Origin of the sequence: Levilactobacillus sp. HBUAS70063 (assembly GCF_038374745.1) — a bacterium.
In the GTDB taxonomy this organism is placed as follows: domain Bacteria; phylum Bacillota; class Bacilli; order Lactobacillales; family Lactobacillaceae; genus Levilactobacillus.
On sequence record NZ_JBANSM010000002.1, the window covers coordinates 230,095 to 287,765 of the forward strand.

Below are 57,671 nucleotides of genomic sequence, written 5' to 3' on the forward strand. Positions count from 1 at the left end.
TTTCTGATTAGCGGGAAGACTGGGAGCGGAAAAACCACCATTTTCGATGGGATGTGCTACGCCTTATTCGACCAGTCATCGGGAGTCGACCGGGAACCGCAGGCGATGCGGTCGGACTTTGCCACCACGAGTGATCACACGCGGGTCACCTTTACCTTCAGCCATCGACACCGGGAATACCGGATTATCAGAGAACCCGCCCAGACCTTAAAGAAGAAACGCGGGAAAGGGGTGACGCGGTCGGCCGCCAGTGTTGAACTGACCGTTTTCGACCACGACACCGAGGTTCAGCAACTAACGAAATCCCGGCAGGTCGATGATTACTTGCAAAAATTACTCCAGATGGACGGCAAGCAGTTTGCCCAGATCGTCTTGTTGCCGCAAGGTGAATTTCGCCGATTCCTAGTGGCGCCCAGTGAGGATAAGGCCGCTGTTTTGGAACAATTGTTTAACACCGAGATTTTTGCTCGATGGACGGATCGACTGCGGGATAAGTTACGTCAGGATCGAACGCAAAATGAAGGGGTAGCCCAGCAGTTGCGGCAACTCCAAACCAGTCTGGTCTGGTCACCGGAAAATCAAGCGCACGCCCAAGACTTGTTAGCAAGCCATCACACCTCGGCATTACTAACGTTGATGGCCGCGCAGCAAGAGGCCGCGCAGACGACGATTGCGACCCTGACTAAGCAAGTCAGAACGGCTCAAGCTCACGTCACCCAGCTCACCCAACAGGATACGCGTGAGGAGCAGTTGCTCAAGGACCGGCGGCAGTTGGCTGACCAGAAGAGTCGTCAGGAACAGCTGACCACGCAATTACCTCAAATGACCGCCTTGAAGCAAACAATTGACGAGTTGGAGTGGGTTCAGGGGATTCAGACGCCGTGGCAAGAGCGACTGGCTGCCCGGAAGAATCTGCAGCAACGCCAGCTGGCAACCAAACAGGCGCAAGAGAAATTGCGCCAAACACAAGACACCCGTGATGCGGCAATTGCCGCCCAAAAGAAATTGGAGCCCATTTCGCAGCGGATGGCGACCACCAAGGATGCATTGGCGCAGCAAGCGAAGATTAAGCCGGTTTATCAGCAAATTGCGGAGTTGAGTGCGCAATTGACCGATGCCCAAACAGCTTTGCAGGCGGCGCAACAGGCCGTCGCAAACAGTCAGCAAGCGTTGGAACAGAATCAAGCGGCCCAACAAACCCAACAAAAGATTGTGGATGAACAGGCCGACCTTTATCGGACACGGCAGTCGCTGACGGAGCGGGAGGGACAGCTCAAGGAATGGCAACGCCAGCTCACCACCTTGCAGGCGGCAGCCGCTAAGGAACAGATCGTCACGCAACAGTTGACGGATCTTCAGACCCAGCTGGCGGCGCAGAAACAGGCGACTAGCCAAGCGCAGCAGCATGCCGAGGACTTGAATCAGGAACTATTAAACCATGAAATTGTTCGCTTGGTCGGGCAATTGAAGCCGGGCAGCCCCTGTCCAATTTGTGGGGCGACCGATCATCCCGCCCCGGCGGCCGTTGCGGATACGACCGTCACTGAAGACGAGGTCAAACGGACCCAGATGCAGGCCCAACGGCAACAGGAGCGCTTGACCAAGCTCACCACCCAGCGAGATAATCTGCAGACTGACTTGACCCAGCAACAGACGGCACAGCAGACGAATTTAACGGCCTTTCAACAACAGCTGGGGGCCACGCCAGAGACGTCTCTGACCGACTTGGCCCTGCAGTTAACGCAATCTCAGGCGGACTACCAGACCGCGGTACAAGCTAATCACCAACGATTGGCAGCCGTTGATCAGGCGCAGGCTCGGCTAAAGACGCTAGCGGCGCAGGCCGATCAGCAGAATCAGCGCTTGCATACGGCGCAGGCCACTCAGCAGGAGAAGATCAGTGCGGTTGACCGGTTGACGGCGCAGTTGACCACCCAACGGCAACAGCTCCCAGAACACGCGGCCACGCTAACTGAATTTCAGGCTCAGGAGCAACGCTTGCAGCAGCAACTTGCGGCCGATCAGCAGACTTGGGAGGCGGCCACTCAACGTGTGACGCAAGCCACGGATCGGTTAACGGTTGCCACAACGGAAGCCAAGTCGGCGGCTACCGAACAGCAGGCGAGCCAGCAACGATGTGTGCAAACCGAAGAGCATCTGCATGAGCGACTGACGGCGCACTTTGAAACGGTCGATTCAGCCACAGAGTCCCAAGTTGCCGAACAACTCCAGCAAGTCGGCACACTCGCCGAGAAGCGCCAACGCTTGCAGGATTTCCAGACGCAACGGGATCGCGTTGCCACGACCATTTCGGAATTGGAGAAACGCATTGCCGATCGACCGGAGCCGGACCGAGCGCAGACTCAGACCGCTTTGCGGACGGCTAACCAGCAGGTCACGGTGCTTCAGGACCAGCGCCATGCGCAACAGGATCAGTGGCGGCGAAACGAAGAGACCGTGACGGCGCTACAACAACAAATTACCCAGCAGGAAGCCGCCTTGAAGCGGACCCAAGAATTAACGGAGCTCGTGGGTGCCGTCAACGGGGATGGCCCCAATAGCAAGTTAGGTCTGGAACGGTACGTTTTACAAACGTATTTACGCCAAATCTTAAGGGTGGGGAACCAGCGTTTACAGCAGTTGACGAACGGTCGATACCAGTTCTTAGTGGATGACCAACCGGCAACTTACAAGAAAAATTCTGGCTTGGAAATCAACGTTTATGATGACCACGTCGGCGAACAACGCAGCGTCCACACGTTGTCCGGGGGTGAAAGCTTCGTCGCCGCATTGGCACTAGCGTTGGCATTGGGCGAGGTTATTCAGCAAACGACTGGGAGTGTTGATGTGGATGCACTGTTCATCGACGAAGGTTTTGGGTCGTTAGATGAGGATGCGTTGATGACGGCCTTGGAATCGCTAGAAACGGTTGAGGGCAAGCACCGTATGATTGGAATTATCAGTCACGTGAGTGAGTTACGCGAGCAAGTGCCTAATCAGTTACAGGTGGTCAGCAATGGCAACGGCGAAAGTAAGATGACCTACCAAATTGATGAGGACTAGCCCGGTGAGAGGTGTGGGCTAAGCACTGCAATCGGTTGCGGACCTTGAGGCGGTAGACGACGTGTTGTAAAAAGGTTAGGCTCTAGTTCGTTGTCTGGCGGCTGATGTTTTGACAGGACGCAAGTCGGTACCGCCGGGCAAGGCTTAAGGGAACTAACGCCAATTTTGGCAGACCCAGATTCTGAGCTCATGCCGGCAAAACGTGATATCAAAAAGCTTCCCAATTACTGGCGGTTAACGTTAGCCGAAATCACCAATTTTATGAGGCGTATACCGTTCCGGGGATGAACCGTAAAACGGCGGTAGGATAGCGTTTGACCGAGATTATAAAAATAAGTTATATATTCAACGATTATCCGTGCAAGACATCTAATTTAGGGTTAAAATGATTGATAATTAAATTAGAAACGGGATGATTTTGATGTGTACGAGTTTGACCTACGAAAATAGCCAAGGCGACCATTTCTTGGCGCGCACTATGGACTATGGTTTTGAATTGGGCGGCCAGCCGGTCTTCATGCCCCGCAATCAGAAAATTCAGGGGGACGCGGGCGACTTCACCACGAAGTATGGTTTTGTCGGTGCCGGCCGAAACCTGAGTCATTACATGTTTGTTGATGGCGTTAATGAATTTGGTCTGGGCGCGGCGGCTCTCTACTTCTCCGACTATGCGCAATACGCCAAATCAGCACCCGCCGATAAACAGGCGATTGCGCCGCACGATTTAACCGCTTGGGTGTTGGGTAATGCCAAGAGCGTTGCCGACCTGCGGGAGTTGATTACGGCGGTTCAGATTGTCGATAAACCGGTTGGGCTCCTAGGCTTTACCGTGCCGCTACACTTTATTTTTAGCGATCCAACGGGGGACACGGCCGTGCTGGAAGCCACCGATCAGGAGCTACACTTGATTGAAGACCCCGTGGGCGTTATGACGAACTCTCCGCAATTGAGTTGGCACCTGCAAAACCTGAGTACGTACGGAACTTTAGTGGCCGATACGCGACCACTTCACGACTATCAGGGCTTCAACCTAAAGACGGTTGGACCGGGGACCGGCGCCTTTGGGATGCCCGGAGATTACACGTCACCCTCACGGTTCGTGCGAACGGTCTTCAACAAGCACTACAGTCGGCCGACCGCCGATACGCCGTCGACCATGAACTTGTTGCAACACCTCTTGGACGGCGTGACGATTCCTAAGGGCGTCAAGCTTAAGACGGATGGTAGCAGTGATTACACGCAGTATCGCGGGTATATGGGGCTTAACGAACGTGCCTACTACATGGAACCTTACGATAATTTCGAATTACAGCGTGTAGAAATCACCGATAAAATGTTAACGGATTGGGATACGCCGGTGGAATATCCGCTGGCACACCAGAATCACATTAAGAATTTGAACTAAGCAGGTGGCGGTATGGCGGAATTTCAACAAAAAAGTTTTGATCAACTGACGGCAACGGAACTATTCGAAATCTATCGGATTCGTGTGGCGGTCTTCGTCGTCGAACAGGACTGTGCCTATCAGGAAGTTGATGACTTGGATAGCCACGCGCAGCACCTGTTTACGCGCGATGCGGCCGGACATATCACGGCCTATGCCAGATTGATTGACGAAGGCCAACAGGTGCGAATCGGCCGCGTGCTCGTGGCACCGGCTAACCGAGGCAATGGCGCTGGTCGGCGCCTGGTGCAAGCGGCGTTAACGGCGGCCGAACGCACGTATCCGGCAGCCAAGGCGACCGTTATCCAGGCACAAGCCTACTTGCAGGATTTCTATGCGTCGTTTGGCTTCCAACCCACCAGTGCGATTTATCTGGATACGGGGATTTCGCATCTGGATATGGTGTTGCCACGACAATGAGGCCAAATTAAAACGAGCTCGAGACGGAAAGGTCTCGGGCTCGTTTGTCTTATCGTTAAGGTTTACCGGGCATTGGCCGCTTGGATAAAGGCGGCAATAGATTCCGCGGGTACGCCTTGCGCAATCAAAGCACGCAACGGCATGTTCAGGAACATTTGATCTTGCAGAACGGTTGGATCGCCATTTTCATCCGTCGCACTCAAGAGGCTGTTGTCGTCACGGTCGGCCGGGGCAATGACGTATTGCTTGAAGAGTTGCAAGAGTCGTTGGTTACCAGCCACGATGGCCAGGTAGGTCTCATCGGTCAGCGGTGCCGGCGAGTTTTGGAAGTCCATGGTCAACTTGGTCTGCAGGCGAATGTCGCGTGAAGACTGGCCAATCATGATTTCGTAATCGCCGGAATCGGCTTGCCAACGGTGCTTGCCTTGACGCCACCAGCTGAAGTCTTGGCGGTTGAGCGTTAACGTCACGGACTTGGTTTCGCCGGGGTCGAGGGCTACCTTGGTAAAGCCTCGCAGTTCCTTGGTTGGCATTGGTGCATGCGAGGTGTGGTTGGCCACGTAGAGTTGAGGCACGGCCTGACCCGCACGGTCACCGGTGTTCGTAACGTCAAACGTTACTGTGGCACCGAAGTCATGCTGCTTGACCGCCAGATTCGTTAATTCAAATTCGGTGTAACTCAAGCCGTGACCGAACGCGTAGAGCACGTGCATTTCATGCGTATCGTAATACCGGTAACCCATGAAGATGCCTTCGGAGTACAGTTCATGCCGGGGGTCCTGTGCAAAGGTCGGGGCCATTGGTGTATCCGTCAAGCGGACCGGGAACGTTTCCGTCAGGTGACCGGATGGGTTGACGGCACCGGTTAGGATATCCCAGGTAGCTTCCCCAACGGCTTCACCGGCCAAGTAGGTTTCCATAACGGCGGCAACCGTATGAATCCACGGCATTTCTACGGCCGACCCGTTTTGCAGAACCACCGTGGTGTGAGCGTTTAATTTGGCCAGGCTCCCGATTAAATCAGTCTGATTTTCGGGCAAGGTGATGGCCGTCTTGTCGAACCCTTCAGATTCGGCCGAGGCGGGATAACCGGCGAAGATGATGACGTGGTCGGCATCCTTAGCGGCGGCCAGGGCGGCATCGGCCAACTGGTCATCGGTTTCGCTCTCGTCTAGTTGATAACCGGGGTAGTAGTCCGCTTGAAGGCCGGTATCTTTGAGGGCTTCCAGTGGCGTGACGAGCTTCGTTGGGTTAACGTGAGAACTCCCAGCCCCTTGGTACCGTGGATGTTCGGCTAGTTCACCGATAACGACCACCTTACCGGATTTTCCGGGTTCCAGTGGCAATTCGTCTTGATGATTCTTGAGTAAGACGATACTGTCATCGGCCAATTTCCGGGCGAAATCGTGGTGGGCTTGATGGTCGTAGGTCGTTGGTTGCGGTGCCGGCTTCCACTTGTCGACGACGTGGAGTAAATGCCGGACCGCTTTGTTCAAGGTCCCAATGTCCAGTTCGCCAGTCTCGACGGCCCGAATGACTTCGTCCACGGAGGCCTGACCCTTACCTGGCATTTCGAGGTCGAGGCTTGCCGTCAGTGCGGCGGCGTGGTCGGCCACCGCGCCCCAGTCGGACATGATCGCACCGTGGAAGCCCCATTCGTCCCGTAAAATATCGCGCAGAAGATGTCGGTTTTGGGAGTTCAGGACACCATTGGTCCGGTTATATGAGGTCATGATCGTGGCGGGGTAGGCCGCTTTGACGATGATTTCAAAGGTCCGCAGGTAGAGTTCCCGTAAGGTCCGCGCCGACATATCACTGGAAGCCGTGAACCGTTGATTTTCCCGGTTGTTGGCGACAAAGTGCTTGACCGAGACCCCAACGTGCTGGGACTGAACACCCTCAACGTAGGCACTAGCCAGCTTTCCGGCCACTAACGGATCTTCCGAAAGATACTCGAAGTTCCGGCCACCTAATGGCGAACGCTTCAAGTTAACGCCGGGTCCGAGCAACAGGCTAACCTGTTCTGCTCGGGCTTCCTCACCGAGGTGTTCCCCCAGTTGTTTCATCAGGTCTTGGTTCCAGGAACTGGCACTGAGGGCCGCCGCCGGATATGTAATGGCTTTTACAGAATCGGTAATATCGCCAGCCGAAGCGTCTGGATCCTGCTTCCGCAACCCCGAGGGGCCGTCCGTCATCATCAGGGCCGGGATACCTAGGCGCTCCACAGCCGCCGTGTACCAAAAGTTCTTGCCGGAGACCATGGCAGCCTTCTCCGGTAACGTCAATTCAGTAAGCGTTCGTTCGATGTCCATACGTTCAAATCCTTTCTACTAATTCGATTATCTCCAGTATACAGTTTTCTAGTTTGAGATGTTAGTAACCGATTATTTCTTTTGACAAACAACCTAAAAGAGTTTATCTTTAATCTTGTGCAATCCAATTCGATTACAAAAAGTAAGGAGGGAAAATCACGATGATGCTCAACGCCAGCCAAAACCAAATGATGTTAGCCGCATGTTGCGAATGTAACGTGCTTGTTTGCGTTGCGTTCAATCGTGATTTTCCGGCTAACCAGTAGTTCTACATAACGACGACAACGGTCCGTGTTGTCTCTGTAGGCGGGTTTCCCATCACGATGACGTGAAGGGAGACCCGCTTTTTCTGTATCTCATGACGGATTTAGGGATTGCACACCACTAAATTTGAGGATAAGGGAGCTATGAATTTTATGAAAAGATGGACAAGTATCGGCTTAGTTACGGCAGTCATTGCATTAGGATTGGGTTTAGCTGCCTGCGGTCAATCCGCCTCAACGACTAAGCCAGCCCAGGTTTTACGGTTACCAGCAACTGCCCAACTCGACACGATTGACCTAGCCAAGGCGACTGGCTACGGACAAACGGGGAACGTGTTTGAAAGTTTCTACCGCCTCGGCAAGAACGGGAAGGTCGCTCCTGGTTTGGCCGATTCCGCCAAAGTATCTAAGGACAAGAAGACCTGGACGTTCCACATTCGGGATAACGCCAAGTGGAGCAACGGCGATAAGATTACCGCTCAGGACTTCGTTTATTCTTGGCGGCGGACGTTGACGCCGGCCACCAAGGCGTCGTACACGACCATGTTCTCCGGCATTAAGAACGGCGATAAGATCATTGCCGGCAAAGCCGACCCCGATACCATTGGGATTCACGCGAAGAATCGGCAGACCGTTGTGATTCAGCTGGATAAGCCGATTGCCTACTTTAAGATTTTAATGGCCTATCCGCTGTTTGCCCCGCAAAACGAAAAAGTGGTGAACAAGTACGGCAAGAAGTATGCGACTAAGTCACAGTACATGGTCTACAGCGGGCCGTTTAAGATTACTAACTGGAGTGGGACCGGTAATACGTGGTCCTTTGTGAAGAACAACCAATACTGGGACAAGAAGGTGGTTAAACTCCACAAGATTAACTACCAAGTGGTCACGAACCCGCAGACCGGCCTGAGCCTCTATCAAAACAACAAGCTCGACTTCGCCCAACTCTCCACGGAGCAGGTGAAGAACTATAAGAACAACAGTGCCTTCAAGGAATACCCGTATTCGATTGTGATTCATCTGAAATATAACTTTAAAGATACCAACCCTGAGAAGCGGCGGATTATGAGCAACCAAAACATTCGCCAAGCCATTGCCTTGTCCATCAACCGAAGTCAGTTGACGAAGAAGGTCTTGGGGGACGGTTCCGTGACGCCAACCGGCTTTGTGGCGAGTGGCCTGGCTAGCGATCCGAAGACCGGTGAAGATTTCGCCAAGCAACAGGTCGTCAAGAACACCACCACATACAATCCGACTTTAGCCAAGAAGAAGTGGGCCGCTGGATTGAAGCAACTCGGCATTAAGAAGGTCAACCTGAACATTATGGCCGGTAACGATGACGTGGCGGCCAGCACCGTGACTCAATACCTCAAGGGCACGTTGGAAAAGAACCTGAGTGGCTTTAACCTAAAGATCGATAACGTGCCGGCCTCCGTGGCCCAGTCGCGTTCGACCAGCGGGGACTTTGACCTCTACCTCTCACACTGGGGGGCTGACTTCAACGACCCAATTTCCTTCCTGCAAATTCCAGTGAGCTCCAATGCGCTGAACTATGGGAAATGGTCCAACAAGCAATACGATGCGCTGATCGCTAAGGCTCAGGGCACCGATGCCGGCAACGATGAAGCCCGCTGGCAAGATATGGTCCAGGCGGCCAAGCTGATCAACAAGCAACAGAGCTTTACGCCACTGTACCAGGCCAACTACGCTTACTTACAGCGCAAGGATGTCAAGGGTGTTATTCACAACACGGCCGGTACTCAGTGGAGCTATAAGTACGCCTACATGAAGTAACGCTTTCGCCAGATCTCGGCGACTCTCCGCAACATGGTCGGGACTGTTCCGCCTTGCCGTTCGCGGAATCTAGGCTGGATCGCTGGGGGAGGCCGGCCCGAGCCAAAGAACGGTCTCGGACCTTGCTTTGAGCCGAAAAGTTATCGTCTCAAAGTCACCGATTTAGTGGCAAACCTCGCCCCTAAATCCCCCGGCTGAGCCTAGATTCCGCTTCACTCCCGGCTACGGTGGAAGCCGTCCGTAATGATTGCTAAGTGCCCGGCACTGCACGTTAGCTTCCACCGGAATTGGCTGATTATCATTCATTGTTGTACGCAGCCGTGAGTGAAGCCCAAGATGAGCTCAGCCGTGGGATTCCCTTAGCGGCGGGCTTTGCCGGTTAGGGAATGGCGTCTTGGAAACGTGGGTTTTCGGTTCCAAGCGAGTTTTGAGACCGCACTTTGGCTCAAAACGTCCGCCCACCGCGTTCCAGCTCATCTGGGGCGAACGGCAAGACGGCCAGCTTAGGTTGCTGAGCATATCTCGTTTTAAATGACAAAGTGTGGGAAAATCCCAGGCGGCTAGACCAAACGCTAGTCACCTGGGGTTTTGTGTTAGTGGTGGGGCTAGGTAAAACCCGCTGAATTTGCTATCATGGGAATCAAGGGGGATGAGACGATGACGATTAAACCAGACGATGGCCACGACTGGCAGACGGATGGGGTCCAGGAATACCACGATTATTTTGGCACGCCCACGCACGACGACCACGTCCTCTTCGAATTGCTGACGGTGGGGGTCTTTCAGGTCGGTCTGAGTTGGCAAGCCGCCGCCAGCAAATTGCCGGTCTACCGGCGCGTCTTTGCCGGCATGGCCATCGATCGAGTCGCCGCTTTGATTGACGAGGTCGCCATCCCCGAGATTGCGGCCGCGGAGGGGATGATTGGCAACCAGCGAAAGATTCGCGCGGTCCTGCTGAATGCTCGGGCAATCCTAAAGGTCCAACGGGAGTTTGGGAGCTTTAGCGCCTATCTGTGGGCTTTTGTCGATGGAACGCCATTTCTCTTGCCGACGGTCACCCGAGATGAGCTGACCCATCAGTCGCCCCTCGCCAGTGCGATCGCCAAGGACTTGAAGCGCCGCGGCTTTAGCTTCGTTGGGCCGGTGGTGACTCACATGTTTTTACTGGCTGCGGGGATTTTACGCGAACAGATCCGAGACGATTAAGTGAAATTTACGTGAGAATTTTAGTCGCGTGAAACCGATTTTAAAGCAGTCATGGCGGTAAAAGGCCGGTGTGGCGGGCTCGTTATAAAAATATTTATTAACGATTTTTCTTGACACCGGATTAAAGTTGCATTAGACTTGCAATTAAATTAAGCGATTGAAAACAATGTGATCAGGAGAGTAACCACCGTCAATGGCTCCAAGAGAGCCCGCGTTTTGCTGAAAGCGGGTAACCCACGGCGGGGTGAAGATGGCCTGAAATGAATTGGCACCGCTAAGTCCTCGTGATGAAGTGGTGATGCTTGGCACTCATTATCGTGCACGCACTTTAAGGCGTAAGCTGGCGAGTGTTAATGAGGGGTCAGGCAACAGCTGACTTGAATTAGAATGGTACCACGACAGAGTTCGTTTCTATTAATTTAGAAGCGGACTCTTTTCTTTTGGTCACCGTTTTCTCTCGCAGTAATTCAGCAATTATATTTTAGATTGGGATAAAGGGGATTTTGAATATGAAGAAATCATTTAAACGTTTTAGTTGGCTATTAGTTCTGTTAATTCCACTGTTGATCGTTGCCGGCTGTGGCAAGTCTAGCAGTAGCTCCAGCAACAAGACCGTTAAAGTGGGGATCATGGGTTCCGACGAAAAGATTTGGAAACCAATCCAAAAGAAGTTAAAGAAGGAAGGCATCAACATTAAGCTGGTTACCTTCACGGATTACAACCAGCCTAACGCGGCCTTAACGAACCACGAAATTGACATCAACTCCTTCCAACACACGTACTTCATGGACCAATGGAACAAGGCGCACAAGAGCCATATCGTTTCCATCGGGAAGACCGTCCGCGCACCACTACGGTTGTACTCCAAGAAGGTTAAGAACGTTTCAGACATCAAGAAGGGCGACCAAATCACCATTCCAAACGACTCCACGAACGAAGGCCGGGCCTTACACCTTCTACAATCCGCTGGGTTAATCAAGGTGGATTCCAAAGTGGCACTGCCAACGCCTAAGAACATTACGCAAAACAAGTTGAACCTGAAGATTACGGCCGTTGATGCCGCTCAAACGCCACGTTCCTTGAGCGATGCCACCGGAGCCGTCATCAACAACGAATTCGCTGCCGAAGCCAAGTTGCCAAACAGCGAAACCATCTACAAGGAAAAGCTGAACAAAGCCTCCATTCCTTACGTCAACATCATCGCGGCTAACAAGTCCGATAAGAACAACAAGACTTACAAGAAGATTGTCAAAGCTTACCAAACCGAAGCCACTAAGAAGTTAATCAAGAAGTACTTCCACGGTTTATCCGTTCCAGCTTGGTAAAGCGATCGTATAAAGTAGAAGAATTACCCTTAGTTTGAGAGCAAGGTCAGGGGTTACTTAACCCACTTGGCTAAGCCTCAGCCGAACAGGCACTGCGCTGTGCCGCGATGTTTACCCGCACAGCACGGTGCCTGTCCGCTGTTGGTCGTATTTCGACTTGTATCGTGGCCCACGAGGATTAAGATAGGTAGAGAGAAAAATTGCCAGCATAAGGCGAGTAAGGAGAATGAAATTTGACGAATGAAGCGATTATTCAGTTAAAAGATATCGATGTCACTTTCCACAATAAGGGGCAGACTGTCGAAGCCGTCAAGCACGTTTCGCTATCAGTGGAACGGGGCGACATCTACGGGGTTGTCGGTTATTCTGGTGCCGGCAAGAGTACGCTGGTGCGGGTGATCAATCGGCTTCAGCGACCAACTGCTGGCTCAGTTGAAGTCAACGGTCAAGACATCCTGGAGCTCTCGTCTCGCGAGCTCCGAACGGCGCGGACGAAGATTGGCATGATTTTTCAACACTTTAACTTAATGGCCTCGCGGACCATTGCGGACAACGTGGGCTACCCACTCAAGGGGCGGATGTCCCACGCGGACCGTAAGCAAAAGGTGGCCCACCTCTTGGAACTGGTCGGCCTCAGCGAAAAGGCTACGGACTATCCGGCTCAGCTATCCGGTGGGCAAAAACAACGGGTGGCCATCGCCAGAGCTTTGGCCAATGACCCCGAGATTCTGATCAGTGACGAAGCCACCAGTGCCTTGGACCCCAAGACGACCTCTTCCATTTTGGCGTTGTTAAAGCGTCTGAATAAGGAGCTCGGATTGACCGTAGTGCTGATTACGCATGAAATGGAAGCCGTGAAGGAAATCTGTAACAAGGTGGCCGTCATGGAAGACGGTGAAATCATCGAACGGGGGGACTTGGTCTCCATCTTCAGTCGCCCACAAAAGCCATTGACGCAGGACTTCATTAACACGGCCACGCAGATTAATCAGGCCTTGGAAAAGATTTTCCGGCAGGCGGACTCCCTGAACCTCAGCGAGAGTCAGCAGTTGGTTCAGCTCCAATACGTGGGGGCCAGCACCGACGCGCCACTCATTACGGAACTGTACAAGCGCTACGGGGTGGTCTCAAACATCCTGTACGGAAACGTGGAAATTTTACAGGATACGCCATTGGGCAACCTCATCGTAGTCATGTCTGGTGATCCCGATAAGTTGGCGGCCGCTTGGCAATACTGCTTGGACGCCGGCATTCACATCACGCATTTAAATCCCAACGATTCGGAGGTGGCCTAAATGAATTTACTAGCTAAATACTTTCCTAATGCCGTGACCATGAAGAGTGATTTCGTTCAGGCCACCGGTGAGACGTTGTACATGACGGCGATTACCGCCATCGTTGCCGGGATTATTGGGATGGCAATTGGGATTGGTTTAATCGTGACCCAACCGGGGGGTATCCTGGAAAACCGGGTTATCTATAACATTCTCGATAAAATCGTGAACTTGTGCCGGTCCATTCCGTTCGTTATTCTGCTGGCCGTGATTGCGCCATTGACGCGGATCATCGTGGGAACGGCGATTGGAACGACCGCAGCCATCGTGCCGCTGGTTATTGGTTCCGCGCCATTCTACGCGCGGCAGATTCAAAACGCCCTGGCGGAAGTGGATCGCGGCGTGATTGAAGCCGCCGAATCGGTCGGTTCCGGTCCCATTGCCATTATCTTCCGGGTTTATTTAAAGGAAGGGTTAGCGGATATTATCCGTTCTTCCGTCCTAACGCTGATTAGTCTGATCGACCTGACCGCGATGGCTGGTGCCATCGGGGGTGGTGGCTTGGGTAACCTGGCTATCAACGTGGGTTACAGTCGCTTCGAAACGGACGTCACGGTCATGGCCATGCTGATTATCTTGGTCATCGTCTTTGCCATCCAGTTAATCGGTGACCTGTTGGCCCGCCACGTGGACCACACGGCTTAAGGGTCGTTGCCAATATAAAATGATAAATGATGAGCTTGGGCGCTGGGTCCAAGCTCATTTTCGGTTAAAGGGTGCCTGCGAACTTGGTCGCCTTACCGTTTGTCAATTTCTATTGCTACCGGTCAGCCTCCCCCTTGGCAGGCACAGACGCCTGACTTCACAAATTTTAGGGGAGAACTTGTCATGAAGAGAATCAATGCGACAATTTTACCAATTTTCTGTTAATCAGCTAGGACCATCAAAAAAGTTGACCGCAACCGAAAATTTTTGCCGTTTCATCATCAAATTCTAATGACTATCGGGTAAAATTGGAGAATTATAATGCACGCCGTGAGTGTGGGAGAGAAAGGATTCACAGGTTTGAAAAATTCAGAGGTATCAACGGGAAACGTAATCAAGGGGATTTTCTGGGCGACGATTGCTTCAGGAATGTTTGGTGTTTCCGGAACCGTGTTACAATTTATTTCGCAGGGACAGTCGATTCCCGTTGGCTGGTTTTTGTCGGCCCGAACGATGGGCGCCGGCGTGATTTTGCTGGCCATTAGTCTGGTGCTGTATGGTAAGCAGACGTTTACCGTTTTTCGAAGTTGGCGTGAGGTTGCGTGGCTGATAGCCTACGCGCTGATTGGGCTGGGGGCCAACCTGTTGACCTTTTACATTGCCGTGCAAACCGGGAATGCCGCAGGGGCCACGATTCTACAGTATTTGAGCCCCTTATTCATTGTCTTGGGGAGTCTGCTCTTCAAGCATGAACGACCGCTGCGTAGCGATGTGATTGCGTTTGTCGTGGCGATGGTCGGCGTTTTCCTGGCGATCACGCGCGGCGATTTCTCCCAATTGGCGATTCCATTAAATTCTATCCTATGGGGCATTGGTTCCGGGATTACGGCGGCCTGCTACGTGGTGTTACCGCGGAACTTGGTCCGAGACGGCGGACACGCGCCCATCACGGTCTTAGGGTGGGGAACCTTCATTGCCGGCGTGGTCTTTAACATTCACCAGCCGGTCTGGGTCAATACGCCACCGTTGACTGGAACGTTATTGGCTTCGATGGCCACCGTCATTATTTTTGGGACCATCCTGCCGTTCTCATTGTTGCTGTACAGTGCCCATTTTGCGCCTTCCGACGTCATTAGTATTGTCGATGCCGTCCAACCTGTGGTAACCTTTGTGTTGTCCATTATTTTCCTCAGTTTAGCGATTTCGACTGCCGAAGTCATTGGTTCCGTGCTGGTGATCGTGGCGATTTACTTGCTACAACGAGGACGGCGTAATGTTGAAAAAGGGTTTCAAGGGGAAAGAGGAAGTGATTGAAGCATGACAACCTTCGATTGGGTTCGTCACGGGCAAACGCAGGCTAACGTGGATCAAATCATGCAGGGGCAATTGGACACCACCGCCACGCATTTGACGGTCCGGGGCCTGCAGCAGGCCGAGCACTTGGCCCAGTGGTTGCACGGTCAACGCTACGACCAGTTGATTAGTAGCCCGCTTCATCGGACCCGGCAGACCACGGCGGCGCTCACCACGATGTTGAGCCTGACGCCATCCTTTGACGATCGGCTGATGGAAGCCGATTACGGTGATTGGACGGGGAAGAGTCTGCCCGTGACCAGTGAGGAGCGGCCGCAGGATTTCGATGCGGTCACTGGCGAAGCCCTGCCCGACGTGCTAGCCACGGTGGGCGGTGAATCTTACCTCGACATTCAACGGCGAGTCGGTCAATGGTTGGCCGAACAGGTCGTTGACCACCCCGACGACCACATTCTCGTGGTGAGTCACGGCCTGACCATCAAGACCACCGCGTTGTTGATGCTGGGATCGCCGGCGACAACGGCCTTGCCGGAGCCGACCAATACCAGTGTCACCCGGATGGTCATTGACCCGGCAACGGGCCACCGGTACCTGCAGTTCTATAGTGTGAGTCCGGAACTCTAATTCAGAAATTAAAATAGTCGCGTTATTCCGCCTATCGGAATAACGCGACTTTTCTTACTGGGCCTTTAATGATTGAAGGATAGAAATCGACTAAAATCATGGTCATCGTACAACTCATGGCGTTACTTTTAGTCGTTTATAGTTTCGTAGTGGAAATTGGCCGCCTTACCGTTCGCCCAATATGGGTTGGAACGCGGTGGGCGGACGGGCCGAGCCACAGTACGGTCTCGACACCTCGCTTTGAGCCGAGAAATCACGTCTCAAAGACGCCAATTCCTTAAGCGGCATGAAAAAATAACCCCGCCGATTGGCAAGGTTATTTTTAGGTTGAGACAGCCGGTTACTTCTTGAGGTTATCTTCCACGTAAGAACGAACTTCATCGTCGGACTTAGCGTCGATTTCCTTCATCGAAGCTTCAGTTTCATCGGTGTTGTGACCATTGGATTCCATGAAGTGGTCCCACAGAGCATCCCGTACTGGGAGCTTTTGATCGGACCAGTCAAATACTTCGCTCATTTTTTCATCCAATAAAGCAGTCTTTTCTACAACAGCCATAACCATTACCTCCAAAAGAATATTGGGGTCAGTGGATCTGTGATTGGCATGGGTACCACCGGCTTCATTTCTTATGGTAGTCCTTTGCGGCGAAAATGGTAAATATTTTGTCTAGCTAAGTTAAAAGCTGAGATGATGGGGCGATGGTAGGGAAGTCCTGCCGCGCTTGAGCCCTGATCGTCGGAAAGTAGGGAAAATTAATGAATTATCGACCGGCCGGGAAAATTGCATTCAAAAGCCGCCCACCAACCCGGTTATTCGGTGTGGACGGCTTGGGGACAGGGGCTATCGCCTCACAGGTTCGGCCCGGTCTTGACGGACGGTCATACAGTGGATGAAGAATCAATCAAAATCAATGCGGATGTCTAACACCCAGTTTTCCAGCTGACGATTGGAGTTGATGGCCTCGGGATTGTCGACGAGAAAATGGTTAACGTCTACGACCGTGCCGGCGAAGGGGGTCTTGAAGTTCTGGACGGCCTTGTCGCTCTCCACTTCGATGATGTCTTCGTCTTGGTCGAGCTCGTCGTCGGGGGCCACGATGAGGTCGGCAAAACTGACCTTTCCCAACTGTTGAATGGCATCGCTGGTCAACCCGAGACGGTAGATGCTGTGACGCTGTTCCCACCACACACCGTTGAGGGTCGTTACTTTAGGTTCAACGGGTTTGCGGCGAAAGAAACTCTTAAATATTTGCCAAATTGATGGCTTGGCTGTTTCGGACATAGTAAAATTCCTCCCTTATGATGACTACAGGTTCAGTATACCCTTATGATGTAACCGCTGACAATAACTTCGCGGCAAGTTGTTGCCGACCGAGGGGTATGCTACACTAAATTTAAAATGACGGGGGCGCCAGTGACCATGCGCTGGGAGCCCGAGGAGGCTTACCATGTTTCTTATTGATACGAACCGGCAGGGCCAAGTGGTGACCGATGCCGTGGTGAATCAGTCGATTGATAATTATTTAGTTAATGACTTAAAGCTCCCGGGGCATGGCCTGATGATGTACGTGAATCGGCCGGCCGTGATCGTGGGCATCAATCAAAATGTGACGGCCGAGGTGGACTTCCACTACCTGGCCAAGCACGATGTTCAGTTGGTCCGGCGAACCTCCGGTGGGGGCGCCGTCTATCACGACGAACGCAACTTGATCTTTGAACACATCATCAACGGCGATCCGCAGGACGGGTCCGAATTCGGTAACTACACGGTGTTCGCCAATCCCGTGCTGAAGGCGTTGGCGGCCATGGGCGTGACCGACTTGACCATCAGTCAGAAGAGTAATCTAATGGTGGCCGGCAAGAAGTTTTCGGGCATGACCATGTTTAAGAACGGCGACGGTTACGCCGCGGGTGGGACCATCATGTACGATTTGAATGTGGATGCGGCCCATCAGGCGTTGATTCCCGTCAGCGACCGGCCGCACCGGGGCGTGGCCTCCAACCGCGTGCCCATCACCAATCTGCGGCAGTACCTGGCCCCCGAGTATCAGAACCTGGATATTCAGGCGTTTAAGACGGCTCTGCTCTGCCACATTTTCGAGGTCGATAGCCTCGATCAAGTTGAGACCTACCATCTGTCCGCACATGACTGGGAAGTTATCGATCAGCGGCTGGCGGAAAAGTACGCCACGGACGCTTGGAACTACGGCGCCAATCCGGGGTTGCGCAGCTATCAGCGACTGACTTTACCGACGGGGCAGTTGCACGTCAATTTCACCCAGCGTCACGATCAATTGCGGGCGGTCGCGCTGTTTGGCACGGTGGGCACACCGGATGACTTGCACGCCATTGCCGATCAATTGACGGGACAACCGGCAACGGCGGCGGCTGTGCAAGCGATTCTTGAGCAGCCCGCGGTCATCGCTATTCTCGGCGAGGCCGCCGTAGCCCCCTTAACCGAAATCTTAACGAAGAAGGCGTAGTATGAAGGCAAAATATGAGGTCAACCAATACGTTGGCGTCCCGGTGGCGGCCAACGCCTCGGGTAAGTATGAGATTAAGCGTGAGCCCGATGGGGACTTTAAGCTCCATTCGTGGCGTACCGGCCGGCACAGCAAGGGCAAGTACCGGGGCGTGGGGCAGATCTTCCTGACCGAGAATAACTTGAAGGTCGCGGTGGTCGCGGCCTATCCGGTGCCCTACAAGGAACGCCACGCCTACACACCCATGGCACGGTTGACGAGTGAATTTGTCGATGAGGACGTGCTCCAGACGGCACAGACCCGACTTTAATCAAAAAATAGTGACCCCGGTCAATTGGCGTGAATCCAATTGGCCGGGGTCACTTGTAGTTTAGCTTGGTTTATTTGACGAAATAGGCACTCTTGAAGTTCGACTGGGTCCCCACGGTATTGTAGAGGACGCCGTTGAGTTTCGGCTTAATTAGGTAGGTACTAGCCGGTTGAATCAGTGGCGTGACCCCCTGATCCTTCATCAACATGCCCTCGGCCGCCAGCAGGGTGCGCCAGCGTTTGGCGTTGAAGGTCGGCGCATTGCTGGCGGTGTCGATCAGGTCATCGTAGTGGCGGTTGGACCAGTGGCCGATGTTGGCCGAGTTATTGCTGGTAAATAGAGAAAGCATGGCCAAAGGATCGGCGTACTGGGCCCGTTGCGTCGTTAGCGTAAGGTCTGAGTTCACCGGTGCCACTCGGGTATTGATGGTTTGCTTGCGTTGCTTCAAGACGATCGTTAAGCCCGGCAAAGTCGTTTCGAGTTGGTGGCGTAAAATCTTCGCGGCGCTACCACTGTTGGTGCCCCGAAGATAACTCAGCGTTAAGGTAACGCACTTGGTGTGGGCGCGGTCGAGGGCCGTTTGCCATTCCCGTTGAGCCGTTTGGGGATGGTAGGCCAGGGTGGTCTGTTCGGGTTGCGCGGCCGCAAAGTCCGCGGTCCCCTTGAGGCCACGACTGAGGCCGGCCGGTACGACGCCTTGGGCGGTTAGCGAGGTGATACCATAGGCCTGTTTCGCTAGGGCCTGCCGGTTGATGGCGTGAGAAATGGCTATCCGCGTCAGCTTTTGTTGGAGCAAGTGGTTAATCGTGGTGTTCTGGCCGTTTTGGCGGTAATTGAGGAGCACCATTTTGGAATAAGGTCGGGCCGTGTAGTCGGCCTTTTTTTCGTAGTATTTCATGTTGGATTTACCAATGAGTCGCATCTCGTCTAGCTTGCCACTGTCGTAGGCGGCCCAGGCGGCGTCGATTGACCGGTAAGTCTTCACGTTGATTCGGCTGAGGTACACGTGCTTCCGGTCCCAATAGTGCGGGTTGGGAACCATGTGCCAGCGATAGGCGGAACAGCCTTGCTTTGCGACCATGAAAGGGCCGGCGTAGACCTGATAGCGTGGCTTGGTGGCGTAACGCTTGCCGTATTTCTCAGCGATGCGTTGGTTTTGGGGACCGAATAGAGGATAGGCCAGCTTCTGAGGTAGTTCGGCCATGGGGTGATCGAGGTGGACCACGAGTTTAAAACGGCTGGGGGCGCTGACGCCGAGCCGACTCGCCGGAAGCTGGCCCTCGAGAATCTGGCGGGCATTCTTGATGCCGTCGAACAGGTCCGCCTCGGGTGCCTTGGTCTTGGGCGAGAGGGCCCGCCGCCAGGAAAAGACGAAGTCGGGGGCCGTAATCACGTCGCCGTTACTCCAATAGGAATCCTTCCAGAGTGTAAAGGTGTAGGTGGTCCGGGCGGCATTGACCTTGACGCTCTTGGCCAGAGCGAGCTTGGGATTGTTATCGCCGTTGGCCTGATAAAGCCCCTCGATGGTATTGTTGAGTCGGCCAAATTGGGTCAATTTATCCGTGTCCAAGGTGGTTAGCGGGTGATTTGACGCTAATGTCAGGACTTGATTCTTCGTCATGACGCCCTTGCTGTCACTCGGTGTATCCGTTTCATGACTGATGGTACAGCCACTAAGCGTGCTACAAACGATTAAAATAAGCAGAATTCCCCAACGTTTCAAAATGCTTCCTCCGATACTGAATGGTGTGATGTGATTTAGGTTAAAAAGTAGGTCGTGTCTTCAACGAGAGCTGCCTCGAAAGGTCTCGTCAGAATTGACCCACGGTTTTCGCGTGAGCTAGTTGCTGTGATCAAACGCTACCGTAGACGAAAGTGAAGCCCCAGATGAGCTCAGCCGTGGGATTATCTTAGCGGCGATAGCCGGTTAGATAATGGCGTCTTGGAAACGCCGGTTTGGGGCGGTTCCAAGCGAGTTTCGAGACCGCTCTTTGGCTCGGAACGTCCGCCCACCGCGTTCCAGCTTATCTGGGGCGAGGTAGCTAACCCCATCTTAAGTTGTTGAAAAAAGCCAAAACGATGAGTCTTCCCTGATAATAGGGGAGCGGCGCCGGCACGTCAAGACCTTGTTGCCCACGGGACTTGTCGCCAACTGACGGATTCGCTAAAATGGTAAAAACAAGGACGGTGGCACACTATGGAAAAATGGTCAGCGGCAACAATCCGCGACTTTCGACAAACGTTACTAGATTGGTACGATCGCGAGGGACGGGACCTTCCTTGGCGGCACGGCCGTAATCCTTATCACACCTGGGTCAGCGAGGTCATGCTTCAACAAACGCAGGTCAATACCGTCATTCCTTACTACGAAAACTTCCTGGCGACCTTTCCCACGGTGGCCGACCTGGCTGCAGCCGATGAGGCGACTCTACTGAAGGCCTGGCAGGGGTTGGGCTACTATTCGCGAGCCCGGAATTTACAGCGAGCCGCCCAGCAGTTGATGACGGATTATCATGGAAAATGGCCCGAAACGGCCGCTGAACTGGAGGATCTGGTGGGCATCGGCCCTTACACGGCGAGCGCCATTGCCAGCATTGCCTTTGATCAGGTGATTCCGGCCGTGGATGGCAATGCCTTTCGGGTCTTTGCGAGGTTGCTATTGATTGATGCGGATATCGCCAAGCCCAAGACCCGCCAACTCTTCACCCAGATTATTCAACCAATCGTGGATCCTCAGCGGCCCGGGGCCTTTAACCAAGCCATTATGGACTTGGGGTCCAGCTACATGACGGCCAAGAATCCCGACCCGGAGCATTCGCCGGTTCGGGCGTTCGATGCCTCATACCGGACGGGCCGCGTGCTGGACTTTCCGGTAAAGACCAAGGCCCCCCGGCCGAAACCGATGGCCTACTACGGCTTGATTGTACATTCGCCGGCCGGCTATTTGCTGGCCCAGCGCGGTGCCAATGAAATGTTGACGGGATATTGGAGTTTTCCGCTGGTCCAGCAAGCAAGTTTACGCCAGGACGAAGCAACCCAACCGGCCACGCTCCAGACCGATATCGCCGAACTGGAACGTCGATGGCAACGGGACTATCAGATTCCGGTGACCCTGACGACGGTTGGCGGCCAACCGGTGAGTCAGACGTATACGCACCAACGTTGGCATGTTAAGCTACTGCAGGCGGATTTGCCGCGTGCCGTGGCCCTGGACTTTTTCCCCGGAAAGTGGGTGCCGGGCTCCGAGATTGCGGCGCTACCTTTGCCCAAGGTCCAGGAAAAGATGATGGCCCGTTATGCGAAACAGCAGGATTCTACGGCTTTTGGGAAGAATTAGTTTCAGTCAGACGTTATTTGCTGTATTATCTAGTTAAGTTGAAAACGGATTCGCGAGGGAGTGACTGATCGTGCAAACGATTTTTGATATGTTAAAAACGGTTTCGGTAAATCATCAGGAAGTCGAAAGCCATCAGGTGGTGGTGACCGATGAAACGGGGAAGCCCAACGGCCTGCTAACGGACTTATTACGCGACCTTATTGACAATGCCTTATTATTCGTCTCGTTGGCGGAAGTGCAGTCGGCCCCGGGATTGATTGACCAGCTGAAGACGCACACGCCGCTTCCTGACGATGTTTTGTCCGAGTACGGTAAAATCCTAGGGGAAGGCTGCTACGGGCTTAATTTTGCCCCGCAGAAGGGCCAGATTGAGCTGATTGTACGGCGTTAGGAGGAACAAGTTGGCTGATGACACGTTAATTGAAACGGCCCCGGGCGCCAATACGGAACCGCCCGTGTTACTGCTTCAGGGGACCGGTGGCACCAATACGGAGATGCTGAACTTTGGCCGGCGTTTAGCCCCCCAGAGCCCGTTGATCACGATCGCCGGTCGTAGCGGGGAAGGCGCTCAGCGTCAATATTTCCGACAGACCGCGGCGGGACCGGTGGATGCTAACCAAGTGGCCGAAGAAGCACAGTGGTTGGGCGCGTCCGTCAAAAAAGTTTGTGAGCACCATCATTGGGCTAGCGATCGCCTCATTACGGTGGGTTATTCGAACGGTGCGGCGATAGCGGCTTACGGAATTCAAACCGGAATTTTACCCGGTCAACGGGCCTTATTGTTTCATCCGCTATGGTTGCCGGTCGCCCAAAACGTTCAACGACCAAACTACCGCGCTTGGCTCTCTGCCGGTCAGCGTGACCCTTTGGTGGCGGTGGCAACCGTGGAAAAAGTGGCGGCGTCCTGTGCGAACAGTGGGGTCGCAACCACACTGTTTCAGACGGGTGGTAGTCACATGCTCACGCCGCAGGAAGTTTTGGCTGCTAAGGAATGGTTATCGGAAAATAATTAGGGCCTTATTGCAAAATAGTTTAAAATTATCGAGGTTTGCATTTGCTATTCTGCGAAATACCTGTTATCCTATGGTTAATGTATTTATGGTTCGGAAGTTTTAAAGGCTCGACGTTCTTATAAGAATGGCTCCTTTTTACCCCAGCTTTCAAATGCAAATATTATTGCGCTATGCGCATGGAGGTTTCATTCTTATGGAACAAGGTACTGTTAAATGGTTCAACGCTGATAAAGGTTACGGCTTCATCACTTTGGAAAACGGCTCAGACGTTTTCGTTCACTTCTCTGCTATCAACAGTGAAGGCTTCAAGACGCTTGAAGAAGGCCAACACGTATCCCTTGATGTAGAACAAGGCGACCGTGGCCCACAAGCTGCTAACGTTACGGTAGTTGACTAATTTACATTAGCCTAAATCGTGTCGTAAAAAACCATCAACTTCGGTTGGTGGTTTTTTTCTACCCTTTATTTATCGCTTGAAAGATGAATTACTTGAGTTGTTAGTTCGGTCAGTTTATGATGGAGCTAAATTTATAAGGCGGTGGTAGTTGTGAGTGACAAGATCTTTTCCAAGGATGAATTAGCGAAGTTTGATGGTCAGCAGGGTCAACCAGCCTACGTCGCCATTGATGGCGTCGTCTACGATGTCTCTGGCGTTGAAGCCTGGGCCGGTGGCAAGCACCACGGTAACTTAGCCGGACAGGAGCTGACCAGTGTGATTGACGGTCAATCCCCACACGGCCGTAAGGTGTTAGCAAAATTACCAGTCGTGGGTCAGTATCAAGATTAAGGTTAAATGCGGCGAGATCGGTCATTTCCGACCTCGTTTTTTTGTATAAAAAAATCGGTAAAGCCAATGACTTTACCGACTAACCGAAAACCTGATGTCGCAAGAGAGATTCGAACCCTCGACCTACGGTTTAGAAGACCGTTGCTCTATCCAGCTGAGCTATTGCGACCTATTAAAAATATAAATTGACAACGTCTTTAATTATAGAGAAGCCGCTGCGCCGTGTCAATTGCGGATTAACCGGGGGTTTCAAGTTGACAGTAGCCGGGAAACTCCAGTAGAGTGAGGGTAAAACGAGATTGGGGGTGTTCACCGTGCTGGTGCTACACATTATTGCCGAGATTGCGGTATTCTTTTCAGCGATTTGTATTATCTATTATTTCTTTCAAATCACCCAGGCCCTGGGCAACAAGCGGCAAAATTACGTCTATTGTTTGTCGGCGGTGATTGTTCTGCTGTTGGCGGCGCCGGTTGCTAATCTCTCGCGGCAAAAGACCGTTAGCCCCACGGATCAGGTCTCTAATCAGGTGCGGAAGCTGCAAAAGAAACAGCATTCGTCAGGCGAATCGCAATCCAAAACACATTCGCAAAGGTCATCAACCCAGTCGACAAGTAAGTGAACAATCAAAGGTGCCCCGAAAATTTAAAAAATTTCTTATTTCCATAACATATTACTTGCAATACTTCTGTAACATTTAGATAATATAACTGTAATCTAAAATGTTGACGGGGGGAATTGCTATGCAAGCCTTATTGGTTATTTTGTTCATTATCATGGTGGCCGGTGTTGGACAGCTGTATCTGAACAACCGGGAAGCTTTCCGGAAGAACAGCAAGCACTTGGCAACCCGGGAAAATAAATTCCATGATGATTCTGATCGGCGTTTAAGCTAATTCAATGTCAACTGGTCGTTAGCATGCCATGCTAAGGGCCTTTTCTTTTGGCTTTTTTTCGGGGAAAATGGCTGAGACCAGAAGGCTGAGCAAAGCGGACTGGATTCGGATACCAGGTGTGCTAAAGTTAAATTAAAGAAAAAATGTTAAGGAGTTGATCACACAATGAAAACGCTGGTATTGGTCTCGCACCCGCAACTGGCAGATTCGACCAGTCAGCAATTCTTGAAGGCCAGTTTGCCTAGCGAAGGCGTGACCTGGGAACATCTCGAAGACCAAGACGAATTCGATGTTGCCCAAGAGCAGCAACAATTACGGCAGGCCGATCGGATTGTTTTGCAATTTCCTCTGTATTGGTATGCGGCCCCGGCCGGTCTTAAACAGTGGGAGGATACGGTGCTAACGCGGACCTTCGTTTACGGTGATCACCGCTATCCGTTGGCCGACAAGGAGCTGGGCATCGTGGTCACCACCGGAATGCCCGAACAGGCCTTTCAGCGGGGCGGTGCCGAGGGGCTGACGTTGGACGCGGCCTTAGCGCCAATCGCCGCGCTGGCACACCGGGCCAAGATGGTCTGGCTACCGACCTTCCCGATTTATCAATTCGGTTATCTCGAAGAGCCGGAGAAATTGCAGTTGGTTACGGACTATCAGCGGTATCTAACCCAGAAGCAGCCGGATAGTCTGGCCAATCGGCAGGACTGGTTTGCCCAGCGGCTAACGGGCATGGTGGACCGACTACCGGCCGAACAGCAGGTGACCGGAAAATTAATTGCGAGTGTGTTTGACCAAAATCGGGAGCATCTCGACCAGCTGACGGACACCCTCGCCATGATTAAGGAGCAGGAAGATGACTGAACAATCAACGTGGCTAAGCCAACAAATCGATCAGTTGGCGACCCAACAGGAAAAATTCACGGACCGGGCCTTCTGGTTGGCCTTGAAAAAAGTGGTTGCCGAACAGGACCGTCGCAGCGATCAGTTGGGTGGCGAGGTGGACGGCCGAACGTGGCGGCCGGATCGGTGGTAACACGATGAATAAAGCATAAAAAAAGCTTGGGAGAAACGCCCAAGCTTTTGTGGTCCAATTCTAGATGGTTGAAACGTGGGTCCCCAGATAACGGGTTTTGCTTAAGCCTGAGAAGCCTAACCATTTCAAACTGAGATTTTGCGGTTATCGGATTTACTGCTCGCCGGCTAATCGCCTTCGAGCGCACGCTTGCTTAGCTATTTAAAATCACGGTCCATGGCCGCCCAGTGATTAACCGGGCCAAACTTGTGGCCAACCGCAATGGGGGAACCAATTGCCGCGTTGACGAATTGCTTGGCAATCTCGATGGCGCGTTTCATTGGGGTTCCCTTGGCCAACTCGGCAGTGATGCAGGCCGATAGTGAATCACCGGTCCCGTTGACGCGGTCGGTCTCGTGATAGGGCTCACTCAGCCAGAAACTATCGCCGGATGCCAGCAAGACAAAGTCCTTGACGACCGTTTGGTGCGGGTCGTTGTGGCTTCCCTTAGCGATGATGTTTTTAGCGCCCATGGCCTGAAGCTTGTGCGCCGCGGCTTCCATCTCGGCATCGCTAGTAATGGTCATCTCGGCAATCTTTTCGACCTCAAAGAAGTTCGGCGTGAGCACGGTGGCCAGCGGAATCAGCTGCGTCCGTAACGTGTTGAAGGCACTTTCCTCCAATAATTGGTTGCCGTGCTTGGTCATGATGACCGGGTCCACAACCAGCGGGCCAAAGTCCGCCGCCAGATAGTTTTTCACGACCGTATTAATCAGCTCGGAATCGGCGAGCATGCCGGTCTTAGCGGCGCGAATGTGATAGTCATCGGCGAGGTCTTTAAATTCCTGGTCGATGAAGTCCGTGGGCATGGGTACGCTGGCATGAATGCCGTAAGAGTTGCCGGCCACACACGCCGTCATGACGGATGCGCCATAGACGTGACGGGCAAAGAAGGTGTGCAGATCGGCCTGCATACCGGCGCTACCATCGCTATCCGAACCGGCGATGGTGAGGGCTTGTGGGTAAGAATTTACCATGATTAATCGACCTCCGAAGTCAAGATTATAGGTTCCAGCATAGCATAAAATCGCTGGCAATGATGACCCAAACGTTTCATAAATTTAATTGTGAAACCGGCCGGTGACGGCTCCCCATGTTCTAACGCTGGCCGGCGAGGTTCGGTGAGGTTCTAAACGGCAGCGAATTGCTCGTAAAACCGAACGTCACCGTGTAGGTTAGAGATGAAAAGACGGAGGGGGCAACGCAGATGAGCCGACAGTCGTGGCACGTCATAGCTTGGAGTCTAGTGGGTATCGCCGTGAGTTGGTATGCGTTGATTGGCGCGGTCCAGACGGTTTATCGCTGGATTCCGCACGAACCCGTTACTTTATTGTTCGGATGCGGGTTAACTGTGATAAGCTTAATAGGGTTGGTTCGGTCCGGCAAAAGGGGACCCTGGTGGTGTTTAATCCCGGCCACGGTGAGTGTGATTGCCGTGGGGCTGGGGTTAGTTGCCGACAGTACGCTGCTCTTGTTGGGCCTGACCATTCCCGGTTTTTATTAATCTCACGGAAAAGTGTAGGAGGTAGGGTAACGCGCATGTTAATTCAACAAGGTCTTATTGAAAATGCACAGCAACCACAGGATATTCGAATTGAAGACGGTAAGTTTACGGCAATTGCCGATCATTTAACGGCGAAGGATCATGAGCAGGTGATTGATGCGCAGGGAAAATTAATTCTGCCACCTTTTGTTGACCCCCATGTTCATTTGGACAGCACGATGACGGCGGGCGACCCCGAATGGAATCAGTCTGGGACCCTCTTCGACGGGATTCGGATCTGGTCCGAACGCAAGAAGACGTTAAGCATCGAGGACGTCAAGACCCGTTCCCGGCAAGCGCTGGAACGGCAGGCTAGTCACGGTGTTCAGTTTGTCCGGTCCCACGTGGACGTGACCGACCCGAATCTGACGGCCCTCAAGGCGTTGATTCAGGTCCGCGACGAAGTGAAGGACTTTATCGAGTTACAGCTGGTTGCCTTCCCCCAAGAGGGAATTCTGTCGTTCCCTCACGGTAAGGAATTGATGGAACAGGCCGCTAAGCTCGGAGTCGATGTGATTGGGGCCATCCCGCACTTTGAATTTACCCGTGAATATAGCGTGGAATCCCTCCACTTTGCCGTAGATTTAGCGCAGAAGTACGGCAAGCTCGTGGATGCCCACTGTGATGAAATCGATGACCCGGCTTCCCGAGGTCTGGAAACACTCGCCACGTTGGCCTTGGAGACCGGCTTGGGCGATCAGGTCACGGCCAGCCACACCACGGCGATGGGCTCTTACAACAACGCCTACGCTTACAAGCTGATGCGTTTACTCCAGATGTCCCACATTAACATGATTTCTAACCCGTTAATCAATACCCACTTGGGCGGTCGCTTCGATACGTATCCCAAGCGGCGTGGTTTAACCCGAGTAAAGGAATTGAATGCGGCCGGTGTCAACGTGGCCTTTGGTGAAGACGACATCAAAGATCCGTGGTACCCAATGGGGGATGGCAACATGCTCGACGCCCTCCACATGGGGATTCATGTCACCCAGATGATGGGTTACGACGACATCATGGGCTCCTACAAATTTGTGACGACCAACGGTGCCAAAGCCATGCACGTCAGCGACCATTACGGCATCGCCGAGGGCAAGCCAGCCAACCTGGTCATCATGAACAATGATAACTTCTACAACGCCCTGAACCAGCGCTCGGAAGTCCTGTATTCCATTCACCACGGTAAGGTGATTGTCAAGACGGACCCGAAGCAGGTTCACTTGGACCTTTAATCGAAAACTAAAGGTTGAAAAGAAATCGACTAAAACTATGGTCATCGTGCAATTCATGACGTTAAGTTTAGTCGTTTACAGTTTCGCAGTGGAAAGTGGTCGCCTTACCGTTCGCCAAATAGGGGTTGGATCGCGGTGGACGGGCCGAGCCACAGTGCGATCTCGACACCTCGCTTTGAGACGTGATTTCTCGGCTCAAAGACGCCAGTTCCCTAAGCGGCATGATGCCACTAAGGGAACTCCCACGGCTGAACCCCTATTTGGCTCACACACGGCTGCGAGAGTGCTGGCCAGCAACCAGCGGCTTAACCCCACGTCACAACCATTTTGGCGATAAACGCCGGTGTTACTGATAAAAATCATGCCCGCCGGAGATTGCCAGGGGTGGAGCCAGCTGTGTCGACGGTGTTAGCTGAGGTTTTTTCTCAGCTTACAGCGTGGGGCGACTTGGGAGACTTGCGGGTTTGGCAAGGCTTCCAAGCGAACCGGAAGCCCGCCTCTCAGGCTGGAGGTGTCCCCCATAGCAGGCGGAACCCCTGGCAGGCGTAGGCCTCTGGTTTCACCAATTTTGTGAACAGAACACTGCCATCACGGGAATCAGAGCGTTTATTCTACTTTCAATCTTTAGTCAAAAATCAAAAAAATCGGCAACTGACGGCGGGACCGTTAGTTGCCGATTTTAATGTTTAAAAAACCTCTCACGGTCGATAGCTCGTGAGAGGTGACGTGCTTATTTCTTTTTTGCTTTAGCGCGCTTAGCTTTTTTAACGGTCGTGACGGTCACCGGTTTCGGGGCGGGCACGACCTTTTTCTTTTCTTGATGTTGGGCGCGCAACTGATCCTTGAGCGCTTCAATCTCGGTCACGTGGTCTTCCTTCCAACTCTGGTAGGAGCCGGCAGAGTCCGTGTCGTTGGGCTTGAGGCCGGTGTTCAGCCAGAAACAAGCCTCGGAGAGACTAGAGAAGTTGTGAATCCACAAGGTCTGACCGTTGTCGGAATCAAAGGCCACGTAGGAACGGAAATGTTTCTTTAAAAAAGTATGCCGCCGAATCTTAAAGGCCTCACGCTTACGGGTTAGCCGATAGTCTGGTAAGATAAATTGGCCGGAGGAGGCCAGCTGTGGGAAACGTTCATCGCGTTGATCACGCTGGTCTTTAAGCATTGCGCGGGCTTGCTCGACGGTAATTATGGACGCATGGATTGGATTTTTCATCAAAAACCCCCTTAGAAATTTGGAAAATTAAGTAAAAAATGACAGTCTCCGGCCATTAACTCACACTTACTAGGTTAGCATAATCTAAAAGTTATGGAAACAATTTACACTTTAAAATTATTGATTTTTAAAGATTGCGAAGGTGGAGCGCAAAATTTCTTTTTCCGGCCGGTCGGGGGATGGCATCGGCTTCATAAGGATTATCATATCGAATTTATTTAGAATGATGAAATCTATGGTAAACTAGCTAAGATTAGGTTGAAAGCGAGGAATGAATGTGGCACAGAAATACTACGCGGTTCGCCGCGGACGAAAGCCGGGAATTTATCGGACCTGGGCGGAAACGCAGGCGCAGGTCAGTGGGTTCTCCGGTGCCCAATACAAGAGTTTTACCACGGCTAGTGCGGCCACAGCCTTTATGCAGGAGACTGCTAAACCCAGCGGCGCCAAACCCACCACGGCCAAACGCCCAGCGACGCCGGCATCCCAGCAGACGGCGGCCATTACCGTCTACACGGACGGCGGGTCGCGAAACACTGGAAACGTCGCTGGTGGTCACGTGCGCAACGGCGACAAGGCAGCCTGGGCCTACCGGATCGAGTTACCCGAGCGCGTGGTGACCGGTTCGGCCGGTGAATTCGGCGCCAGCAATAATCGCATGGAAATCATGGCCTTTCGCAACGCACTTCAGCGGCTGGTAGAGCTACACCAAACGCAGACGAGTATTGCCTTTGTGTTAGATTCCCGTTACGTCTTGAACGCCGTTACCCAAGGGTGGTTAGCCGGTTGGAAACGCCGCGGCTGGAAGCGTAGTGCCGGTCCGTTGGCCAACGCCGAACTGTGGCAGGACGTCGATCGCCTGTTGCCGCAATTCACCCAACTGCAGTATCAGTGGACCAAGGGCCACGCGACCAACCAGGGTAACGTGTTCGTCGATCATTTGCTCAATGAGACCATGGACCAAATGGGATCGACGCGCCATCAATCGGTTAAAAAATCCGGGACGGTAACGCCTAAAAAGACGCCCGCTGCGACACCAGTAGATAAGCCGCAATCTGCGGCATCACAAGCACCATTGACCCACACCACACCAGAACAATCGGTGGCGGATATTGCCAAGGGCCTTCGTGACCTACCGTTTCGTGGTCATTAAGGGTATAATAACAACTAGAGATCACATGCGGTTAATCTCATTAGGGGGACTAGTACCGGTCCACCGGTGACAGGCAAAACGTTTTAAAAATTAAGTAGTGAATGGGGTACCGACGATGCAAGCAAAGTTAATTCCATATTTGGAATTCGAAAACGCCAAAGAGGCCATTGCGTACTATCAAAGCGTCTTTGGGGCAACCAATGCCTACCGGGTCAGCCCAACGGCAGAGGAAGTCGAACAATTCGGGTTAGCGCCCACCGTTAATTTAGAGGAAATGACGATGCGCGGCGGCTTTAAGATTCTGGGATTGGACATCCAGTGTGCCGACGCTTTGATGGGGCAACCCACGTCCTCCACGTTAATCTCATTGATGATTGACGTGGACGCCGATGATTCTGCCAGCGTTAAGGAATTAGCTGGGCTCTATCAGCGGCTCCTTAAGTCTGATGTCAAGGTCATCAGTCCATTTGGCGAACAAAGCTTTGGTGGCAAGATGGGCCAGGTCGTGGACGCCTACGGGATTACCTGGATTCTGCGTGAACAGACGGTATCCGGTGAATCAGCAGCGGAAAACGCGTAGGCTTAGCGGCGGTTAACGGTAATTGATGATGATTATTAAGTTCGGAGGTGTTTTGGCAGATAGCTGAAACGCCTTTTTGATACCTGGAATCAGTCAAAACCAATGACTGTAAACGAGTTTGAGACCGCTCTATGGATCGGACCGGCCTTCCCCAGCGATCCAGCCTAGATTCCACAAATGGTAAGGCGAATAAAGCGGACTACCTTATTGGGATTGGCGAATGGACGTCGAAGAGAAGTGGTATCATGGATGGTAAGAGGAGTGATTGATGCAATGGCAACGGAACGGGAAAAAATGACGGCGGGCCAACCTTACGAACAATTCGATTCAGAACTGATTGCACGGCGGGTCGCGGTTAGAAAGCAACTAAGCGCCGTCAATCAATTAGACGACAATGATCAACGGAACGCGGGGTATCGCCAGCTGATGGCGGATAGCGGGGATGATTTCTTCGTTGAGGCCGGCTTGGAATACGATTACGGCTGGAATATCCATATCGGTGACCATTTCTACGGCAACTACAATATGACGTTGTTGGACACTTGCCCAATTACGATTGGCGAGCACTGCTACTTCGGGCCCAACGTGGGACTGTACACGCCGGTTCATCCGCTGAACGCCATGGCGCGGGTTCACGACGTCGAGATGGGGGCGCCCATCACCATCGGCGATAACGCCTGGTTTGGCGGTAACGTCACGGTCCTTCCCGGTGTGACGCTGGGAAATAACGTTGTGGTCGGCGCCGGCGCCGTGGTGACCAAGTCCTTCGGCGATAACGTCGTCTTAGTGGGGAACCCTGCGCACGTCATCAAGGAAATTGATAACGGTCCCACTGGCAATGCCGCCGCACGGGCTAAGTGGCCAGAAAAGTTTGACTAAGACAAAGGGTTAAGCTATCACCTAAATTCTAATCAAATTCTTAGAATCCAATGATGATTGGTGATGTAAACGCTTTAATTTCTGCAGAGAAATCTTATCCTTATTCAAGATTTTACTAATCCTAGTGTCCGCGTATAATAGACTTTGGATATTGATTCAAAGAGATTTGCGTAGGCAATTTGTATTTAACCGTGATTGGCGCTGTACAGGTGGCTCGTGTGACGACCCGTGTATGGCGCTTTTTTCGTACAATCTCTTCGGAGCATGACCGCTGGAAGCTTGCTTCCAGGAAACAAATGAGGAGGATTATTTATTTTAGCGCGTAAAAATATTGATAAGTTAGTATTCGTACCAACCATCGTTTTATTTATTCTCGCGTCATTGCTATTTATCTTAGGTGGTAACCAATTACAAACCACTCTGAGTTCGTTATTGAACTGGATTGATACGCACATGTCTTGGGCCTATTTGATGGTGTACGTGATCAACTTTTTATTTTTTATGTATTTGGCATTTGGTAAATTTGGTAAGGTTAAATTGGGCGATGCCGATGACAAGCCCCACTACAGCAACTTTCAGTGGGGATCAATGGTCTTCGCCACGGCGATTGATGCCAGTATCTTGATGCTGTCCATCGTTGACCCGCTGCGGTACCTGCAACACCCCGCCTTTGGCTTCAAGCCGTTTTCAAGCAACGCTTACGGCGCCGCCCACATGTTGGGGCAGTTCAACTGGGGCCCGATGGCGTGGATGATGTTTGCACCCGCCACGATTGCGATTGCTTACGTCCTTTACGTTAAGCACGCCAAGGTTCAACGGGTTAGTGCCGCCATCACCAGCTTACAGGGTGACAGCAAGGGCAAGGTCATTGCGCGTCACGTGGTTGATTTTCTCGTGGTCTTTGGGATCATGGGGGGGATTGGCTCATCCGTGGGGATGGAAATTCCAATCATCTCGAAGGTATTAAGCCGGCTTACCGGGGTTCAAGACAACCTCATGCTTAAGATTGAACTCTTTGTCATTCTGTTTATTTTATTTGCCGTCACGGTTTTCCACGGATTAAACGGGGGAATCAATCGGTTGAGTTCCGCCCACATTTGGACGGCGTTGGGTCTCTTAGCCATTATTTTAATTATTGGACCCACGATTTATATTTTGAATTCCGAAACGAATAGTATTGGGCTCATGGCTCAGAAGTTTATTTCGATGTCGACCAACACGTTACCCAACGGTGGGGATAGCACCGCTCAGCAAGAGACCATCTTCTACTGGGGCTGGTGGTTGTCCTACATGCCCGTCATGGGGCTGTTCATCGCCCGGATCTCTAAGGGTCGGACGATTCGTCAGGTCCTAGTCGGGATGTTGACGTACGGGGCCTTAGGGTGCATGAGTTTCTACGCCATCTTCGGAGGGTACTCCCTGTGGCTACAACGGACCGGGGCCGTTAACTTGGTCCACATCTTGAATACGCAGGGCCAAGCCGCCGTGGTTTCCACGGTCATTGCGACGTTGCCATTTAAGATGATTATTTTAGCGTTGTACTGTATCTCTTGCTTCATTTTCTTGGCCACGACGATTTCTTCGTCGGCCTTCATCGTGTCGTCCTTTACCAGTCTTCACTTGGATGACGGTCAGGAACCTAGTCGCTGGAACCGGATGATCTGGGTCGTCGTCTTCATCATCTTCTCCTTCGGGATTGTGATGGTCGGGGGCTTCAAGACGGTTCAAACGGTGTCGACAATCGCCGGCTTCCCGCTGATGTTTGTCTGCTTGCTACTACTGCATTCCATTTGGCACATGCTAGCGGCCAAGCCAAAACCAGCACCGGTGGTGGTTCCTCAACCCGTTGTGGTTCGCCGGATTACGGTCGAACTGCCCCGCGCGGTTCGCGGCCCAATGATTTTGTCACCGGACCACGCCAGATAGTGGGTTTCAGAGGTCGCTAATGTAACTGGAAATAGCAGCGACCCATCAAACTTGAAAATTAACACAAAACGCCTTCCAATTTCAGGAAAGGCGTTTTTTCGTGGTCGACCGTATCGTGAATCTCGCCAATATTTTCGGCGGCAGGTATGATACAATAGGGCCGAATCACCAAACATTGCAGGAGGGGTTTTATGGCAGACGAGATAAACAATCCACTATTTTTCCGGCGAATTTTAATCACGATTGATGAGGATGACCGGCCCTCAACCACACGAGCGTTTCGCTTCGCGATGACCATGGCGCGCGATTACCAGGCGCACCTGGGCATTGCTTCCGTGTTGGAAAGCGATGATATCAGCATTTATGAGTCCTTAATGCCGGATAAACTGAATGAGAAGCGTGACGAACTCAGAGCCATTGTGAAGAGTTACGCCGATCAGGCCACGGCATTTGGCGTGGAGGACGTCCGGCCAATCGTCGCCGAGGGCGGTGATGTCGATGACGTGGTCCTTCAAAAGATTATCCCGGATTTCCAACCGGACCTCGTGGTTTGTGGCGCGGACGTGGACTTCGCCAGTCACGGCCGTCCCGGCGCAATTGGCTTACGGCTCGCCAAGAAGTCGGACGTTTCGGTTATCGTTATTCGTTAAATTAACAATGGTTCACCGCATAGTTTAAAGCGGTGAACCATTTTGTTTTGGTGTATAATAGGCTTAAATTTGAAACGCTTTCACGAAGGGGGAGATTACATGCAAGCTCGACAGCTTCGCGGCTTCTTATTTGACCTCCACGGGGTGTTAGCCGATTCCTGGCAATACCACTTGGCTTCTTGGCAAACGGTTGCGCAGGAACTCCACATTCCGTGGACCGACCAGTTAGCCGCTACCTTACCAGGCATGAGTCGGGCCGATTCCTTGTTGACGATTCTGGCCTCTGTTGGCCGTCAGAACGCGTTTAGTGCGGACCAGCGCCAAATGATTACGGACCACGAAAACGCGCTGTATCGACAGTATGTGGCCGCTCTGACGCCGGCTAATCGTTTGCCCGGTGTGACGGCCTTTCTCGATGAGCTCGTGGCGGCGGACTATCCGCTGGCGTTGGCCTCCGCCTCAACCAATGCGCCGGCCGAGATTGCCCACCTGGGGCTGGACCGGTATTTCCCACACATCGTGGCGGCCAAAGACCTCAAGGCCAGCAAGCCCGCGCCGGACGTCTATCTGGCCGCGGCCGCACTGATTCACCAGAATCCCGCAGACTGTGTGGCCTTCGAGGACACCGTGACGGGCGTGCAGGCGGCCAAAGCGGCTGGGTGCCTAACCATTGGGATTAATCAAGAGAGACTGCCGCAGGCCGATGCCATGCTGAGCAGCACCCGTGAGCTCAGTCTGTCAACCGTGCGGCGGGTACTCGGTCCGCTAAACGTTCAAGCAGAAAGTCTTTAAGAATGACGGCTTGGTTGTGTTCTTCGTCCTTGGCGCCGTATAATAAAATCACGTCTTGGTCGACGAGTTGTGTGGCGACCAGGTCTAAAAAGGCGGGTAGCGCTTCGTTTTCTTCGAGTTCAGCAACGTAGCGCTTTTTGAATTCTGGAAATTTTTCGGGGTCGTGGTTGAACCATTTCCGTAAATCGGTCGTGGGTCCCATTTCCTTTTCCCAGGTCGCCAGTTGAGCATTGACCTTAGATATGCCGCGCGGCCACAGACGGTCGACGAGCACGCGATACCCGTCAAGATCGGCGGGCTTGGTGTAGATTCGTTCGCATTTAATTGCCATAAGGTATCATCTCCATGGCCCCATTCTAACATAGTAAAATTGGAGGATAAAACGATGTCAGATGCTTTAGCAGAATTTTTCACGGGACGGCCCACGCCGCAGATTGCCCAGGAGTTACTGGGCCACGAGTTGATTTATCATACGCCGGCGGGAACCATGAGCGGCTGGATTGTCGAAGCCGAGGCCTATCTGGGGGAACAGGACACGGCCGCTCACGCCTTTAACGGGCGCTACACGGCGGCCAACGCGGCGTTATATGACGCTCCCGGAACCATTTATATCTATATTCTGCGAGGCTATTACATGTTCGATGTCGCGACCCAGGCGGCCGGCACGCCCCAAGGAATTCTGATTCGGGGAATTGAACCGCATGAAGGTCTCGACCTGATGCAGCAAAATCGGGACAAGCCGGTACCGGACGTTACCAATGGCCCGGGGAAATTAATGGCCGCACTGGGGATTCAATCCAAGGCCCTGAATCGAACCATGCTGGGTGCGCAGAACCTGACCATCACGCCGGAAGTGACACGGCAACCGCGGCAGGTGCTGGCTTCTTCACGGGTAGGGGTCTCGGCCGGCAGTTGGCAGGACCGGCCACTACGCTTCACGGTGGCGGGCAATCCCTTCGTCTCCGGAAGCCGTAAGCGTGACTGGGATCGCGAGCATCACGGTTGGCTTTAGCAGCCGACCAGCTGGCTAGCTACAAAGACGGAGAGATGGAAACCGGCCGCCTTACCGTTCGCCAAATATGGGTTGGATCGCGGTGGGCGGACCGGACCGAGCCTGAGAGGCGGTCTCGGCCTCGCTTTGAGCCGATAGTCCACGTCTCAAAGACGCCAGTTCCCTAACCGGCCAAACCCGCCGCTAAGGGAACTCCCACGGCTGAACCCATATTTGGCTCACTCACGGCTAATGAAGTGCTGGTCAGTAATCAGCGGCTTAGCCCTAGGTAGCGGCTAATCTGGTGACTAACTCCGATGTTGCTGATAAGCACCATCCCGCCGGAGATCGCCAGGGGTGGAGCCAGCTGTGTCGACGGTGTTAGCTGAGGGCCTTTCTCAGCTTACAGCGTGGGGCGACTTGGGAGACTTGCGGGCTTAGCAAGGCTTCCAAGCGAACCGGAAGCCCGTTTCTCAGGCTGAAGGTGTCCCCCATAGCAGGCGGAACCCCTGACAGGCGCAGGCTCCTGGTTTTACCAATCTAATGGGTAGAACACGACCATTTAGGGCTTAACGAGTTAGGTCTACTTTCAATCATTAGTTCAGATAATACAAAAATCCGTCGAGTCAGTGATGAGCGATCATCGCCGATTCGACGGATTCTTTCGTTTAATAGGGCTTGTACCCGAAATGCACGGCCGCCGCCCCCAGATTGAAGAGGTGGTAGTGCACGCGGGTCAATCCCGCCGCGGTAAACATCTCGGCCAGTTCGCCGGCTGAGACGAACTGATGGGTGGAGCGCTGAAGATAGTTGTAGGCTTGGTAATGGTGCGCCACCAGACTACCCATCAACGGCACGACATGGCCGAAGTAGACCTGCCACCCAGCGTGAACAAGCGGATTGGTCGGCTGGGAGGTCTCCAGACAGACCACCTGGCCGCCCGGCTTCACCACGCGGGCCATTTCCCGCAACACCTGATTGGCATCGGGGACGTTTCTCAGGCCAAAGCCAATCGTCACCACGTTAAAGCTGTTGTCGGGATAGGGCAGGTGCATGGCATCGCCCTGCCGCAACGTGATGCGCCCGGTTAAATCGGCAGCGTGGACCTTTCGTTGAGCCTCGCGAATCATCACGGGGCTGAAGTCCAGTCCAACCACACGCCCGGCGGGGCCGACCGCGTGGGCCAAGGCCAGCGTCCAGTCGCCGGTGCCACAACACAGATCGAGTGCGAAGTCACCAGGACGGACCGCCATGGCCGTCATGACGTGTTGCCGCCAGAGACGATGGGTGCCCAGACTGATGACACTGTTCATCTGATCGTATTGCGGGGCAATCTGGTCGAAGAGATGCTGGACCGTTTGCTCCGGGGTGTGATTCGTCAGTGCCATGCGAACAGCCTCCTAGAATTTGAGCCGGTATTTTTCGTCAATCGGGTCGTCTTGTGAAGTCAAAATCTTCGGGCCATCGTCGGTGATGACCAGCGTGTGTTCGTATTGTGCGGACAGTGAGCCATCGGCCGTGACGTAGTATTCCCAAGACTTGTCGGCCGTTTCACGTGAGGCGATCTCCCAAGTCCCCAGGTTAATCATGGGTTCGATGGTGATGGTCATGCCGGCCCGTAACCGCAGGCCCTTGCCCGCTTCACCGTAGTTCGGCACGTTCGGTTGTTCGTGCATGGTTGGCTGAATTCCGTGACCGATTAATTCCCGGACATCGCCCATGTGTTCCTGGCCTTCGGTGTAGGCTTGGATGGCGTGACCAATATCACCGATCCGGTTACCCACCACGGCCTGGTCGATCCCTAAGTACAGGGATTTCTTGGTGACATCCATCAGGTGTTGGGCCTCTGGACTAATCTTGCCGACAGCGTAGGTCCAGCAAGAGTCACTTTCAAAGCCGTCCAGGTTAACGGTCATGTCGACCGCTACGATGTCGCCTTCCTTGAGCAGCAAGTCCTTGCGAGGGATGGCGTGGGCGACTTCATCGTTCACGCTGACGCAGGTGGCATACTTGTAGCCCTCGAAGCCCTTTTCGGACGGGGTGGCGCCGTGTTCAGCGATGTACTTGTTGGCAAACCGTTCGATTTCCCAGCTGGAAATACCTGGCTTAATGATGTCGCGCAAGCCCTTGTGAACCCCGGCTAAAACGGCACCTGATTCGGCCATCTTTTTAATTTCACGATCTGATTTAATGGTTATCAATGTGTTGCCTCCTCAAAAATTCGTACACTACTAATCTACACCTAATTGCGCGTTTAGGCGAACGCCAACCTGAAAATCACCGCTCAACGTGGCGCTTGAAGAAATGGGTCTTCGCGTAAATAGCAGCCACTAGGACGAGCACCACGAATAGGGTGGTCCGGAAGTCGGTGATAAAGTTGAAGACTAGAAAGGCGATTAAGGCCAAAATAACGATGAAAATTAGACTATTGATGATGGTTTTTAATGACATCCTCCATCCTCCTAAGCGTGTTTTTACGGCACAAACGCGTCTGGAACGATGGTCCCAGACGCGCCCGTGTAGCGTTGGTGGTGCTTACTCGGCCTTTAACCGATCAATTTTTCCCTGGTCAATCTGTTCCAAGATCCGTTTGGCCTCGGTGATCCGGGCGTCGCAGAGAAAGTTCATTGCATTATCCTTTTCCTTCTTGGCGCGATTCATTTGTTCCGTCAAGAAGTTAATTTCGTCGTGTAAATATGATACTAAATCCATCGTTTACCCTCATTCCTTGCGTAGTCCGCTGACCGATGATGCTCGGCCCTAATTAGCTCCATTGTACCAAAGATTAGCGGATAAGTAACTTGATTGTATAGGCGGCAATTGCGGGACGCCTGAGTTTACAGAAAACGCGAAAAGGACTAGGATAAAAGTCAGTTGATAATGCTTCTAAAGTAGGCATGAGGGAGGAATTACATGGCACAACCAATTGATTTACAGGGGCGATCATACAATCATTTAGCCTTTATCTGGACACTCTTGGCGGGCACCTTCACGATGTCAATCAGCCAATCATCGCTGTCCACGGCGTACCCCACGCTGATGCGGTACTTCGGGGTTCCGGCTTCGACTGTGCAGTGGCTCACCACCGGTTTTATGCTGGTGATGGTGGTCATGATGCCGGTCAGTCCGTGGTTACTCAACAACATTCGCTTTCCGGTGCTGTTCGTTAGTGTGCTGGCCTTATTTGACATCGGGACCTTTATTATTTACTTAGCCCCGAGCTTCGGCCTGATGATGCTGGGACGGGTGATGGAAGCCATGGCCGTGGGGATCATGTTCCCATCGTATCAAACGGTCATGTTGCGGATTACCCCAGAGAAACAGCGGGGCGGCGTCATGGGGATGGCCGGCCTGGTCATGGGTTCGGCGTTGGCCGTGGGGCCGATCATTTCCGGTATCGTTCTGCGCTACACCACCTGGCAGGGCTTGTTCGTGGTCTTCATGGTCATCATTACCCTCGTCTTCCTAATCGCGTTGAAGACGATTAAGGATGTCATGCCCCAACACGAATCCCATCTGGATTACTGGTCCGTCATCAGCAGTGTCGGGTTCATCGGGATTCTCTACGTGGTCAACCAGATTGGCAAGGCCAACGTCAACTGGGGCCTGATGACCGGGTTGCTGGTCGTTAGCCTGCTGGCCGTGGCTTTCTTCGTTTGGCGGCAATTTCAGATGGACACGCCCTTGCTGGATCTGCGGGTTCTCAAGACCTTCAACTTCGATCTGGCGGTTCTACTGACCGGGACGTCCTACATCGCGTTAATCGTCGTGACGATTATTTTTCCATTGTACTATCAGGAAGTGCTGGGCATCTCGCCGTTCGCTTCCGGCATGGCGCTGGTTCCCGGTGCCGTGGTCCTGAGTCTGTTGAATCCGTTGACCGGGAAATTGGCCGATCGTATCGGTTTCAAGGCCACCATGCTCACGGGGATGTCGATGATTGTGGTTGGTTGGTTATGGCTAGCGGTCGTTTCCAGTCGGCAGTCCTTGGTTGCCATGATTCTGATTGCCGCGCTGATTGAAGGGGGCAACGCCTTCGTCATGATGCCGGCCGTCACGTTGGGGGCGAACTCCTTGCCCGACCAATTGATTTCTCACGGAACGGCGGTCATTACGACCGTACGGCAAATTCTCGGGTCGACCGGGGTGGCGGTGGCCACGTTGATTCTGGCGATGGTCACGGCCAGCCACGTCAAGGTTGCCAGTCACGCCGCCGCGACGCTATCGGGATATCACGCGGTCTTCGTGACCTTCCTGGTGATTGCCGTGGTGGGTTGGATCTTCGCGGCCATGTTACGCGACGGTCGCAAGACCAAGGAAGCGGCTTAAACGCCTGATATGGAGAGGGGATAAAAGGCGATTAGTCGCCGGTTGTCCTTTGATGCACGTTTCAGCTATATCAAGGCGACGCACAAGGGCCTGGGCGGTTTTGTCTCAGGCCCTTGTGCGTCCTAGATTAAATGGCCCACGCTTTTTTCCTTAAAGAAGTCCTAACATTGTAACGATTAAACGGTTTAGGTAGCGTTTCGGTTTACAATAGGGGTAACGAATAGGGGGAGAGAACATGCTCGTTCATAGTTTGGGGGCCAAGGCACCAGTCTTCATCTTCTTAATCGCCCTCGGCGGCTTGATACTGGTACTGGGACGGCCCATTGGCGGCAATGACCAGTCGACCGGCTGGGGACTGTACCGGTTGGACTTTCTGCGGGTGAGTCTCAGCTTACTGGCCTGTTGGGGCCTCATGTTACTGCTGGTCGCCGGTGTGGGCGCGTTGTCGGGCGTTCACCAGCAGTCGTTCACTGCGATTTGGCACGCGCTATTGCCCCAACGCACCACGTTGAGCCTGCTGGGACTGACGGGGTTACTGGTAGCGTTCGGTGGGTTTAACACCTACATGCAGACCAATCGACCGTTCCGTCTGGCGCAGACGGTCATGGATCAATTGGTGTCCGCGCCAGATGAGGCCCGCCTGGCGCAACTTAGCACGACGGTAGCCGCGGCGGTTCGTCAAGCGCGATCCGTTCACGTGGCCTATGCGCTGGGGAATACTGATCACGAGAAGCTGTACCTGGCGACGCTGGGGCAACGCGATAGGGACGTGGTGGTCATCCTAACCATTACGCCGCGTGATCCCCTCAAGCTGTGGAACACGTATCAGTTGAAGAAGATCGTAGCCGTTGACGAGATGCAGGCAGATGAGAATAAGGATTAGGCGTTTCAAACGACGCACTGGCAACCCGGGCATCGGCGCGTTAGGTTTACTTTAGTTAAGAGACAAAAGGTTGAAAAATAGAAATCGACTAAAACTATGGTCATCGCGCAACTCATGACGTTAATATCAGTCGTTTACAATTTCGTAGTGGAAAGCAGTCGCCTTACCGTTCGCCAAATATGGGTTGGATCGCGGTGGGCGGACGGGCCGAGCCACAGTACGGTCTCGACACCTCGCTTTGAGCCGAGAAATCACGTCTCAAAGACGCCAGTTCCCTAAGCGGCATGAATCCGTGCCACTAAGGGAACTCCCACGGCTGAACCCATTTGGCTCACTTACGGCTGCGAGAGTGCTGGTCAGCAACCAGCGGCTTAACTCGACATAACGACTGATTTACCGATAAACCTTACTGTTGCTGGCCAGCACTACCTTGCCGGAGATCGCCAGGGGTGGAGCCAGCTGTGTCGACGGTGTTAGCTGAGGTTTTTTCTCAGCTTACAGCGTGGGGCGACTTGGGAGACTTGCGAGTTTGGCAAGGCTTCCAAGCGAACCGGAAGCCCGCCTCTCAGGCTGGAGGCGTCCCCCATAGCAGGCGGAACCCCTGGCAGGCGCAGGCTCCTGGTCTCACTAATCTTAGTGGACAGAACACTCCCCTCTCGGAAATCGGCGCGTTGAGTTTACTTTCAACCTTTAATATAAGAGACAAAAGCTATCTCGAATCGGTCATTTGTGGCTGATGGGAGATAGCTTTTTTAGGCAATAGTTGTCATTTCGACGGACTAACGCAAGGTTAGTGCGTTTCCGCGAATCTGCGGCGACCACCGGGCTTAGGGATCTGGTTTTGCATCATGACGCTGAAGCCGCCGTCAATGGCCAGGCCGGTTGCGTTGATGTAGCTGGACCGGTCGCTGGCCAGGAACAAAATGGCGTTGGCAATATCGTCGGTTGTCCCGATGCGCTTGCTGGCGGTCAGCTTCTTGCGGCCATTTTCGACTTCCGGATCGGCATAGAAGGCCGCGGACATCGGCGTCTTGACCAGACAAGGTTCGAGGACGTTGCTACGGATGCCAAACATCCCCCATTCGGCCGCGACCTGCTTGGACAGCATGTTGACGCCGGCCTTACTGGTACTGTAAGCGCCGCTGTAAGTCTCGGGGATGTCACTGGCCACCGTGGAGATGTGCACGAAGGTCCCGTGACGTTGCTGAATCATCAGTTTGCCAAATTCGTGGGTTACCAGATAGTAGCCGTTTAAGTTCACATCGAGAACCTGCTTCCAGGTCGCGTAGTCGAGATCCTCTAGCGGGTCAAACTTCAGGATGCCCGCCGTGTTGATGACCACGTCAACGCGGTCGAATTTGGCGTGTACCTGGGCCACCGCCGCCTTGACGCTAGCTTCATCCGTGACGTTGCAGGCCACCGCCAGTGTCGCCGTGTGGTGCTCCGCGGCTAACTTCGTCGCAAATGCCGTCACGGCGTCTTGTTTCATGTCCAGCGCGACCACCTTCGCGTTTTGATCCGCCAAGGCTTCGCAAATCTTCGTGCCCATGCCACCGATGGCGCCGGTAACGACGCACACCTTACCGTCTAAACCTAACCAATTTTCAGTCATTGCTAGTCCTCCTTAAAAATTTCGTGACGCACAGCTTCTACCGGCATGTCGTGGCCAGTCCAGAGCTTAAAGGCCGCCACCCCTTGATGGAGCAACATACCTTGACCGTTGAGGACGTGGGCGACCTGGGCTTGCTTGGCCACGCGCATCAGCTTGGTTTCGGCCGGCGCATACACCGTATCGAAGACGGTCATGTCGCGGTGAAACCAGGTTGGATCATCGACCAAGGTCTGGTCGACGAGCTTCCCCATGCCTAAACCGGTCGCGTCCGTGTAAATGTCGCTGTCGGCAATCGCGCGCTGAAACAGACCACGATCCTCGAGGGGTGTGAAGCTGGCGTGGCATGGCGTCTGTTCGTTGATGACCTTGACCACCCTTTTGGCATTGGCCACCGAGGCGTCGTTGAGATTGAAGACGTTGAGGGTCTTTAGGCCGCTGAGGGCGGACTGAATGGCGATCGGGGTTCCGGCGCCACCTACACCGGCCAAGGTCATGGTTTGGCCGGTCAAGGCAACGTGGGCGTCCTTTAAGGCGTTGATAAAGCCAATGCCGTCGGTGGTGTAGCCGGTGAGGACGCCGTCGTGGTTGACCACCGTGTTGACGGCCCCAATCATCTTGGCGGCGTCATCGAGGTGGTCGAGCAGGGGGATGACGCGTTGCTTAAAGGGCATCGAAACGCTGACGCCGGGCATCTTGAAGGCGCGCACGGCGGCAATTGCCTGGGCGAGATTCTCGGGTTCCACGTCCAGCGCCAAGAACCGGGCGTTCATGTTCTCGTGGTCAAAGGCAAAGTTGTACATCGCCGGTGACTGCGAATGCCCCGCCGGATGGGCGATGAGCGCGATTAACTGGGTATGACCATCAATTTTCATGTCAGAAACTTCCTTTCACGGGCACGACCGAGTCGAATCGAGAGGCGCCGTGCCAATTATAAATATTTTGATAGCGCTTCACATCTTTATGGTAAGTCACAAAAATCGCGATTGCCATTAATTAAAGTGTAAAGTCACTTCCTTCTGGTCGGCTTTTAGGCTAAAATTACCGTTAAGACATTATGAAAGGGGCTTCACCATGCAGACACCAGCAGCAATTGATTTGGCTTCATTTTATGCCAATCCGGACCGCAACGTGGCGGTCTTGGATTACAATACGCGTTTTATTACCAGCATCTTCGACCTCGTTAACAGTGACGAACTCGCCGATTTTGTGCGGTTATTCTTGGATGAACAACGCGATCACACGCCAGAAGTCGCCGATGCGTCGACCACCTTTAATCTGGTCACGCCTCAGGTTTACCTGGCCACTATCAAGGCGATTCTGACCGATCAGCCGGATGCTTTTGCCACGTACCAAAAATCAGAAATTCTGGCCAGCATCGAAGACCTCTATTCGTATTACCGGACGTATCTGCGGGTCGCCACGATGACCATCAAGCGTAATGACGTGGTTGCCAGTGAATTTATGACCATCGACCAGCGCTTCAACGACCTGGTTATTCGGCTATACCGGACGATTGAGGAGAAGCTGCAGGGTCACGCCAACCACGTGTACCGGCAAGTGAGCGCCGGGTCGAGTGCCTGCGTGCTGTTGCAGAAGCTCAAATGGCCGATGCCCGCCGGTTACGAGAAACTCCAAAATATCCGATTCATCGACCGCATCATGTTGCGGCCGCCAATGATGCTTCACACCAAGAGTAACAAGCGGAAGGGAACCTTCACGGCCACCCAGGTCAACCCACTGACCAACTTTAAGGGGACGGCGGACGACTTCTTCTGTTACCCCGCCATGATTGGTGAGAGTCTGGCCTACATCTACTTCCACCGCGACTACCTGGCTTCCGGGCTGGCGCTAGCGAACCTGTTCCAGCTCGCCGATGCCCAGCAGGTGGCCGACCACAAGCCGGATCTGGTTCTGTTGTTTGGGACGCCGGGTGTGGCCACGGATACCGATCCGGAGAACGGTCACTATTTCTACGACCAGGCCAATGACATCTACGTGGGCCAGATTCCGTACAACGACCAGACTACCTACTTTGGCTACATGAAGAAGATGTGCCTGACCCTGCACAATCTGCACATGATTGCGCAGAAACGCCTGCCGATTCACGGGTCGATGATGAAGATTACCTTTGCCAACGGGCAGACCAAGACGGTGGTCTTCTTCGGCGATTCCGGTGCCGGAAAATCCGAATCCATCGAGGCCTTACAACAGGTGGCCGACGACCAGATTGTCAGCATGGAGACGATCTTTGACGACATGGGGAGCTTCACGCTAGACGGTCAGGAACTTTACGCGCAAGGTACCGAGACCGGGGCTTTCGTGCGGCTCGATGACTTGAGCAGTGAGGTGGCCTTCAACAACATGGACCGGGGGATCTACATGAACCCCGAACAGAAGAACGCGCGGGTCATCATTCCGGCCAATACCTGGCCACGGATTGTGGCCCACCACCACATCGACATGTGGGTGTACGCCAACAACTATGATGATGCGGTGGGCGTTCACCGTTTCACGGACCAGGAGACGGCGAAGGCGACCTTCATCGCCGGTAAACGTAAGGCGCTGGGCACCACGGATGAAGTGGGGATGAGCACGACCTTCTTTGCCAATCCGTTCGGTCCGGTTCAGGAACAGGCCGCAACCCAACCGATTATTGACGCCGTCTTCGACCGGTTATTCGCGGATGACGTCTACGTCGGTGAAATCTACACGCACCTAGGCAACGACAAGTCGCAGGACAAGCTCAACGAATCGGCACGGCAACTGCTGGCCGAATTGTTGGCGCTCTGACTGGCGAACCGGCCCCTATACTTATTACTAATGTAAAATAGGCCGGATTTGTTGCAGCTTTTTTGAAAGTTGTTGTGATTTTTTTGACGGCGTGGTTGTTGGCTGGCCGCCTTGCCGTTCGCCAAATTCTGGGCTGGAACGCTGGGGAGAGGACCGGGACGAGCCTGAGAAGCGGTCTCGTCCCTCGCTTGAAACCGCCACAGATCGGCGTTTCCAAGACGCCCATTCAGAGTTGGAAGTTCACCAACTATGAATGCCCGGCTGAGCCCAGATTTGGCTCACTCTCGGCTACGAAAACAGCACCACAGCATCGTTAACCGACTGGCACAATCACATGCCGCTTCCAGCCACCATAAGTTAACTGTACAAAAAAATGCCGGCACACCAACGCTATCAAAACGTTGATGTGCCGGCATTTTACTTGTGTTGGTCGATTCTTGCGTTGCGTTATTTGGACCATTCTCCGAAATGGAGCGAACGGCAAGGTGGCCAGCTCTCCGCAACCTAAGTCGTTAAACGAATTGGTCCAACAGAGCGGACATGAAGGCAGAGGCGTCTCCCACGTAGCCGTAATCGGCCACGTCAAAGATTGGCGCGTCCTTATCCGCGTTGACCGCCACAATCGTCTGGGAGTCTTGCATCCCCACGAGGTATTGGACGGCACCGCTGATCCCGAAGTTCAGGATTAATTCCGGATGAATCGTATTGCCACTTTGACCAATTTGGTCGTCGTGCGTAAAGCGCTCTTGGTCGGTTAGTGGCCGGGAAACGCCGATTCGTCCGCCTAATTTTTCGGCCAACTGGGTTGCTGTGTCGATGGTGGCCGCACTGGCGGCCCCCCGACCTAAGGCGACTACGCGGGTGGCATCGCCGACCGTGGTGGCGGTGTTGACGACCGGTGTGGCGGCCTTGACCTGCAACCGGTCAACCGGATGGAAGGTGATGGTGTCCGTGGTGACGGTCGCATCGCCAGTCGTGGTCTCGGCCACGAAGGTGTTGGGCCGAACCGTGGCCATTTGTGGCCGGTGATCGGGGCAGATGATTTCACACATGATGTTGTCTCCGTAGGATGGCTTGGTGGCGACCAAGGTGTCGTCATCAAAACGCAGGTCCAAACAGTCGGCGGTCAGGCCGGTTTGGAACTTGGCCTGCAGGCGTGGGGCGATGGATCGACCGGTGATGGTGGCGCCGAAGAGAATGGAATTCGGTTGATATTTGTGGACTAATTGTTCCAGGGCATCGGCGTGTTCGGCGTCGGTCGCCGTAGGGAAACGGTCGTCGCGAACAACTCGAATCTCATCGGGACCGTACGGTTTTAATTCGTCTTCCAAGTGATCGTTGGTGGCTTCAAATAAGATGACCACGGTGTGAAAGGCGTTTCCGGCGAGGTGCTTAGCCTTAGTAATCAGTTGTTGCGTCGTGGGTTCAATGTGGTCTAAGCGGCGTTCCGCGATGACCCACAGTTCTGGTTTTGACATAGCAGATTCCTCCTTAGATTAATTGACGACCCTTTAAGGCCTTGATGAGTTGACTAGCGGCTTCGCTCGGCGTTCCGGTCAGCGGCGTTAGTTCCCGTTTAACAGGCTTAGGCGCGTAGACCTTGGTGACGATGGTTGGCGAGCCGGCTTGGCCTAACCGCGAATCGTCGAGGTCGAGATCGTCGTGATGCCAAACGGTCAACGGCTTATCGAAGCTCAACTGGATATTGCGGGGCGTCGGGTAACGTGGCGTGTTCAGCTCGCTACGGACACTGACCACGGCGGGGAGTTGGGCCACTAGCGTCTGCTTGGTATCTTCCAGCAGGCGTTCGGCGGTGACTTCGTTTTTACCGCTCAAGCGCAGGCTTGCCGCATAAGTAATCTGGGGCTGGTGGAGAAATTCGGCCACGATGGGGCCCACCTGACCGGTATCGGCATCCACGGCTTGGCGCCCAAATAAAATTAGGTCGGCATCGCCAATCTTCTTTAACGCCTGGGCAATCACGTATCCGGTCGCCAAGGTATCGGCACCGGCAAAGGCCCGGTCGGACAGGAGGTAACCCGTATCGGCGCCCATCGCCATACCTTCACGCAAAGACTCCGCGTAATCATCGGGACCCATGGTGAGTAGGGCGACCTGAACGTCTTCGGTCGCCGTGTCCTTGAGATGCAGGGCCAGTTCGATGGCGTTTTTATCAAAGGGATTCATGACCCCGGCCAGGCCGCGACGATCCAGGTTATGCGTGACCGGGTCGATGGTGACGTTGTTGGTTTCGGGGACTTGTTTAATACATACGACAATTTTCATGGGGAGACCTCCTATTTGTTAAATTCGGCGGTAGCAATGGCGGACCGCATCTTTTCAACGGTTCCTTCGGCGATTTCCATTGCCCGGGCATCCCGAATCAGATGCTCAACCGGGTATTCGCGGCTGTAGCCGTAACCAGCCAGAATTTGTAAGGTGTCATCGCCGGCACTGACGGCGGCGCGGGAGCCGTGGGCCTTGGCCATGGCGGCTTCCTCACTGTAAGGTTGACCAGCCGCCTTTAATTTCGCGGCATTTTGGTAGAGCAAACGCGTGGTTTCCTTCCGCATGGCGATGTCGGCAACCTTGCGGTGAGTGACTTGCAGGGCGGTCAGTGGGGTGTCGCCGGCCTTGCGTTCTTTGGCGTAATCGGTGGCAATCTTTAATTCATGTTCCATGATTCCCGTGAGGACGGCGCCCATCAGGATGCGGGCATCGTCATGGGCGGAGTCACCAATGATGCCACCGTCACCTAGCTTACCCAGCAGGTGGTCGTCGTCAACGATGATGTGGTCCATCACAATTTCACCCACGGGCGTACCGCTCAGGCCGATGAAGTCCTCGCGTTTCCCGAATGAAAAACCGGGCATGTCTTGGTCGACCACGAAGACGGAGAGTTCTTTAGGTGCGGTCTTGACCAGCACGCAGTAAACCTGAGCCAGGCCGCCGTTCGTAATCATGATTTTATCGCCGTTGATGACCCAGTGATCACCCTCGCGAGTTGCCGTGGAGCTGATGCCCAGGGGATTCGAGCCCCCGGAGGCCTCGGTCATGGAGAAGGCGAAGATTCGGTCGTTAGCGGAAGGTAGGAGTTGTTTTTGCAAGGCCGGCGTCCCGAACTTTAGGATTTGGTCGATGGTCTTGAAATGGCCTTCGAGGGTCACAGCCGTGCTGGCGTTGCCCCGGGCAATGTGGTTCAAGGCCTTGGCAGTTACTTCCGGGCCGAAGCCGGCGCCCCCAAATTCTTGGGGCAACATGATGCCGAGAAAGCCGGTATCTGTTAACTTTTGCATGAAGCCAGCTGGAAAGTCACCCGCTGCGTCCATGGGCATATCTTCGGGACTGATTTCCCGTTCGGTATAGTCATCGACCATTTGGAGCAGTAGCTTTTCAGCGGCAGCAGTTGTAGATGGCATAAATAGTTCCTCCTTGTCTCAAACAATTTAATTGTGTATCAGTGCACGATTCGAAGTAAGTATAGCTAATAATCAAACGATAAGTCCAGTAAAAGTATTACTGTTTTCGGAAATAAACGGTTGTGGCTAAACATGGTTCTTTTCATAAAAAAATTGGTACTGACCAGCCGAATATTATACAATGAAAACGGATTCTAATTGGGAGGCATTTTACGATGAAAATAACCAAGACTGTCATGGGGACCATCGACAACCAGTCGATCACCCAGTACCTGTTAACTAATCAACAAGGAACCCGCGTTTCCGTTTTATCCTGGGGCGCGACGTTACAAGAATTTAGTGTTATCGAGGGCACCCGACGGCAACAACTCGTGGTGGGGGAACCGGATCTCGCCGCTTACGATCATAACGGGTGGGCTCTGTGCCAAGCCTTAGGCCGGGTTGCTGGTCGGATTGGCGGGGCGCAATTTGACCTAGATGGCCAAACGGTTCATTTGGAAGCCGGCGATGACGGCAATGCCATTCACGGCGGCCCTCATGGCTTTCGGAACGTCAACTGGACGGGAACAACGCACACCACCGATGATACGGCTAGCCTGGATCTGACCTATACCGCGACGCCGGCGGATGATCGGTACCCGGGCACCTTGACGACCACCATCACCTACACGTTAACGGCGGCCGATCGCTTGGAGATTAGTTTTACCGGGAAGAGCGATGCCGATACGCTGTTTAACCCGACGATTCACACGTACTTTAACGTGACCGACGATCAGCAGAGCCTCGACCAACAGTGGCTACTCCTGAGTGGGGATCATCGCCTGGAGCTCGATGCCACCAAGGTGCCAACGGGGAAGAAACTCCCAACGGTCGGAACTGGTTATGACTTCAGTCAACCCCGGAAGATTACCGATGGCTTGAAGCAACTCAAGGAAGCCGGTAAGGTCGAATACGACGACGCCTTCGAGGTGGTGCCGAGTGCCACTACGCCGATTGCCGCCATTGGGGATGTGGCCGGACATCGCCGGCTCGCCATTTACTCCGATCGGAACGGTTTGGTGGTCTTCACGGCCAATCCAACCGACCCAAAGCGAGCCGCGGTCCGCGACTATAACGCCTTGGCACTGGAGGCCCAGGCGTTGCCGGACGCCATTCACCATCAAGACTTTGGGGACATCGTGTTGCCGGCCAATCAGTCCGTCACCCACAAGATTGCCTATCAATATTTAGCTGGCACCAAGTAAGCACCGTTTAGATTCTCACTAAGGGAAAGAATCGTCCGTTTTGTGAAAATAAACGGCATTACTGGTATAGTGGTGATGTTGGTTTGAATGCGACCGGGGCCATCAGGGGAGAATCGGTGGTGGTCCCCGGAAGTACGAATGAGAGAATACTCAAGGAAAAAGGAGAGGTTTAGATGAGTTGGCAAGATAATTATCGCGTATGGCAAGAACAACCCACGATGCTTCCCGACATTAAGCGGGAACTAGACGCCATGGCGGACGATCCGCAGGCGCTGGAGGCGGCCTTCAGTGGGCCGATGAGCTTCGGAACTGCCGGCATGCGGGGCGTAATGGGCCCCGGAATTGGCCAAATGAACGTCTACACGGTTCGGCAAGCAACCGAAGGGGTGGCCCGCTACCTGGATACGCTGGATGACGCCACCAAGCAACGCGGGGTGGCCATCAGTTTTGATTCACGGTACCATTCCACGGAATTCGCCCACGAGGCGGCTCGGGTGCTCGGTGCCCACCATATTCCGAGCTTCGTCTTCGATGACTTGCGGCCAACACCGGAATTGTCCTTCGCGGTTCGGCATTTACAGACGGCCATGGGCATCATGATCACGGCCAGTCACAACCCGAAGCAGTACAACGGCTACAAGATTTACGGGCCGGATGGCGGTCAGATGCCCCCTAAGGCGTCCGATATGATTACCGACTTCGTGCGGTCGGCCAAGGATGTCTTTGGCATCAAGGTCGCCGACGAGCAACAACTTCGTGCGGACCACACGATGCAGATTATCGGTGAAAACGTGGACCAGCCATACCTGCAGAACGTGGCGAGCGTCACCATCAATGCCGACTTGGTTAAATCCGTCGGGAAGACGATGAAGCTGATCTACACGCCACTTCACGGGACTGGGAAAGTCATCGGTGAACGCGCACTGCGGAAGGCGGGTTTTGAAAACTTTACCATGGTGCCGGAACAAGCGATTGCCGATCCGGAATTTCCGACCGTACCGTTCCCGAACCCCGAATTTCCACAGGCCTTCGATATGGCGATTGCCTTAGGGAAAAAGGAAGGCGCTGACCTGTTAGTCGCCACCGATCCCGACGCCGATCGCTTGGGGGCCGCCGTTCGTCAACCCAATGGGGACTACCAACTGTTGACCGGGAACCAGATTGCCTCGATTCTACTGGCTTACATCTTAAAGGCGCGCAAGCAGGCTGGGCAATTACCCGCTAATTCGCGGGTGGTTAAGTCCATCGTGTCCACCGAATTGGCCACGAAGATTGCGGCCGCTTACGGCGTTGAGATGAAGAACGTTCTGACCGGCTTTAAATTCATTGCCGAACAGATTCACCAGTACGAGACTAATCACGACCACACCTTCCTCTTCGGTTTCGAAGAAAGTTATGGCTACCTGATTAAGCCATTCGTTCGGGATAAGGATGCCATTCAGTCCACGGTTCTGTTGGCGGAAGTCGCTGCCGATTACAAGCAACGCGGGATGACCCTGTACGATGGGATCGAGGAACTCTACGCGACCTACGGCTACTTCGCCGAAAAGACCACGTTTGAGGAATTCCCCGGTGTCAACGGGGCCGACCAGATGGCTCACCTGATGAGTGAATTCAGAGAAAATGCCCCGCAAGACTTTGCTGGCACGGCGATTGATGCGGCCGAAGATTTCTCGACGGGCGTGAAGACGACCGCGGATGGCAGCACCAGTAAGATTGATTTGCCAGCAGCCAACGTCCTGAAGTACTGGCTACACGACGGCACGTGGATCTGCATCCGGCCGTCCGGGACGGAGCCTAAGGTGAAGTTCTACATCGGTACCAGCGCTAAGACCAATGAGGTGGCGCAGAAGCAATTGGCCGACTACGAGACGGCATTGAAGACGTACGTTGCCTCGGTGAAGTAGGCTTTTAAAAGGTTAGATGAAGCTGGCCGCCTCACCGTTCGTCGAAGTTGGTCAGGAACGCGGTGAGCAGCTAACTTAATGGCATCAAAACGTGATCAGATTTTAGTCAAGATTTGTGAGCTTGGGTGAGTTAGCCCAAGCTCTTTTTTTGCGCTGAAGGTCGTCAAGGGGGACAACCGGTTGCCGTCATGAGGCTTGCCGCCCTGGCGTGTTTTCAGGGGTTTTGCAGTGAGGTGAGACTTTTCATTAGGTTGGGAATACGTGAGATATTTTACTGCTCACTTTACTAAAAAATTTATCATTAAAAGAACAACCGGTTGCAATGACTTTAAGTCACTGATTGTCGCGAGTAGACCGATTTAGAAGCCCTGAAAATGTGTTGCATTTAGGCGCGGATAACCTTAGAATAATGACCGTAAAACCGCTTACATTTTACTTAAAATGAAATTGCTATTTTTATCAATTCCTGTAGGCGGTCTATCCTTAGAAATCAGAGGTGTGTCAAAATGGCTAAGAGTGACAAAATCAAGTTGGACCCGGCAAAGTTTGCGGCCGCCGTTTTGGGAGGAAACGCGCAACATCCGGGGGAAGAAAATAAGCTGTACATTAAGCGGCAGTTGACCCTTTACTTGGAAGCCACGTTGCTGGCCCAGGACTTTAACCGGCTGGAGGAATCCCAGTTTGATATGGCCAAAGCCTAACAGCGGGAGAACGTTCTCTCAAAGATTATTGAACACCGCTACCACTAGATTGAAGCTGGTGGCTATGATTTAGAACTAAAGGTTGAAAGTAGAATTAACGCGCAGATTCCAGTAATAGCAGTGTTCTGTCCACTAAAATTGGTGAAACCAGGAGCCTGCGCCTGCCACGGGTTCCGCCTGCTATGAGGGACACCTCCAGCCTGGAAAGCGGGCTTCCGGTTCGCTTGGAAGCCTTGCCCAGTCCGCAAGTCTCCCAAGTCGCCCCACGCTGTAAGCTGAGAAAAAACCTCAGCTAACACCGTCGACACAGCTGGCTCCACCCCTGGCGATCTCCGGCAAGATGGTGTGTATCAGTGACATCGGCGTTTATCGCCAAACTAGTCGTTACGTCGATTTAGTCGTTGGTTGCTGGCCAGCACTTTCGTAGCCGTGAGTGAGCCAAATATGGGTTCAGCCGTGGGAGTTCCCTTAGCGGTGGTTTTGGCCGCTTAGGGAACTGGCGTCTTTGAGACGTGGGCTGTCGGCTCAAAGCGAGGCCAAGACCGCTTTTCAGGCTCGGTCCGGTCCGCCCACCGCGATCCAACCCATATTTGGCAAACGGTAAGGCGACCGCTTTCCGCTGGAACTGTAACCGACTAATATTAATGCCATGAATTGTACGACACCAACAGTTTTAGTCGATCTCTATCTTTCAACCTTTAGATTTAGAACTCAATTTCTCGTTGAAAGGTGTGGAAAGAACCATGATTAAGCAATATTTCTCATATGCTTTGGGGGCGTTTGGGCACGATGCCTTCTACGCAACCCTGAATACTTATTTTGCGATGTTTGTCACCGGCGCCTTGTTCGTTGGTAAAGGCGACGCCGCTGAGGCCGGAATTGTAACGACGATGGTCGTGGTCATTCGGTTAGTTGAAATTGCTTTTGACCCGATGATTGGTGGCATGGTCGACAATACCGACACCAAGATGGGGAAGTTCAAGCCGTGGTTACTGGCCGGGGCCATTGTCAGTTCGATCGGGCTGATTCTGATGTTCTCTAGCCTGTTTGGCTTGGCGGATTCCAACACCTCTATTTACTTCCTGGTCTTTGGAATTGTCTTCGTCATTATGGACATCTTCTATTCGTTCAAAGACATTTCGTTCTGGTCCATGTTACCGGCCTTGAGTGTGGACACCAAGGTTCGTAACCGCTTCGGAACGGTTGGTCGGTTTGGCTCTACCTTGGGGGCGCAAGGGGTCATTATTGTGGTTGTGCCCCTGGTGACCTACTTCTCCCAGAAATTCTCAGGAACTCACGGCGATACCCAGACCCGTGCTGGGTGGTTAGGCTTCGCCGTTGTGATTGGTTTAGTCTCTTTGTTAGGTGCGTTAGCCACTTTCTTTGGGACGAAAGAAACCAAAAACTTGATCCGGGAAAATACGGAACGGACGCGTTTTCGGGATGTCTTCAAGGTGATTGCTGAAAACGATCAGTTGATGTGGTTAGGCTTCTCCTATCTGCTGTTTGCCTTAAGCTATGTGGTGACCAACTCACTCCTGATGTATTATTTCCGTTACGTTATCGGCAATCCTAATGCTTACAGTGTTATTGGTGGGGTGACTGCCTTTCTGGGGATCATATCGGTTCCATTGTTCCCAATCATCGTGTCCAAGATTACGCGGCGCGGTGTCTACGTGGGCGGCATTTGTATGATGCTGGTCGGCTACCTGCTCTTTAACTTTGCGGGCGATAGCGCCATGATGATGTACGTAGCGGATGCGATCTTCTTCTTCCCGTACCCCATGATTTTCTTGGCCGCGCTGATGACGATCACCGACAGTGTGGAATATGGCCAGTGGAAGAACGGGTCACGGAACGAATCCGTCACGTTATCCGTTCGGCCATTGATTGATAAATTAGCCGGGGCCTTCTCAACTGGGATCGTCGTTATTGCGGCCGTCCAAGCTGGGATGACTGGGGATGCTAAGCCGAGCGATATTACCGCTCACGGCATGTTTATCTTCCATTCCTTTATCTTCTACATGCCGATGATTCTGCTAGTGGTATCGGCCTTGATTTACCAATTTAAGGTGACCCTGTCGGAAAAGGAACACGCCAAGATTGTTCGGAAACTGGAAAAGAAATTGAAGACTGAGCAGGCTGAAAAGCAAGCCCAATCGGAAAATGAATTAAGCGCTAAAGATTGAAAGTGAAACTAACGCGCAGATCCCCGGAACGACGGTGTTCTGCCCATTAGAATGGGTGAAACCAGGCGCCTGTGCCTACCGCCTGAAAGCCGGGCTTCCGTTCTGCCCAACCCCTATTTGGCGAACGGTAAGGCGACCAATGTCCATCAGGGAGCGGTAAACAACTAGTCACTCTCGTTCAGAGTTAGAACTTAGAAAACCTCAGATCTCGTGTCTGAGGTTTTTCTGTAGGTCAGGTGTAGAGCGGTAAAAAGAAAGCGCTTTATAAATGCGTTGACATTCCGCATAAAAGCGGTTATGATAATTTATAGTAAAACTTTACTAAAAACATTAAGGGGTTAATAGATATGGATTTTGCCAGCTTAGCAACCGAATATCAAGAAAAATTTGATGTTGCACCGCAACGGGTATTCTTTTCCCCCGGACGGATTAATTTGATCGGTGAATATACAGATTTCAATGGGGGACACGTCTTCCCCGCAGCCATTAGCATGGGGACCTACGCCGCCTATTCGGCCAGAGATGACCGGCAGTTTCGCGTGTACTCGGCCAACGTTCCTGATGCCGGCGTCTTAACGTTCTCACTGGACGACCTGGCGTTTAACAAGGCCGACAATTGGGCGAACTACCTGAAAGGCATGTTGTTTGAGCTGGCTAAGCAGAATTTGACGATTGACCATGGCTTTGACCTCTTTGTTCACGGCAATCTGCCGGATGCCTCGGGCTTGTCCTCATCCGCGTCTATGGAAATGCTGATGGGCGAAATTCTCCATGCGGCCTATGGCATGAAGTTGGATGAAGTCGAAATGGTCAAGGTGGGCCAACAGGTTGAAAATGATTACTTCGGTCTGAACACCGGGATCATGGATCAATTCGCCATCGGCATGGGCAAGAAGGACCAGGCCATCTTGCTGGATACCAATACGTTGGCCTACGAATATGCGCCGCTTGATTTAGGCGATAACGTCGTGGTTATCATGAACACGAAGAAGCGTCGTGAACTGACGGATTCCAAGTACAACGAACGTCGGGCTCAATGCGAAGAGGCCTTGAAACGGCTACAATCCAAGCTCGACATTCAGACGCTAGGGGACCTGGACGAAGACCAATTCGACCAGAACGCTTATCTTATCAATGATGATACGTTAATCAAGCGGGCCCGGCACGCCGTCTTCGAAAATCAACGGACCTTGAAGGCATTTAAGGCCTTACAAAACCATGACTTGACGACCTTTGGGCACTTGATTAATGCTTCACACATTTCCTTGAATTATGATTTTGCCGTAACGGGTAAGGAGCTCGATACCTTGGTTGAGACGGCTTGGCAACAACCCGGCGTCTTGGGAGCCCGGATGACGGGAGCCGGCTTCGGCGGTTGTGCGATTGCGATTGTTAAGAAGCGTAACGTCGAAGATTTCGAAGCCAAGGTGGGTCAAGTCTACGAGAAGACGATTGGCCACAAGGCTGAGTTCTACGTCGCCGAGATTGCGGATGGCCCACAGGAATTACAGAAGTAGAGTGGTCGGCTAGGTTAATCCAGATGGCGGCGCTGATTTTAAGCGAACTCGCTGCTTTAAAACGGGTTAACAGTCCAGATAAAACAGGTTAGACTAAATAAAAGACAACCTAATTGAGGAGGAATTGATGATGACAGTTTTAGTTTTAGGTGGTGCGGGTTACATTGGCTCTCACGCCGTTGATCGGTTAATTCAGAAGGGGTATGACGTGGCCGTTGTGGACAATTTAGTCACGGGACACCGGGCCGCGGTTAATCCCCAAGCGCGGTTCTACGAAGGTGATGTGCGGGACCAGAAATTCCTGGACGGCGTCTTTGATCAAGAAGACATCGAAGGCGTGATTCACTTCGCCGCCTTCTCCATCGTCCCAGAATCCATGGAAAAGCCGCTGAAATACTTTGATAACAACACGACCGGCATGGTTTCCTTGCTGGAAGTCATGAACAAGCATAACGTTAAGCGGATTATCTTCTCCTCAACAGCC

Annotated in this window: 55 protein-coding genes and 1 tRNA gene (2 of these 56 only partly in view); 39 read left to right on the top strand and 17 right to left on the bottom strand. The window is 53.1% G+C overall.

Annotation, left to right across the window (positions count from 1 at the left end; genetic code table 11):
* The 3 genes from V8I28_RS04000 to V8I28_RS04010 all read left to right on the top strand — a co-directional run.
* Positions 1 to 3,063 carry the 3' portion of an SMC family ATPase gene (locus V8I28_RS04000; RefSeq protein WP_341778833.1) on the top strand. 87 nt of this gene lie to the left of the window's left edge, so only the last 3,063 of its 3,150 coding nucleotides appear in the window; its start codon lies beyond the left edge, outside the window; the stop codon is at positions 3,061 to 3,063.
* A gap of 421 nt (positions 3,064 to 3,484) precedes the next feature.
* On the top strand, positions 3,485 to 4,468 hold the full coding sequence (locus V8I28_RS04005) for a choloylglycine hydrolase family protein (RefSeq protein WP_341778834.1): 984 nt from the start codon (positions 3,485 to 3,487) through the stop codon (positions 4,466 to 4,468).
* 12 nt (positions 4,469 to 4,480) lie between these two features.
* Complete coding sequence (locus V8I28_RS04010) at positions 4,481 to 4,927, top strand: GNAT family N-acetyltransferase (protein ID WP_341778835.1); 447 nt, start codon at positions 4,481 to 4,483, stop codon at positions 4,925 to 4,927.
* Between the two features lie 62 nt (positions 4,928 to 4,989).
* Here the strand turns inward: V8I28_RS04010 and V8I28_RS04015 are convergent, their stop codons facing one another.
* Positions 4,990 to 7,239 (bottom strand): glycoside hydrolase family 3 C-terminal domain-containing protein, encoded by a 2,250-nt coding sequence (locus tag V8I28_RS04015; RefSeq protein ID WP_341778836.1) that lies wholly within the window; start codon positions 7,237 to 7,239, stop codon positions 4,990 to 4,992.
* Between the two features lie 416 nt (positions 7,240 to 7,655).
* Here V8I28_RS04015 and V8I28_RS04020 point away from each other — a divergent pair, with 416 nt between their 5' ends.
* From V8I28_RS04020 to V8I28_RS04050, 7 genes are all read left to right on the top strand, one after another.
* Positions 7,656 to 9,296 (top strand): peptide ABC transporter substrate-binding protein, encoded by a 1,641-nt coding sequence (locus V8I28_RS04020; protein ID WP_341778837.1) that lies wholly within the window; start codon positions 7,656 to 7,658, stop codon positions 9,294 to 9,296.
* Between the two features lie 657 nt (positions 9,297 to 9,953).
* Complete coding sequence (locus tag V8I28_RS04025; protein ID WP_341778838.1) at positions 9,954 to 10,502, top strand: DNA-3-methyladenine glycosylase I; 549 nt, start codon at positions 9,954 to 9,956, stop codon at positions 10,500 to 10,502.
* 509 nt (positions 10,503 to 11,011) lie between these two features.
* Positions 11,012 to 11,827 (top strand): MetQ/NlpA family ABC transporter substrate-binding protein, encoded by an 816-nt coding sequence (locus V8I28_RS04030; protein ID WP_341778839.1) that lies wholly within the window; start codon positions 11,012 to 11,014, stop codon positions 11,825 to 11,827.
* Positions 11,828 to 12,060: 233 nt separating this feature from the next.
* The gene (locus tag V8I28_RS04035) at positions 12,061 to 13,122 is read left to right on the top strand and encodes a methionine ABC transporter ATP-binding protein (RefSeq protein ID WP_341778840.1); all 1,062 of its coding nucleotides are present in this window, start codon (positions 12,061 to 12,063) and stop codon (positions 13,120 to 13,122) included.
* The gene (locus V8I28_RS04040; RefSeq protein ID WP_341778841.1) at positions 13,123 to 13,806 is read left to right on the top strand and encodes a methionine ABC transporter permease; all 684 of its coding nucleotides are present in this window, start codon (positions 13,123 to 13,125) and stop codon (positions 13,804 to 13,806) included.
* A 321-nt stretch (positions 13,807 to 14,127) separates the two neighbouring features.
* Positions 14,128 to 15,120, top strand: a complete 993-nt coding sequence (locus V8I28_RS04045) for a DMT family transporter (RefSeq protein ID WP_341778842.1) — start codon at positions 14,128 to 14,130, stop codon at positions 15,118 to 15,120.
* Between the two features lie 3 nt (positions 15,121 to 15,123).
* Positions 15,124 to 15,744, top strand: coding sequence for a histidine phosphatase family protein (locus V8I28_RS04050; protein ID WP_341778843.1), 621 nt, complete (start codon positions 15,124 to 15,126; stop codon positions 15,742 to 15,744).
* A 340-nt stretch (positions 15,745 to 16,084) separates the two neighbouring features.
* Here V8I28_RS04050 and V8I28_RS04055 read toward each other — a convergent pair whose 3' ends face one another.
* Positions 16,085 to 16,300 (bottom strand): P8 family protein, encoded by a 216-nt coding sequence (locus V8I28_RS04055; protein WP_168900772.1) that lies wholly within the window; start codon positions 16,298 to 16,300, stop codon positions 16,085 to 16,087.
* Positions 16,301 to 16,642: 342 nt separating this feature from the next.
* Entirely contained in the window at positions 16,643 to 17,026 is a 384-nt protein-coding gene (locus V8I28_RS04060; RefSeq protein ID WP_341778844.1) for a glycine cleavage system protein H, read from the bottom strand.
* Positions 17,027 to 17,192: 166 nt separating this feature from the next.
* On the opposite strand from V8I28_RS04060, the gene V8I28_RS04065 reads away from it, so the two are divergent.
* Positions 17,193 to 18,227 (top strand): lipoyl protein ligase domain-containing protein, encoded by a 1,035-nt coding sequence (locus V8I28_RS04065; protein WP_341778845.1) that lies wholly within the window; start codon positions 17,193 to 17,195, stop codon positions 18,225 to 18,227.
* 1 nt (position 18,228) lies between these two features.
* Entirely contained in the window at positions 18,229 to 18,537 is a 309-nt protein-coding gene (locus V8I28_RS04070; RefSeq protein WP_341778846.1) for a DUF7671 family protein, read from the top strand.
* 70 nt (positions 18,538 to 18,607) lie between these two features.
* On the opposite strand, the gene V8I28_RS04075 is transcribed toward V8I28_RS04070, so the two are convergent.
* A complete protein-coding gene (locus V8I28_RS04075) occupies positions 18,608 to 20,260 on the bottom strand; it encodes a peptide ABC transporter substrate-binding protein (RefSeq protein WP_341778847.1) in 1,653 nt (550 codons plus the stop codon).
* A 474-nt stretch (positions 20,261 to 20,734) separates the two neighbouring features.
* Here V8I28_RS04075 and mutY point away from each other — a divergent pair, with 474 nt between their 5' ends.
* The 5 genes from mutY to V8I28_RS04100 all read left to right on the top strand — a co-directional run bounded on the left by mutY (position 20,735) and on the right by V8I28_RS04100 (position 23,674).
* A complete protein-coding gene (gene mutY, locus V8I28_RS04080) occupies positions 20,735 to 21,874 on the top strand; it encodes an A/G-specific adenine glycosylase (protein ID WP_341778848.1) in 1,140 nt (379 codons plus the stop codon).
* Positions 21,875 to 21,944: 70 nt separating this feature from the next.
* Complete coding sequence (locus V8I28_RS04085; protein WP_341778849.1) at positions 21,945 to 22,265, top strand: hypothetical protein; 321 nt, start codon at positions 21,945 to 21,947, stop codon at positions 22,263 to 22,265.
* Between the two features lie 10 nt (positions 22,266 to 22,275).
* Positions 22,276 to 22,887: an alpha/beta hydrolase gene (locus V8I28_RS04090; RefSeq protein ID WP_341778850.1), complete on the top strand. Its 612-nt coding sequence runs from the start codon at positions 22,276 to 22,278 to the stop codon at positions 22,885 to 22,887.
* 193 nt (positions 22,888 to 23,080) lie between these two features.
* A complete protein-coding gene (locus V8I28_RS04095) occupies positions 23,081 to 23,284 on the top strand; it encodes a cold-shock protein (RefSeq protein WP_024746588.1) in 204 nt (67 codons plus the stop codon).
* A gap of 150 nt (positions 23,285 to 23,434) precedes the next feature.
* On the top strand, positions 23,435 to 23,674 hold the full coding sequence (locus V8I28_RS04100; protein WP_341778851.1) for a cytochrome b5 domain-containing protein: 240 nt from the start codon (positions 23,435 to 23,437) through the stop codon (positions 23,672 to 23,674).
* Between the two features lie 95 nt (positions 23,675 to 23,769).
* On the opposite strand, the gene V8I28_RS04105 is transcribed toward V8I28_RS04100, so the two are convergent.
* Positions 23,770 to 23,843, bottom strand: a tRNA-Arg gene (locus V8I28_RS04105).
* A gap of 145 nt (positions 23,844 to 23,988) precedes the next feature.
* Between V8I28_RS04105 and V8I28_RS04110 the strand changes: the two genes are divergently transcribed.
* The 4 genes from V8I28_RS04110 (at position 23,989) to V8I28_RS04125 (ending at position 25,598) form a co-directional block, all read left to right on the top strand.
* Positions 23,989 to 24,294 (top strand): hypothetical protein, encoded by a 306-nt coding sequence (locus tag V8I28_RS04110; protein ID WP_341778852.1) that lies wholly within the window; start codon positions 23,989 to 23,991, stop codon positions 24,292 to 24,294.
* 121 nt (positions 24,295 to 24,415) lie between these two features.
* Entirely contained in the window at positions 24,416 to 24,568 is a 153-nt protein-coding gene (locus tag V8I28_RS04115; RefSeq protein WP_341778853.1) for a hypothetical protein, read from the top strand.
* Positions 24,569 to 24,733: 165 nt separating this feature from the next.
* Entirely contained in the window at positions 24,734 to 25,426 is a 693-nt protein-coding gene (locus V8I28_RS04120) for an NAD(P)H-dependent oxidoreductase (RefSeq protein WP_341778854.1), read from the top strand.
* A complete protein-coding gene (locus V8I28_RS04125) occupies positions 25,419 to 25,598 on the top strand; it encodes a hypothetical protein (protein WP_341778855.1) in 180 nt (59 codons plus the stop codon). The genes V8I28_RS04120 and V8I28_RS04125 overlap by 8 nt, the downstream gene beginning before the upstream one ends.
* 197 nt (positions 25,599 to 25,795) lie before the next feature.
* On the opposite strand, the gene thiD is transcribed toward V8I28_RS04125, so the two are convergent.
* The gene (gene thiD, locus V8I28_RS04130; RefSeq protein WP_341778856.1) at positions 25,796 to 26,614 is read right to left on the bottom strand and encodes a bifunctional hydroxymethylpyrimidine kinase/phosphomethylpyrimidine kinase; all 819 of its coding nucleotides are present in this window, start codon (positions 26,612 to 26,614) and stop codon (positions 25,796 to 25,798) included.
* 230 nt (positions 26,615 to 26,844) lie between these two features.
* Here thiD and V8I28_RS04135 point away from each other — a divergent pair, with 230 nt between their 5' ends.
* Positions 26,845 to 27,141 carry a hypothetical protein gene (locus tag V8I28_RS04135; RefSeq protein ID WP_341778857.1) on the top strand — a complete coding sequence of 99 codons (297 nt, stop codon included), beginning with the start codon at positions 26,845 to 26,847 and terminating at the stop codon, positions 27,139 to 27,141.
* Between the two features lie 35 nt (positions 27,142 to 27,176).
* Entirely contained in the window at positions 27,177 to 28,412 is a 1,236-nt protein-coding gene (codA, locus tag V8I28_RS04140; protein ID WP_341778858.1) for a cytosine deaminase, read from the top strand.
* Positions 28,413 to 29,142: 730 nt separating this feature from the next.
* Here the strand turns inward: codA and V8I28_RS04145 are convergent.
* Positions 29,143 to 29,625 (bottom strand): hypothetical protein, encoded by a 483-nt coding sequence (locus tag V8I28_RS04145; protein WP_341778859.1) that lies wholly within the window; start codon positions 29,623 to 29,625, stop codon positions 29,143 to 29,145.
* A gap of 277 nt (positions 29,626 to 29,902) precedes the next feature.
* Here V8I28_RS04145 and V8I28_RS04150 point away from each other — a divergent pair, with 277 nt between their 5' ends.
* The 6 genes from V8I28_RS04150 to V8I28_RS04175 all read left to right on the top strand — a co-directional run bounded on the left by V8I28_RS04150 (position 29,903) and on the right by V8I28_RS04175 (position 35,605).
* A complete protein-coding gene (locus V8I28_RS04150) occupies positions 29,903 to 30,778 on the top strand; it encodes a ribonuclease H family protein (protein ID WP_341778860.1) in 876 nt (291 codons plus the stop codon).
* Positions 30,779 to 30,893: 115 nt separating this feature from the next.
* Positions 30,894 to 31,358, top strand: coding sequence for a VOC family protein (locus V8I28_RS04155; protein ID WP_341778861.1), 465 nt, complete (start codon positions 30,894 to 30,896; stop codon positions 31,356 to 31,358).
* A gap of 273 nt (positions 31,359 to 31,631) precedes the next feature.
* A complete protein-coding gene (locus V8I28_RS04160; protein ID WP_341778862.1) occupies positions 31,632 to 32,237 on the top strand; it encodes a sugar O-acetyltransferase in 606 nt (201 codons plus the stop codon).
* Between the two features lie 312 nt (positions 32,238 to 32,549).
* Positions 32,550 to 34,163 carry a BCCT family transporter gene (locus tag V8I28_RS04165; RefSeq protein WP_445928181.1) on the top strand — a complete coding sequence of 538 codons (1,614 nt, stop codon included), beginning with the start codon at positions 32,550 to 32,552 and terminating at the stop codon, positions 34,161 to 34,163.
* 191 nt (positions 34,164 to 34,354) lie between these two features.
* Complete coding sequence (locus V8I28_RS04170; protein WP_341778863.1) at positions 34,355 to 34,813, top strand: universal stress protein; 459 nt, start codon at positions 34,355 to 34,357, stop codon at positions 34,811 to 34,813.
* Positions 34,814 to 34,912: 99 nt separating this feature from the next.
* Positions 34,913 to 35,605: an HAD family hydrolase gene (locus V8I28_RS04175; protein ID WP_341778864.1), complete on the top strand. Its 693-nt coding sequence runs from the start codon at positions 34,913 to 34,915 to the stop codon at positions 35,603 to 35,605.
* On the opposite strand, the gene V8I28_RS04180 is transcribed toward V8I28_RS04175, so the two are convergent.
* Positions 35,544 to 35,936 carry a DUF488 domain-containing protein gene (locus V8I28_RS04180; RefSeq protein ID WP_341778865.1) on the bottom strand — a complete coding sequence of 131 codons (393 nt, stop codon included), beginning with the start codon at positions 35,934 to 35,936 and terminating at the stop codon, positions 35,544 to 35,546. The genes V8I28_RS04175 and V8I28_RS04180 overlap by 62 nt on opposite strands.
* A gap of 54 nt (positions 35,937 to 35,990) precedes the next feature.
* Here V8I28_RS04180 and V8I28_RS04185 point away from each other — a divergent pair, with 54 nt between their 5' ends.
* Positions 35,991 to 36,617, top strand: coding sequence for a DNA-3-methyladenine glycosylase (locus V8I28_RS04185; protein WP_341778866.1), 627 nt, complete (start codon positions 35,991 to 35,993; stop codon positions 36,615 to 36,617).
* Between the two features lie 647 nt (positions 36,618 to 37,264).
* Here the strand turns inward: V8I28_RS04185 and V8I28_RS04190 are convergent.
* The 4 genes from V8I28_RS04190 to V8I28_RS04205 all read right to left on the bottom strand — a co-directional run bounded on the left by V8I28_RS04190 (position 37,265) and on the right by V8I28_RS04205 (position 39,308).
* On the bottom strand, positions 37,265 to 37,984 hold the full coding sequence (locus V8I28_RS04190) for a demethylmenaquinone methyltransferase (RefSeq protein ID WP_341778867.1): 720 nt from the start codon (positions 37,982 to 37,984) through the stop codon (positions 37,265 to 37,267).
* A 12-nt stretch (positions 37,985 to 37,996) separates the two neighbouring features.
* Positions 37,997 to 38,797, bottom strand: coding sequence for a type I methionyl aminopeptidase (map, locus tag V8I28_RS04195; protein WP_341778868.1), 801 nt, complete (start codon positions 38,795 to 38,797; stop codon positions 37,997 to 37,999).
* A gap of 76 nt (positions 38,798 to 38,873) precedes the next feature.
* Entirely contained in the window at positions 38,874 to 39,047 is a 174-nt protein-coding gene (locus V8I28_RS04200) for a hypothetical protein (protein ID WP_341778869.1), read from the bottom strand.
* Positions 39,048 to 39,131: 84 nt separating this feature from the next.
* Complete coding sequence (locus V8I28_RS04205) at positions 39,132 to 39,308, bottom strand: hypothetical protein (protein WP_341778870.1); 177 nt, start codon at positions 39,306 to 39,308, stop codon at positions 39,132 to 39,134.
* 201 nt (positions 39,309 to 39,509) lie between these two features.
* Here V8I28_RS04205 and V8I28_RS04210 point away from each other — a divergent pair, with 201 nt between their 5' ends.
* Positions 39,510 to 40,925, top strand: a complete 1,416-nt coding sequence (locus V8I28_RS04210) for an MFS transporter (RefSeq protein WP_341778871.1) — start codon at positions 39,510 to 39,512, stop codon at positions 40,923 to 40,925.
* 235 nt (positions 40,926 to 41,160) lie between these two features.
* Positions 41,161 to 41,808, top strand: a complete 648-nt coding sequence (locus tag V8I28_RS04215) for a hypothetical protein (RefSeq protein ID WP_341778872.1) — start codon at positions 41,161 to 41,163, stop codon at positions 41,806 to 41,808.
* Between the two features lie 790 nt (positions 41,809 to 42,598).
* On the opposite strand, the gene V8I28_RS04220 is transcribed toward V8I28_RS04215, so the two are convergent.
* Positions 42,599 to 43,420, bottom strand: a complete 822-nt coding sequence (locus V8I28_RS04220; RefSeq protein ID WP_341778873.1) for an SDR family NAD(P)-dependent oxidoreductase — start codon at positions 43,418 to 43,420, stop codon at positions 42,599 to 42,601.
* 2 nt (positions 43,421 to 43,422) lie between these two features.
* Positions 43,423 to 44,292: a quinate/shikimate dehydrogenase gene (locus V8I28_RS04225; RefSeq protein ID WP_341778874.1), complete on the bottom strand. Its 870-nt coding sequence runs from the start codon at positions 44,290 to 44,292 to the stop codon at positions 43,423 to 43,425.
* A 199-nt stretch (positions 44,293 to 44,491) separates the two neighbouring features.
* Here V8I28_RS04225 and V8I28_RS04230 point away from each other — a divergent pair, with 199 nt between their 5' ends.
* Positions 44,492 to 46,210 (top strand): phosphoenolpyruvate carboxykinase, encoded by a 1,719-nt coding sequence (locus tag V8I28_RS04230; RefSeq protein WP_341778875.1) that lies wholly within the window; start codon positions 44,492 to 44,494, stop codon positions 46,208 to 46,210.
* Positions 46,211 to 46,722: 512 nt separating this feature from the next.
* Here V8I28_RS04230 and V8I28_RS04235 read toward each other — a convergent pair.
* From V8I28_RS04235 to V8I28_RS04245, 3 genes are read right to left on the bottom strand one after another with little or no spacing between them, the layout of a single operon-like run.
* Positions 46,723 to 47,688, bottom strand: coding sequence for an electron transfer flavoprotein subunit alpha/FixB family protein (locus V8I28_RS04235; protein ID WP_341778876.1), 966 nt, complete (start codon positions 47,686 to 47,688; stop codon positions 46,723 to 46,725).
* Positions 47,689 to 47,701: 13 nt separating this feature from the next.
* Positions 47,702 to 48,496: an electron transfer flavoprotein subunit beta/FixA family protein gene (locus tag V8I28_RS04240; RefSeq protein WP_341778877.1), complete on the bottom strand. Its 795-nt coding sequence runs from the start codon at positions 48,494 to 48,496 to the stop codon at positions 47,702 to 47,704.
* Between the two features lie 11 nt (positions 48,497 to 48,507).
* Positions 48,508 to 49,629 (bottom strand): acyl-CoA dehydrogenase family protein, encoded by a 1,122-nt coding sequence (locus V8I28_RS04245; RefSeq protein ID WP_341778878.1) that lies wholly within the window; start codon positions 49,627 to 49,629, stop codon positions 48,508 to 48,510.
* Positions 49,630 to 49,844: 215 nt separating this feature from the next.
* Between V8I28_RS04245 and V8I28_RS04250 the strand changes: the two genes are divergently transcribed.
* From V8I28_RS04250 to galE, 6 genes are all read left to right on the top strand, one after another.
* The gene (locus tag V8I28_RS04250; protein WP_341778879.1) at positions 49,845 to 50,873 is read left to right on the top strand and encodes an aldose epimerase family protein; all 1,029 of its coding nucleotides are present in this window, start codon (positions 49,845 to 49,847) and stop codon (positions 50,871 to 50,873) included.
* Positions 50,874 to 51,046: 173 nt separating this feature from the next.
* A complete protein-coding gene (locus tag V8I28_RS04255; protein WP_341778880.1) occupies positions 51,047 to 52,780 on the top strand; it encodes a phospho-sugar mutase in 1,734 nt (577 codons plus the stop codon).
* Positions 52,781 to 53,286: 506 nt separating this feature from the next.
* Positions 53,287 to 53,481, top strand: coding sequence for a hypothetical protein (locus tag V8I28_RS04260; protein ID WP_341778881.1), 195 nt, complete (start codon positions 53,287 to 53,289; stop codon positions 53,479 to 53,481).
* 743 nt (positions 53,482 to 54,224) lie between these two features.
* Positions 54,225 to 55,670: a glycoside-pentoside-hexuronide (GPH):cation symporter gene (locus V8I28_RS04265; RefSeq protein ID WP_341778882.1), complete on the top strand. Its 1,446-nt coding sequence runs from the start codon at positions 54,225 to 54,227 to the stop codon at positions 55,668 to 55,670.
* A 347-nt stretch (positions 55,671 to 56,017) separates the two neighbouring features.
* Positions 56,018 to 57,187, top strand: a complete 1,170-nt coding sequence (locus V8I28_RS04270; RefSeq protein ID WP_341778883.1) for a galactokinase — start codon at positions 56,018 to 56,020, stop codon at positions 57,185 to 57,187.
* A 130-nt stretch (positions 57,188 to 57,317) separates the two neighbouring features.
* Positions 57,318 to 57,671, top strand: partial view of a UDP-glucose 4-epimerase GalE gene (gene galE, locus V8I28_RS04275; RefSeq protein ID WP_341778884.1) — the 5' end (the start) only. It continues 654 nt past the right edge of the window; 354 of the gene's 1,008 nt are visible here — the first part of the coding sequence; it begins with the start codon at positions 57,318 to 57,320; the stop codon falls past the right edge of the window.

Coding starts and splice junctions, on each gene's coding strand:
- V8I28_RS04225 (WP_341778874.1), bottom strand. CDS start 44,292: ATGAAAATTGATGGTCATACCCAGTTAATCGCGCTCATCGCCCATCCG.
- V8I28_RS04270 (WP_341778883.1), top strand. CDS start 56,018: ATGGATTTTGCCAGCTTAGCAACCGAATATCAAGAAAAATTTGATGTT.
- V8I28_RS04245 (WP_341778878.1), bottom strand. CDS start 49,629: ATGCCATCTACAACTGCTGCCGCTGAAAAGCTACTGCTCCAAATGGTC.
- V8I28_RS04215 (WP_341778872.1), top strand. CDS start 41,161: ATGCTCGTTCATAGTTTGGGGGCCAAGGCACCAGTCTTCATCTTCTTA.
- V8I28_RS04180 (WP_341778865.1), bottom strand. CDS start 35,936: ATGGCAATTAAATGCGAACGAATCTACACCAAGCCCGCCGATCTTGAC.
- V8I28_RS04040 (WP_341778841.1), top strand. CDS start 13,123: ATGAATTTACTAGCTAAATACTTTCCTAATGCCGTGACCATGAAGAGT.
- V8I28_RS04120 (WP_341778854.1), top strand. CDS start 24,734: ATGAAAACGCTGGTATTGGTCTCGCACCCGCAACTGGCAGATTCGACC.
- V8I28_RS04015 (WP_341778836.1), bottom strand. CDS start 7,239: ATGGACATCGAACGAACGCTTACTGAATTGACGTTACCGGAGAAGGCT.
- V8I28_RS04060 (WP_341778844.1), bottom strand. CDS start 17,026: ATGTCCGAAACAGCCAAGCCATCAATTTGGCAAATATTTAAGAGTTTC.
- V8I28_RS04025 (WP_341778838.1), top strand. CDS start 9,954: ATGACGATTAAACCAGACGATGGCCACGACTGGCAGACGGATGGGGTC.
- V8I28_RS04055 (WP_168900772.1), bottom strand. CDS start 16,300: ATGGCTGTTGTAGAAAAGACTGCTTTATTGGATGAAAAAATGAGCGAA.
- V8I28_RS04050 (WP_341778843.1), top strand. CDS start 15,124: ATGACAACCTTCGATTGGGTTCGTCACGGGCAAACGCAGGCTAACGTG.
- V8I28_RS04240 (WP_341778877.1), bottom strand. CDS start 48,496: ATGAAAATTGTCGTATGTATTAAACAAGTCCCCGAAACCAACAACGTC.
- thiD (WP_341778856.1), bottom strand. CDS start 26,614: ATGGTAAATTCTTACCCACAAGCCCTCACCATCGCCGGTTCGGATAGC.
- V8I28_RS04220 (WP_341778873.1), bottom strand. CDS start 43,420: ATGACTGAAAATTGGTTAGGTTTAGACGGTAAGGTGTGCGTCGTTACC.
- V8I28_RS04230 (WP_341778875.1), top strand. CDS start 44,492: ATGCAGACACCAGCAGCAATTGATTTGGCTTCATTTTATGCCAATCCG.
- V8I28_RS04255 (WP_341778880.1), top strand. CDS start 51,047: ATGAGTTGGCAAGATAATTATCGCGTATGGCAAGAACAACCCACGATG.
- V8I28_RS04205 (WP_341778870.1), bottom strand. CDS start 39,308: ATGGATTTAGTATCATATTTACACGACGAAATTAACTTCTTGACGGAA.
- V8I28_RS04095 (WP_024746588.1), top strand. CDS start 23,081: ATGGAACAAGGTACTGTTAAATGGTTCAACGCTGATAAAGGTTACGGC.
- V8I28_RS04210 (WP_341778871.1), top strand. CDS start 39,510: ATGGCACAACCAATTGATTTACAGGGGCGATCATACAATCATTTAGCC.
- V8I28_RS04135 (WP_341778857.1), top strand. CDS start 26,845: ATGAGCCGACAGTCGTGGCACGTCATAGCTTGGAGTCTAGTGGGTATC.
- V8I28_RS04265 (WP_341778882.1), top strand. CDS start 54,225: ATGATTAAGCAATATTTCTCATATGCTTTGGGGGCGTTTGGGCACGAT.
- V8I28_RS04175 (WP_341778864.1), top strand. CDS start 34,913: ATGCAAGCTCGACAGCTTCGCGGCTTCTTATTTGACCTCCACGGGGTG.
- V8I28_RS04190 (WP_341778867.1), bottom strand. CDS start 37,984: ATGGCACTGACGAATCACACCCCGGAGCAAACGGTCCAGCATCTCTTC.
- V8I28_RS04170 (WP_341778863.1), top strand. CDS start 34,355: ATGGCAGACGAGATAAACAATCCACTATTTTTCCGGCGAATTTTAATC.
- V8I28_RS04020 (WP_341778837.1), top strand. CDS start 7,656: ATGAAAAGATGGACAAGTATCGGCTTAGTTACGGCAGTCATTGCATTA.
- V8I28_RS04005 (WP_341778834.1), top strand. CDS start 3,485: ATGTGTACGAGTTTGACCTACGAAAATAGCCAAGGCGACCATTTCTTG.
- V8I28_RS04115 (WP_341778853.1), top strand. CDS start 24,416: ATGCAAGCCTTATTGGTTATTTTGTTCATTATCATGGTGGCCGGTGTT.
- V8I28_RS04260 (WP_341778881.1), top strand. CDS start 53,287: ATGGCTAAGAGTGACAAAATCAAGTTGGACCCGGCAAAGTTTGCGGCC.
- V8I28_RS04160 (WP_341778862.1), top strand. CDS start 31,632: ATGGCAACGGAACGGGAAAAAATGACGGCGGGCCAACCTTACGAACAA.
- V8I28_RS04185 (WP_341778866.1), top strand. CDS start 35,991: ATGTCAGATGCTTTAGCAGAATTTTTCACGGGACGGCCCACGCCGCAG.
- V8I28_RS04145 (WP_341778859.1), bottom strand. CDS start 29,625: ATGAAAAATCCAATCCATGCGTCCATAATTACCGTCGAGCAAGCCCGC.
- V8I28_RS04155 (WP_341778861.1), top strand. CDS start 30,894: ATGCAAGCAAAGTTAATTCCATATTTGGAATTCGAAAACGCCAAAGAG.
- V8I28_RS04250 (WP_341778879.1), top strand. CDS start 49,845: ATGAAAATAACCAAGACTGTCATGGGGACCATCGACAACCAGTCGATC.
- mutY (WP_341778848.1), top strand. CDS start 20,735: ATGGAAAAATGGTCAGCGGCAACAATCCGCGACTTTCGACAAACGTTA.
- V8I28_RS04030 (WP_341778839.1), top strand. CDS start 11,012: ATGAAGAAATCATTTAAACGTTTTAGTTGGCTATTAGTTCTGTTAATT.
- V8I28_RS04010 (WP_341778835.1), top strand. CDS start 4,481: ATGGCGGAATTTCAACAAAAAAGTTTTGATCAACTGACGGCAACGGAA.
- V8I28_RS04065 (WP_341778845.1), top strand. CDS start 17,193: ATGTTTCTTATTGATACGAACCGGCAGGGCCAAGTGGTGACCGATGCC.
- V8I28_RS04200 (WP_341778869.1), bottom strand. CDS start 39,047: ATGTCATTAAAAACCATCATCAATAGTCTAATTTTCATCGTTATTTTG.
- V8I28_RS04235 (WP_341778876.1), bottom strand. CDS start 47,688: ATGTCAAAACCAGAACTGTGGGTCATCGCGGAACGCCGCTTAGACCAC.
- V8I28_RS04125 (WP_341778855.1), top strand. CDS start 25,419: ATGACTGAACAATCAACGTGGCTAAGCCAACAAATCGATCAGTTGGCG.
- codA (WP_341778858.1), top strand. CDS start 27,177: ATGTTAATTCAACAAGGTCTTATTGAAAATGCACAGCAACCACAGGAT.
- V8I28_RS04045 (WP_341778842.1), top strand. CDS start 14,128: ATGCACGCCGTGAGTGTGGGAGAGAAAGGATTCACAGGTTTGAAAAAT.
- V8I28_RS04070 (WP_341778846.1), top strand. CDS start 18,229: ATGAAGGCAAAATATGAGGTCAACCAATACGTTGGCGTCCCGGTGGCG.